The organism is Chlorogloea sp. CCALA 695 (genome assembly GCF_003003885.1).
In the GTDB taxonomy this organism is placed as follows: domain Bacteria; phylum Cyanobacteriota; class Cyanobacteriia; order Cyanobacteriales; family Chroococcidiopsidaceae; genus Aliterella.
The window spans coordinates 1-56781 of the sequence record NZ_PVWN01000006.1 but is presented as its reverse complement, the minus strand read 5'-3'; the positions used below and the strand labels follow the sequence as shown (position 1 = coordinate 56781).

61 protein-coding genes and 3 pseudogenes (1 of these 64 only partly in view) are annotated in these 56781 nt (G+C 40.9%); 42 read left to right on the top strand and 22 right to left on the bottom strand.

Annotated features, from left to right (window positions below; all coding sequences use genetic code 11):
• Positions 1-1083: the 3' portion of a family 10 glycosylhydrolase gene (locus C7B70_RS05075; protein ID WP_106367982.1), read on the top strand. Its footprint begins 1656 nt before the window's first position; 1083 of the gene's 2739 nt are visible here — the last part of the coding sequence; its start codon lies off the left edge, out of view; the stop codon is at positions 1081-1083.
• Here C7B70_RS05075 and C7B70_RS05070 read toward each other — a convergent pair.
• Entirely contained in the window at positions 1080-1814 is a 735-nt protein-coding gene (locus C7B70_RS05070) for a DUF429 domain-containing protein (protein WP_106367981.1), read from the bottom strand. The two genes, C7B70_RS05075 and C7B70_RS05070, sit on opposite strands and share 4 nt — an antisense overlap.
• 31 nt (positions 1815-1845) lie before the next feature.
• Here C7B70_RS05070 and C7B70_RS05065 point away from each other — a divergent pair, with 31 nt between their 5' ends.
• Both C7B70_RS05065 and C7B70_RS05060 read left to right on the top strand, forming a co-directional pair.
• Positions 1846-2826, top strand: coding sequence for a glycerate kinase (locus C7B70_RS05065; protein ID WP_106367980.1), 981 nt, complete (start codon positions 1846-1848; stop codon positions 2824-2826).
• A gap of 82 nt (positions 2827-2908) precedes the next feature.
• The gene (locus C7B70_RS05060; protein WP_199192075.1) at positions 2909-3751 is read left to right on the top strand and encodes an alpha/beta fold hydrolase; all 843 of its coding nucleotides are present in this window, start codon (positions 2909-2911) and stop codon (positions 3749-3751) included.
• A 63-nt stretch (positions 3752-3814) separates the two neighbouring features.
• Here the strand turns inward: C7B70_RS05060 and cysC are convergent.
• Positions 3815-4360 (bottom strand): annotated as a pseudogene (cysC, locus tag C7B70_RS05055) (adenylyl-sulfate kinase); the annotation flags it as partial.
• A 174-nt stretch (positions 4361-4534) separates the two neighbouring features.
• Between cysC and C7B70_RS05050 the strand changes: the two are divergent.
• On the top strand, positions 4535-5065 hold the full coding sequence (locus C7B70_RS05050) for a hypothetical protein (protein WP_106367977.1): 531 nt from the start codon (positions 4535-4537) through the stop codon (positions 5063-5065).
• A gap of 99 nt (positions 5066-5164) precedes the next feature.
• On the opposite strand, the gene C7B70_RS05045 is transcribed toward C7B70_RS05050, so the two are convergent.
• Positions 5165-5470: a glycosyltransferase gene (locus C7B70_RS05045; RefSeq protein WP_106367976.1), complete on the bottom strand. Its 306-nt coding sequence runs from the start codon at positions 5468-5470 to the stop codon at positions 5165-5167.
• Between the two features lie 124 nt (positions 5471-5594).
• Entirely contained in the window at positions 5595-6881 is a 1287-nt protein-coding gene (locus C7B70_RS05040) for a glycosyltransferase family 1 protein (RefSeq protein WP_106367975.1), read from the bottom strand.
• Between the two features lie 200 nt (positions 6882-7081).
• Here C7B70_RS05040 and C7B70_RS05035 point away from each other — a divergent pair.
• Positions 7082-7198 (top strand): annotated as a pseudogene (locus C7B70_RS05035) (IS1 family transposase); the annotation flags it as partial.
• Positions 7199-7553: 355 nt separating this feature from the next.
• Here C7B70_RS05035 and C7B70_RS05030 read toward each other — a convergent pair.
• Both C7B70_RS05030 and C7B70_RS05025 read right to left on the bottom strand, forming a co-directional pair.
• Positions 7554-8285 carry an ABC transporter ATP-binding protein gene (locus tag C7B70_RS05030; RefSeq protein WP_106367974.1) on the bottom strand — a complete coding sequence of 244 codons (732 nt, stop codon included), beginning with the start codon at positions 8283-8285 and terminating at the stop codon, positions 7554-7556.
• Positions 8286-9101: an ABC transporter permease gene (locus C7B70_RS05025; RefSeq protein WP_106368065.1), complete on the bottom strand. Its 816-nt coding sequence runs from the start codon at positions 9099-9101 to the stop codon at positions 8286-8288.
• A gap of 681 nt (positions 9102-9782) precedes the next feature.
• Between C7B70_RS05025 and C7B70_RS28260 the strand changes: the two genes are divergently transcribed.
• The 8 genes from C7B70_RS28260 (at position 9783) to C7B70_RS04980 (ending at position 16083) form a co-directional block, all read left to right on the top strand.
• Positions 9783-10244, top strand: coding sequence for a hypothetical protein (locus C7B70_RS28260; RefSeq protein WP_199192074.1), 462 nt, complete (start codon positions 9783-9785; stop codon positions 10242-10244).
• A gap of 7 nt (positions 10245-10251) precedes the next feature.
• Positions 10252-11262 carry an NAD-dependent epimerase gene (locus C7B70_RS05015; protein ID WP_106367973.1) on the top strand — a complete coding sequence of 337 codons (1011 nt, stop codon included), beginning with the start codon at positions 10252-10254 and terminating at the stop codon, positions 11260-11262.
• Between the two features lie 573 nt (positions 11263-11835).
• Positions 11836-12027 carry a DUF2862 domain-containing protein gene (locus C7B70_RS05005; RefSeq protein WP_106367972.1) on the top strand — a complete coding sequence of 64 codons (192 nt, stop codon included), beginning with the start codon at positions 11836-11838 and terminating at the stop codon, positions 12025-12027.
• 95 nt (positions 12028-12122) lie between these two features.
• Positions 12123-13214, top strand: coding sequence for an ArsA family ATPase (locus tag C7B70_RS05000; protein ID WP_106367971.1), 1092 nt, complete (start codon positions 12123-12125; stop codon positions 13212-13214).
• A gap of 120 nt (positions 13215-13334) precedes the next feature.
• Positions 13335-14402 carry a chlorophyll synthase ChlG gene (gene chlG / locus C7B70_RS04995; protein ID WP_106367970.1) on the top strand — a complete coding sequence of 356 codons (1068 nt, stop codon included), beginning with the start codon at positions 13335-13337 and terminating at the stop codon, positions 14400-14402.
• A 67-nt stretch (positions 14403-14469) separates the two neighbouring features.
• The gene (locus C7B70_RS04990; RefSeq protein ID WP_106367969.1) at positions 14470-14763 is read left to right on the top strand and encodes a hypothetical protein; all 294 of its coding nucleotides are present in this window, start codon (positions 14470-14472) and stop codon (positions 14761-14763) included.
• 14 nt (positions 14764-14777) lie between these two features.
• Complete coding sequence (locus C7B70_RS04985; protein WP_106367968.1) at positions 14778-15137, top strand: cupin domain-containing protein; 360 nt, start codon at positions 14778-14780, stop codon at positions 15135-15137.
• The gene (locus C7B70_RS04980) at positions 15121-16083 is read left to right on the top strand and encodes a ChaN family lipoprotein (RefSeq protein WP_106367967.1); all 963 of its coding nucleotides are present in this window, start codon (positions 15121-15123) and stop codon (positions 16081-16083) included. The genes C7B70_RS04985 and C7B70_RS04980 overlap by 17 nt, the downstream gene beginning before the upstream one ends.
• 189 nt (positions 16084-16272) lie before the next feature.
• On the opposite strand, the gene C7B70_RS04975 is transcribed toward C7B70_RS04980, so the two are convergent.
• Together C7B70_RS04975 and C7B70_RS04970 are read right to left on the bottom strand one after the other, a co-directional pair.
• Positions 16273-17091, bottom strand: coding sequence for an inositol monophosphatase family protein (locus tag C7B70_RS04975; RefSeq protein ID WP_106367966.1), 819 nt, complete (start codon positions 17089-17091; stop codon positions 16273-16275).
• Positions 17088-18506 (bottom strand): BCD family MFS transporter, encoded by a 1419-nt coding sequence (locus C7B70_RS04970; RefSeq protein ID WP_106367965.1) that lies wholly within the window; start codon positions 18504-18506, stop codon positions 17088-17090. Before C7B70_RS04970 ends, C7B70_RS04975 begins: the two co-directional genes overlap by 4 nt.
• A gap of 154 nt (positions 18507-18660) precedes the next feature.
• On the opposite strand from C7B70_RS04970, the gene hemB reads away from it, so the two are divergent.
• From hemB to C7B70_RS04910, 12 genes are all read left to right on the top strand, one after another.
• Positions 18661-19641, top strand: a complete 981-nt coding sequence (gene hemB / locus C7B70_RS04965) for a porphobilinogen synthase (RefSeq protein WP_106367964.1) — start codon at positions 18661-18663, stop codon at positions 19639-19641.
• A 99-nt stretch (positions 19642-19740) separates the two neighbouring features.
• Positions 19741-20724, top strand: coding sequence for an alpha-ketoacid dehydrogenase subunit beta (locus tag C7B70_RS04960; RefSeq protein ID WP_106367963.1), 984 nt, complete (start codon positions 19741-19743; stop codon positions 20722-20724).
• A gap of 75 nt (positions 20725-20799) precedes the next feature.
• The gene (gene secD / locus C7B70_RS04955; protein ID WP_106368064.1) at positions 20800-22209 is read left to right on the top strand and encodes a protein translocase subunit SecD; all 1410 of its coding nucleotides are present in this window, start codon (positions 20800-20802) and stop codon (positions 22207-22209) included.
• On the top strand, positions 22206-23162 hold the full coding sequence (gene secF / locus C7B70_RS04950; RefSeq protein ID WP_106367962.1) for a protein translocase subunit SecF: 957 nt from the start codon (positions 22206-22208) through the stop codon (positions 23160-23162). Before secD ends, secF begins: the two co-directional genes overlap by 4 nt.
• 260 nt (positions 23163-23422) lie before the next feature.
• Positions 23423-24724, top strand: a complete 1302-nt coding sequence (gene thrC, locus C7B70_RS04945; protein ID WP_106367961.1) for a threonine synthase — start codon at positions 23423-23425, stop codon at positions 24722-24724.
• A 45-nt stretch (positions 24725-24769) separates the two neighbouring features.
• Positions 24770-25045 carry a MoaD/ThiS family protein gene (locus tag C7B70_RS04940; RefSeq protein ID WP_106367960.1) on the top strand — a complete coding sequence of 92 codons (276 nt, stop codon included), beginning with the start codon at positions 24770-24772 and terminating at the stop codon, positions 25043-25045.
• Between the two features lie 86 nt (positions 25046-25131).
• Positions 25132-26274: a quinone-dependent dihydroorotate dehydrogenase gene (locus tag C7B70_RS04935; RefSeq protein ID WP_199192064.1), complete on the top strand. Its 1143-nt coding sequence runs from the start codon at positions 25132-25134 to the stop codon at positions 26272-26274.
• Between the two features lie 23 nt (positions 26275-26297).
• On the top strand, positions 26298-27008 hold the full coding sequence (locus C7B70_RS04930; protein ID WP_106367958.1) for a hypothetical protein: 711 nt from the start codon (positions 26298-26300) through the stop codon (positions 27006-27008).
• 239 nt (positions 27009-27247) lie between these two features.
• Entirely contained in the window at positions 27248-29419 is a 2172-nt protein-coding gene (locus C7B70_RS04925; protein WP_106367957.1) for an RtcB family protein, read from the top strand.
• 35 nt (positions 29420-29454) lie between these two features.
• On the top strand, positions 29455-29958 hold the full coding sequence (locus C7B70_RS04920; RefSeq protein ID WP_106367956.1) for a GNAT family N-acetyltransferase: 504 nt from the start codon (positions 29455-29457) through the stop codon (positions 29956-29958).
• A gap of 26 nt (positions 29959-29984) precedes the next feature.
• Complete coding sequence (locus tag C7B70_RS04915) at positions 29985-30542, top strand: Uma2 family endonuclease (protein ID WP_106367955.1); 558 nt, start codon at positions 29985-29987, stop codon at positions 30540-30542.
• A 19-nt stretch (positions 30543-30561) separates the two neighbouring features.
• A complete protein-coding gene (locus tag C7B70_RS04910; RefSeq protein ID WP_106367954.1) occupies positions 30562-31323 on the top strand; it encodes a class I SAM-dependent methyltransferase in 762 nt (253 codons plus the stop codon).
• 57 nt (positions 31324-31380) lie between these two features.
• Here C7B70_RS04910 and C7B70_RS04905 read toward each other — a convergent pair whose 3' ends face one another.
• Positions 31381-32163, bottom strand: a complete 783-nt coding sequence (locus tag C7B70_RS04905; protein ID WP_106367953.1) for a D-alanyl-D-alanine carboxypeptidase family protein — start codon at positions 32161-32163, stop codon at positions 31381-31383.
• A gap of 122 nt (positions 32164-32285) precedes the next feature.
• Here C7B70_RS04905 and C7B70_RS04900 point away from each other — a divergent pair, with 122 nt between their 5' ends.
• Positions 32286-33206: an AEC family transporter gene (locus tag C7B70_RS04900; protein WP_199192063.1), complete on the top strand. Its 921-nt coding sequence runs from the start codon at positions 32286-32288 to the stop codon at positions 33204-33206.
• On the opposite strand, the gene C7B70_RS04895 is transcribed toward C7B70_RS04900, so the two are convergent.
• Positions 33199-33732: a phosphoribosyltransferase gene (locus C7B70_RS04895; protein WP_106367951.1), complete on the bottom strand. Its 534-nt coding sequence runs from the start codon at positions 33730-33732 to the stop codon at positions 33199-33201. The two genes, C7B70_RS04900 and C7B70_RS04895, sit on opposite strands and share 8 nt — an antisense overlap.
• A 64-nt stretch (positions 33733-33796) precedes the next feature.
• On the opposite strand from C7B70_RS04895, the gene C7B70_RS04890 reads away from it, so the two are divergent.
• From C7B70_RS04890 to C7B70_RS04875, 4 genes are all read left to right on the top strand, one after another.
• Entirely contained in the window at positions 33797-35242 is a 1446-nt protein-coding gene (locus C7B70_RS04890; protein ID WP_106367950.1) for an MFS transporter, read from the top strand.
• Complete coding sequence (locus C7B70_RS04885; RefSeq protein WP_106367949.1) at positions 35242-35844, top strand: methyltransferase domain-containing protein; 603 nt, start codon at positions 35242-35244, stop codon at positions 35842-35844. Before C7B70_RS04890 ends, C7B70_RS04885 begins: the two co-directional genes overlap by 1 nt.
• Positions 35845-35930: 86 nt before the next feature.
• Positions 35931-36596 (top strand): HEAT repeat domain-containing protein, encoded by a 666-nt coding sequence (locus C7B70_RS04880; protein WP_106367948.1) that lies wholly within the window; start codon positions 35931-35933, stop codon positions 36594-36596.
• A gap of 74 nt (positions 36597-36670) precedes the next feature.
• Positions 36671-37237, top strand: a complete 567-nt coding sequence (locus C7B70_RS04875) for a phycobiliprotein lyase (protein WP_106367947.1) — start codon at positions 36671-36673, stop codon at positions 37235-37237.
• A gap of 51 nt (positions 37238-37288) precedes the next feature.
• On the opposite strand, the gene C7B70_RS04870 is transcribed toward C7B70_RS04875, so the two are convergent.
• Genes C7B70_RS04870 through C7B70_RS04860 form a run of 3 tightly spaced genes read right to left on the bottom strand, consistent with a single transcriptional unit; the run spans position 37289 to position 38695 of the window.
• Positions 37289-37657 (bottom strand): XisI protein, encoded by a 369-nt coding sequence (locus C7B70_RS04870; RefSeq protein ID WP_106367946.1) that lies wholly within the window; start codon positions 37655-37657, stop codon positions 37289-37291.
• Positions 37645-38109, bottom strand: coding sequence for an element excision factor XisH family protein (locus C7B70_RS04865; protein WP_106367945.1), 465 nt, complete (start codon positions 38107-38109; stop codon positions 37645-37647). Before C7B70_RS04865 ends, C7B70_RS04870 begins: the two co-directional genes overlap by 13 nt.
• Positions 38110-38155: 46 nt before the next feature.
• Positions 38156-38695 (bottom strand): hypothetical protein, encoded by a 540-nt coding sequence (locus C7B70_RS04860; RefSeq protein WP_106367944.1) that lies wholly within the window; start codon positions 38693-38695, stop codon positions 38156-38158.
• 130 nt (positions 38696-38825) lie between these two features.
• On the opposite strand from C7B70_RS04860, the gene C7B70_RS04855 reads away from it, so the two are divergent.
• Genes C7B70_RS04855 through C7B70_RS04840 form a run of 4 tightly spaced genes read left to right on the top strand, consistent with a single transcriptional unit; the run spans position 38826 to position 42830 of the window.
• Complete coding sequence (locus tag C7B70_RS04855) at positions 38826-39863, top strand: ABC transporter ATP-binding protein (RefSeq protein ID WP_106367943.1); 1038 nt, start codon at positions 38826-38828, stop codon at positions 39861-39863.
• Positions 39864-40676, top strand: coding sequence for an ABC transporter permease (locus C7B70_RS04850; RefSeq protein WP_106367942.1), 813 nt, complete (start codon positions 39864-39866; stop codon positions 40674-40676). It abuts the gene before it with no gap.
• A gap of 4 nt (positions 40677-40680) precedes the next feature.
• Positions 40681-42243, top strand: a complete 1563-nt coding sequence (locus C7B70_RS04845; RefSeq protein ID WP_106368063.1) for a Gldg family protein — start codon at positions 40681-40683, stop codon at positions 42241-42243.
• A gap of 23 nt (positions 42244-42266) precedes the next feature.
• A complete protein-coding gene (locus C7B70_RS04840; RefSeq protein ID WP_106367941.1) occupies positions 42267-42830 on the top strand; it encodes a DUF4340 domain-containing protein in 564 nt (187 codons plus the stop codon).
• Positions 42831-42928: 98 nt separating this feature from the next.
• Here C7B70_RS04840 and C7B70_RS25855 read toward each other — a convergent pair whose 3' ends face one another.
• Positions 42929-43189 (bottom strand): hypothetical protein, encoded by a 261-nt coding sequence (locus tag C7B70_RS25855; protein ID WP_146134007.1) that lies wholly within the window; start codon positions 43187-43189, stop codon positions 42929-42931.
• A gap of 95 nt (positions 43190-43284) precedes the next feature.
• On the opposite strand from C7B70_RS25855, the gene dxs reads away from it, so the two are divergent.
• Positions 43285-45189, top strand: coding sequence for a 1-deoxy-D-xylulose-5-phosphate synthase (gene dxs, locus C7B70_RS04835; protein WP_106367940.1), 1905 nt, complete (start codon positions 43285-43287; stop codon positions 45187-45189).
• Positions 45190-45221: 32 nt separating this feature from the next.
• On the opposite strand, the gene C7B70_RS04830 is transcribed toward dxs, so the two are convergent.
• The gene (locus C7B70_RS04830) at positions 45222-45620 is read right to left on the bottom strand and encodes a VOC family protein (protein WP_199192062.1); all 399 of its coding nucleotides are present in this window, start codon (positions 45618-45620) and stop codon (positions 45222-45224) included.
• 21 nt (positions 45621-45641) lie between these two features.
• On the opposite strand from C7B70_RS04830, the gene mtnA reads away from it, so the two are divergent.
• Entirely contained in the window at positions 45642-46706 is a 1065-nt protein-coding gene (gene mtnA / locus C7B70_RS04825; RefSeq protein ID WP_106367939.1) for an S-methyl-5-thioribose-1-phosphate isomerase, read from the top strand.
• A complete protein-coding gene (locus C7B70_RS04820; RefSeq protein ID WP_106367938.1) occupies positions 46707-47213 on the top strand; it encodes a GNAT family N-acetyltransferase in 507 nt (168 codons plus the stop codon).
• Here C7B70_RS04820 and C7B70_RS04815 read toward each other — a convergent pair.
• On the bottom strand, positions 47210-48286 hold the full coding sequence (locus tag C7B70_RS04815) for an ABC transporter ATP-binding protein (RefSeq protein ID WP_106367937.1): 1077 nt from the start codon (positions 48284-48286) through the stop codon (positions 47210-47212). The genes C7B70_RS04820 and C7B70_RS04815 overlap by 4 nt on opposite strands.
• 92 nt (positions 48287-48378) lie before the next feature.
• Here C7B70_RS04815 and C7B70_RS04810 point away from each other — a divergent pair, with 92 nt between their 5' ends.
• Entirely contained in the window at positions 48379-48942 is a 564-nt protein-coding gene (locus C7B70_RS04810) for a Uma2 family endonuclease (RefSeq protein ID WP_106367936.1), read from the top strand.
• 13 nt (positions 48943-48955) lie between these two features.
• On the opposite strand, the gene C7B70_RS04805 is transcribed toward C7B70_RS04810, so the two are convergent.
• Positions 48956-49168, bottom strand: a complete 213-nt coding sequence (locus C7B70_RS04805; RefSeq protein WP_106367935.1) for a helix-turn-helix domain-containing protein — start codon at positions 49166-49168, stop codon at positions 48956-48958.
• Between the two features lie 118 nt (positions 49169-49286).
• On the opposite strand from C7B70_RS04805, the gene C7B70_RS04800 reads away from it, so the two are divergent.
• From C7B70_RS04800 to C7B70_RS04785, 4 genes are all read left to right on the top strand, one after another.
• The gene (locus C7B70_RS04800) at positions 49287-49742 is read left to right on the top strand and encodes a hypothetical protein (protein WP_106367934.1); all 456 of its coding nucleotides are present in this window, start codon (positions 49287-49289) and stop codon (positions 49740-49742) included.
• A 148-nt stretch (positions 49743-49890) separates the two neighbouring features.
• A complete protein-coding gene (typA, locus tag C7B70_RS04795) occupies positions 49891-51681 on the top strand; it encodes a translational GTPase TypA (protein ID WP_106367933.1) in 1791 nt (596 codons plus the stop codon).
• A gap of 67 nt (positions 51682-51748) precedes the next feature.
• Positions 51749-52897, top strand: coding sequence for a DUF58 domain-containing protein (locus C7B70_RS04790; protein ID WP_106367932.1), 1149 nt, complete (start codon positions 51749-51751; stop codon positions 52895-52897).
• Positions 52898-53040: 143 nt separating this feature from the next.
• Positions 53041-53406: a ferredoxin-thioredoxin reductase catalytic domain-containing protein gene (locus tag C7B70_RS04785; RefSeq protein WP_106367931.1), complete on the top strand. Its 366-nt coding sequence runs from the start codon at positions 53041-53043 to the stop codon at positions 53404-53406.
• On the opposite strand, the gene C7B70_RS04780 is transcribed toward C7B70_RS04785, so the two are convergent.
• The 5 genes and pseudogenes from C7B70_RS04780 to C7B70_RS04765 form a co-directional block, all read right to left on the bottom strand.
• A complete protein-coding gene (locus tag C7B70_RS04780; RefSeq protein ID WP_106367930.1) occupies positions 53396-54499 on the bottom strand; it encodes a Gfo/Idh/MocA family protein in 1104 nt (367 codons plus the stop codon). The genes C7B70_RS04785 and C7B70_RS04780 overlap by 11 nt on opposite strands.
• A 63-nt stretch (positions 54500-54562) precedes the next feature.
• Complete coding sequence (locus C7B70_RS04775) at positions 54563-55342, bottom strand: response regulator transcription factor (protein WP_106367929.1); 780 nt, start codon at positions 55340-55342, stop codon at positions 54563-54565.
• Positions 55343-55387: 45 nt separating this feature from the next.
• Entirely contained in the window at positions 55388-55519 is a 132-nt protein-coding gene (locus C7B70_RS28255) for a hypothetical protein (protein ID WP_255409312.1), read from the bottom strand.
• Between the two features lie 78 nt (positions 55520-55597).
• Positions 55598-55759: pseudogene (locus C7B70_RS28615) on the bottom strand (catalase); the annotation flags it as partial.
• A gap of 97 nt (positions 55760-55856) precedes the next feature.
• Positions 55857-56606 (bottom strand): Uma2 family endonuclease, encoded by a 750-nt coding sequence (locus tag C7B70_RS04765; protein WP_106367928.1) that lies wholly within the window; start codon positions 56604-56606, stop codon positions 55857-55859.
• Positions 56607-56781 lie beyond the last annotated feature (175 nt).

The following is a 56781-nucleotide window of genomic DNA, read 5'->3' as shown; positions in this document are numbered from 1 at the left end:
TGGGCAAGTTATGATAACCGGGGTAGTTTGTTTCCACCCGGTCAAAATAAGCCGTTTTTAGATCCAGCAAATCCCCAAGCGCGTCAGTATTTACTAGCTTTGTGCGATGAAATTGCCCAGCGTTATAAAATTGATGGCTTGCAACTAGACTACATTCGCTATCCTTTTCAAGATCCCGCCGCCGATCGCACTTACGGTTATGGTACAGCTTCAAGGCAGCAGTTTAAGCAGTTAACGGGCGTAGATCCTACTGAGATTAGTCCGCGCGATCGCCTATTGTGGCAAAAATGGACAGATTTTCGCACCTTGCAAATTGATTCTTTTGTCGCTCAAGTAGCGCAAAAATTGCGAAAAACTCGCCCAAATATAATTATGTCTGTGGCAGTGTTTCCACTTTCGGAACATGAGCGCCTAAATAAATTACAGCAGCATTGGGAAGTCTGGGCGCAAAGGGGAGATGTAGATTTAATTATTCCCATGACTTACGCGCTAGATACTTACCGTTTTCAGCGTCTTGCTCAACCTTGGATTAATTCAACTAAGTTAGGATCGGCGCTGGTTGTACCAGGAATTCGTCTACTTAATTTAACGTCTCCCGTAGCAGTAGATCAAATTCAGTTAGTGCGAGATTTGCCCATTAGTGGTTACGCTCTATTTGCTGTAGATAATCTCAACAGCGACTTGCAAGGGATTTTTCAACGCACCCAAGGGGTTGCAAAAGAGCCAATTCCTTACCGTCAGCCTTTCGATGCGGCGGCGGCTAGATTTACCTCTTTACAACAGCAATGGGATTATTTATTAGCTAATAAACAACTTATTTTAGTAAAAAGCGGACAACCCACTTTTAACGCCAAAGCAAAGGTATTAGAAACGGCTTTAGCCGAACTTGCAGCTAATCCTACACCTGGGCGATTGAGTACCGCCAAAGGGGCGCTGAGTGCCTTTGAGTCGCAATTTATTGATGGAATGCGTTTTTATCGGTTAGAAAATCCTTACCAATTTAAAGTTTGGTTGAATCGGATCGATACTATAGAGCGATTATTAGTTTATGGCGATCGCATGGTTATCAAAAAGAACCGCTAATTCTCGCGTTTGGGAATCACAATATAACCGTTAGCGCGACTTCCTAACACTATATTTCTTTCTTTTCCCCAAAACCACCAGTAAGCGCCAACGTAAGCGCAAACTATACTATCTAACTTGTCTTCTAAAGCTTTTAAAGCTTTTCCTGTTGTCGGGATTTCGGCAAACAATACCGGATGAGAATTTAGATTGAGAGCGGGTTTAAAGGTGGGCAAAACATCCACAATATATCTATGCAGTTTAATTAGTTCTAAGCGCCGCTCTAATATGCGTCCTTTTTTGTACTTGAGAATTAAAGGTAAGTTAAATAATTCTATGATCGCCGGATGGGGGAATACTTCAATTTGATATCTACCTAGTTGTTGAGGTGTAATTTCTGGCGCGTGGACAAAACCTCGGTTTTCTAGTTCTATGCCAAAACCAACAGTGCGATCGGCAAAAGCCAGACCAAGATTAGCCGGATAACAACCCGCATGGTAGCGTCCAAAATATTTATGGGTTAGTTTGTCTGGTAAGCGGCTTCCCGTCAGGTTGGGGATGATTGTTGGGGCATCTACAGCCACGATCGCGCTATCTTGAAGTTGAACGCAGTTGTCTAACCAAAAAAGCACATCAGAAATTGCTTCAAGGCGATCTAAATTGAGTAAATTTAAGTTTAAGTCTACCAATTCCAAGCAACATAACCCGCTTGGTTGCGATTTCCAACCTAGATCGATCCCAATAAATTTCATTTAATAAAACTGAGTTTTTAATTTACACCTAATGGATTTGTGGCTTGAACAACTTTTAATAAATAACCGATCGCCATTATTCAATGCAGCACGGGTTAAAGCTTTTGGCATTACACCATTGAATATAGAATATGAGCCTATTTTTCGCTCTATTTACCCAAATTGCAGCCAGTTTAATCAACAAATTCTAAAGCTTCCCGCCGATAAGTTTGCCCTCAATCTATGGACTTTGTGGCTACCTTTGGCAATGCTGATCGCAACGTGGCGGAAGTCGCAATCAAGACCTTTAATTCAAGGTATTTTAGCCGGACAAGGCACAGGGAAATCTACTTTAGCTTCTATCCTAATATTGATTTTGGGTGAGATGGGTTATCGCACTTGTAGCTTGTCTTTGGATGACTTGTACAAAACTTACGAAAGTCGCCTAATTTTAAAACAGCAAGACCCGCGTTTAATTTGGCGTGGCCCTCCCGGTACTCACGATCTAGATTTGGGTGTCAATGTCTTGGATGCGTTACATCAGCCTAGTTCTGACGCAGTAATACAGCTTCCCCGCTTCGATAAATCGGCTTACAACGGTGCGGGAGATCGAGGAATTTCTGAAGCCGTTTCTAGGGCGGATATCATCTTATTTGAAGGTTGGTTTGTCGGGGTTCGACCCATCGATCTGGGAGTTTTTGACACCGCGCCACCGCCAATTATTACCGATAGCGATCGCCAATTTGCCCGTGATATGAATGCAAAATTAGCGGATTATCTACCTTTATGGGAACGCATAGATCGGTTAATTTTGCTGTATCCTCTTGACTATCGTTGGGCTTTGCAGTGGCGACAACAAGCCGAACATCAAGCTAAGTCTTTGGGTAAATCAGGAATGAGTGACTCAGAGATAGTGCAGTTTGTCAATTACTTTTGGCAAAGTCTGCATCCAGAATTATTTATCAAGCCCTCACTCTCGGTAGATTTGGTAATTGAGATTATAGGCGATCGCTCTTGGGGTAAAATCTACTAGCCGAAAAAGAGTTACTTTTGTAAAGCTGCAAACCAAGTTTACCAATTACCCATTACCAATTACCCATTACCCATACAGCGTGATAGTTACAGAAAATAAAATTAAAGTTGGCTCAATTGATTGGTTTTACCGTGAGTCTACCCCAAGAAGCGAAACAGACTTAGTACCAGTAGTTTTATTACATGGTTTGCCTACCCATAGCTACCTTTGGCGGCAAATTATGCCAGGTTTAGCAAATCAAGGGACAAGATGTATCGCTCCCGACTGGGTTGGTTTTGGCTTTTCTGCTAAACCTGAACTCAAAGAATTTAATTATACTCCTGACGCTTTTATTAATGCTTTAGCCGAATTTCTGCAAGCGCTAAAACTCGAACGTTTTTCTTTAGTAGTCCAAGGCTTTTTAGGTTCTGTAGGCTTACAGTATGCTTTACGTCATGCCGAGCAAATTGAAAGTTTGGCAATTTTAAATACGCCCCTTGCCTCTAGTGCCAAATTACCTTGGCAAATGAAACAATGGGGTTTACCTTTAGCAGGAGATATGTTGACTCAAGATCCCTTGCTGGTAGATCGAACTTTAGAAAGTGGTAGTCGGTATCGAATAGGCGATCGCGATTTAGATATTTACCGTCAACCTTTCCTAAAAAGTTCCTCTGCCGGACGAAGTTTAATGTCTGTGGTGCGAAATTTACAGTTGCCTTCAGCAATGGCGGAAATAGAAGCTGGATTTAAACAATGGCAGTATCCCACCGCAATTATTTGGGGAATGACCGATCCTTGGCTACCTCCCATAATGGCCCAAAATTTTGCCGCCGCTATCCCTCACTCAAAATTTATTCAGTTAGAAGAAGCGGCACACTACCCGCAAGAGCATTTTTATGATGTAGTTCTAGAAAGCCTTTTACCTTTTGTTCGCCGGGTTAGTTAGCAGCTAAAACTATTCCCCTTAGTATTCATGCTTAGGGGGAAAATGCTCCGGGTCAGCAAATTCCTAAAGCTTGCTCTCTAAAACGGCTAATTGGGCTAATACTTTAGCTACACTTTGTTCTAAAGTCTCACTATCGGTTTTACATTCTACTTCAGGATTAATCGGTGGCTCATAAGGGTCATCTATACCAGTAAAATTTTTAATTATTCCTGAACGAGCTTTTTTATATAACCCTTTAACGTCTCTTGCTTCGCATACTTCCAAGGGTGCATTCACATACACCTCAATAAAGTTGCCGATGCGATCGCGTACTTCGGTGAGAATTTCTCTGTAGGGTGATATGGCAGAAACTAAGACAATTAGTTGATTTCGGGTCAATAAGTTGGCAACAAAACCAATACGCCGGATATTTTCGTCACGGTCTTCTCGACTAAATCCTAAGCCTTTAGTCAAGTTTTGGCGAACTACGTCACCATCCAAACTCTCAACTTTATAATTAAGTAACCGCAGTTCTTTTTCTACAGCCTGACTAATTGTAGTTTTACCCGCACCGCTTAAGCCTGTAAACCACAAGGTCACACCAATTTGTCCCCGCTCCATTAAACAACTCTTCTTTGATAATGTATTTGAACCTTAAAATTATCAACTGAATAATTAGGCTTCAGGGGAGTTGACAAAATAAATTAATAGCCTTCTGTAAATTTACTTAGAGATTTTTTGCAGTGATAGAACTAATCGTATAAGTAAACCATCCAAATTAGATAGATAATCTCTGTAATAGCTATGAAACTCTACTTAAAAACAAAAGCACTCTTAGTTTCTTTGGCTTTCTGTGGTGCAGTACAGTTAATGGCAACAGCCGAAGCTCACGAAGCCTCTACACGTAAAGGCGGGGAATTAACTACCAATACAATATTATTAGCGCAAACCCGCTTAAATCGCTTAAGTGAATCAGAAACCAAAGATTTATTAAAGGATGTAGATAAAAATACTCGTGATTTTCAAAAAAGTGTCGATCTCGCTGTAGATGACAGCCGCTTAAATGACTCTAAACGGGAAGATAATCTAAATAATTCTATTAAAGAATTTAAAGACTCGGTTAAGCAAATGCGCGATCGCTATTCCCGTGAAAAAACCTTCTCCTCTAGTGAAGTTCAAGACGTGCTTAATCGTGCGGCTAAGATGGATACTTTCATTAGTAGAGGTCGTTTAAAAAACGACGCTATTAAGCAAGATTGGGAAGATGTCCGTGCCGATCTTGATATTTTTGCCCGTAGTTCTTATGGTAGAGGAACTTCCTACAATCGCCGCTAAGAGCCATTCCTGACAAATACTTTGATTCAGGGGACATTAAAAGCTAGAGTTCCCCTGAATAGTTTTGTAGGCGTTCAAAGTTTCTTTGGCGGTTCTCTCCTAAGAATACAACTTTGCTTGGGCTTTGCCTTTAATAATTAGCTCGTTACGCAAGTTGTGATCACCCACTACACGCAAAATTGCCTCTGCTAAACTAATTACATCCTTGGGATCGACTAAAATAGCTGCGTCTCCGGCTACTTCTGGCAATGATGAAGTATTAGATGTTACCACCGGAGCGCCTAAAGTCATTGCTTCTAGTACAGGTAAGCCAAACCCTTCATGGTAAGAATGATAAACAAAAATGTCAGCTTTTGCATAAAATAAAGCAACTAATTCATCTGGTAAGTAATCGAAATAATAGATGCAATTTTGTTAACTGTTCCAGAAAGTGTAATCGGTATATTCTACTCTCTGAATAGTTACTATATAACTAAGTTTATTACTAATATATTGGTCATAAACGATAGTTTTTAGAATATTTCTCGTTCTAAATTACTTTTTTATAAGCTTCATATAGTTTATTAACATAGTTATTAACACTAAATAATTTTGCTCTTTCTTTTCCGGCTAATGAAAGCTGTGATTGTAAGCAAGGATTATTAATTAACTTTTCTATTTCATCTCTAATATTAATTACATCATAAGGATCTACATATAGAGCCGCATCTCCACATACTTCTGGTAAAGAGGAAACATTAGATACAATGGTTGGACATCCTAAAGCCATCGCTTCTAAAGGAGGTAAACCAAATCCTTCATATAAGGAAGGAAAAACAAAGCAACAAGCACCTTTATACAAGTAAGTCAAATCACTTTTTGATACATATTCAAAAAACCTGATTTTTCTAATAAAGTATTTACTAAAAACTGTTTGAAGTCTACCAATTTCATCTTCCCATAGCCAGCCTTTCTTACCAACAATGATTAAAGGCATAGAAGTATCTAGTTTTATATAGGCTTCTATCAATCTACCTAAATTCTTTTTTGGTTCTATAGCTCCAACAAAAAGAATATATTTTTTAAAATGTAATTTATATGGTTTCAAGAAAGTTGAGAGTTCATCTTCATTAAATATATGTTGTATTTCTACAACTGGTTGGTATGTCACAAAAACTTTATCAGAAGAAACCTTAAAAACTTCTAATATATCTTTTTTAGTATTTTCTGAAACTGTTAAGATAAGGTTTGATTTCTCAATAGCGTTTTTTGTAATGTTAAAAAAGAAATCTTTATTATCTAAAGTTGTATATGGTAGTTTTAACGGAATTAGATCGTGAATAGTAGTTATCTTTTTTGCCTTATTTACTTCAAGCGGGAGAGGATAAGTTGCGTGCCATATATCTATTTTTTTATCAAATCTAATTTTATTTATTTGTTTAAAGTTTTTGTACAAAAAGTTAGCAATATCGTAACAATTATAAATGTTAAAAATGTTGTCGTAGTCTACTAAGTCAAAAAATGAATCCGATTCTTGCTTAATTGTAAAATCACTATTTTGTATATTTTTTCCTTTTTGATAAAATTGAGTAGCTATAGAAATTAAACTTTTAATTTGACCAAATTTGGTGTAAGTTTTAGGTTGTCTGTCAAAAAATAACACTTCATTCAAAATTGATTTATTACTTACACTAGAACGGCTGCATAATAAATTGACATTTGCTTCAAGTAAATTTAGAGATTTAATTAGACTCACGCCGTAAGTTTTTATACCTGTGCCTTGAATGAGTTCTAAGTTATAGCAATCTATTAATACATTAATTCCATTTAGGTTCATTGTATTTTTTCACTGAGATGATTTATGCACTATATAGATTTCTATTTATACTACAAACAGAATAAACTTTAACCCAAATATTAAACTACACTACTTCTATAATTATTTGATAGTCCTGGATATGTAAGGAGCTAAGACAGATAGATCTCTGTAAAGAGAACATAGAAACAAAACGATATTTTGCGGGGGAATCCTTCCCCCGCAAAAGAGTTTCTCATCTGGTTAGAAAAACCTTGTCATTCTCTAAAAAACTAGAAAAACACATCGGAGCTATTTGGTATTTCATCTATCACTGTAATGAATTGCTAGGGTTTTAAAGCCATCTGTCCTTACCTATTTAGGACTACCAACTATTTTATAACTTTATTACATCTGTTTATATTTTTTTAATTTGATTGTAGTAAAACTACTTTCTAGCTTAGAAGTCTAACTACTTAATGATTGTTTTTTAAAAGGGTAGCTTAATTTATACTTTAATAAGTTCAATATTTTAGCTTATTAATATAGATTCGATACTTTCAAAGTTTACTATATTGAAAAAAGTTAGAGATTGCACTATCTAATACTTTATAAACCTGTAGGTTGACATATACCATAAGTAACCTACTAAGTACAAGTGATAGGATAACGCTAAGTTACAAACTTGAAGTTTATACTTTATCTATTATCTAATCAAACAATATTGAGGTAACGAGAAACTGCTTCCTGAGAATTGCCAATGAACTTCAACTGCCCTTTGTCTAACCACATCACTTTACTGCATGACTTTTCGATGAACCCTAAATCATGAGATACAACTAAAATAGTTGCATTTGCACTCCAAAATTCATTAATACGCTGCTGGCACTTATTTTTAAAACTCTCATCTCCCACAGAAAGAACTTCATCTAAAATTAAAATATCTGGTTGTACATCAGTTGCGATCGCAAATCCTAATCGCGCTACCATGCCAGACGATAGGGCTTTTACTGGCACTAAGGCATAATCTTGTAACTCTGAGAACTCTAAAATCGTGAGTGTTCTTTCTCGCATCTGCGCTCTTGAAAATCCTAACAGCACACCGTAAAGAAGAATATTGTCTTTTACAGAAATTTCTGGATCGAACCCTGCTCCTAATTCAATTAAAGGGGCAATGTGTCCGCGTACCCGAACCTTGCCGCTTGTTGGTTGCAAAATACCGCAAATTATTTTTAATAATGTTGATTTACCAGAGCCATTAGCGCCTATTATTCCAATTTTTTCCCCAGAATTTACTACCAAATCGATTGTATCTAATACCAAATTCTTTGCTGGCTGACGATATTTACCTTGCAAAATAGATAAAACTGTCTTTTTTAGATCGTAAGAAAATTCTTCTTGGGTTCGTCGCCAAAGCGAAACTTGAGCTAGACGAATTACTTCCATTTACAGTAAATCCATAAATTTATGTCGCCACAGATGAAAAACAGTCCATCCAAATGAAATAATAACAATACTACTCAGCAACGCACCCCAAATTAAACTTAAATCTGGCGGTATTGCTTCTAAGGAGATTTGACGCAGACTCTCAATAATCGGAGATAAAGGATTTAATAATAAAAAAGGTTTTATCTGCTTGGGAACAATATCTGCGGGGTAAAATATAGGACTACTTAATAATAACATAAATACGACTAGCTCATAGAAATATGGCAAGTCCCTAAAAAATACATATAATGCACTTACTAAAAATCCAATGCCAGTGCAAACTAAAACTAAAGCAATACATGGCAATAAAAGTGCTAGTAAATTAACTAAACTTTTTGATTTAATTAAAGTAATCAATGCCAATAAAGGCAAAACACCTACAGCAAACTGAAATACGTTTGCTGCAATTATTGATACAGGGAAAATGCTTACTGGTAGATGGATCTTGTTCAAAATAGCTCCATTACCCACTATGCTTGTCAAAGCTTGTGATGTAGAAGCTGAGAAGAAATTCATAACTACTAAGCCTGTAAATGCTGCCAATACATAGTTAGTAATAGAATTATTGTAATAGGAGGCAAAAGCTGCCCCAAAAATTGCTGTGTATAGCCCTGTCATAATTAATGGGTTTAATAAAGACCAATAAACCCCTAACAAAGATCCCCGATAACGTACTTTTAGATTCCGTGACACCAGAACGTTCAACAGTTCCCAATAGCGCCATATTTGTGGGTGTTGCAAGTTTCCTTGTTGTTTAAAACGCTTACTATACATAAAATACTTATTAAGAAACTTTTGCAACAATTTTTGCGTCCGCACTAATTATTTATTTACTTTTTGGCAATGAAGCTTATTCTTATATAAAACTTCTATCCTAAAAAGACAGCCACTAGCAAAATAACTCGAAATTATCATGGCAATAGTACCATAAATTAGTTGAAGCTCTAGATATTTGCATGATTGGGCTTAGTTAAGGTAAATTGTATAGCAGTTTCAATCGTCGTCTTGTAAGTTTAGAGCAAATTTGACAAGTGCTGCCAAAACAAAGTCAGTACAGTAGTTTTTTTGCGCGGAATTAATCAGACAATTAGGCTTGCTTACAATACGGTCGTCAGCATTATTCGCACAGCAAGTCAAACGCAACTGGTTTGAGCAAGATAAAAGATAGCAGTGGAATAGTAAGGACTAAGTTGGATATAAGCGATTTTTTTCGTCTGATATGCCACATCACGGCAAAGACAAAACACAACGCCTAGAACAGATAAATGGCATTGTCTGAAAAGAAACCCGGCGATGGTATCGCCAATGACACAAGTTTGGCAAGGTTTGGGAATAAACGAGGATAATTGCAGCGCAAAAATTATTAAAGTAGTAGCTGGGGAAGATTGAGAGAGTTTAGAAATTAGTAGTATTTATAATACTATTATTGATACCGGAATTGATTAGGCTACATCAATTAAAGTAGCAAAAACTGCCAAAATCATTGAAAACACGCAGCGAGACTTAAATATTACTTTAATGCACAAACTTTCTTTAATATGCGATCGCTTAGGTATTCGCACTCACGATGTATTATCCACTGCTAATAAAGAACTACGGGCAATAATTATACTGGATGATATTTGTTCTCATTTAACTTTATTAGTGGATAGTTTAGGCGAAATAAATAGCTTGAGATTTTCTCAGAATATTTGGGAGTTTAATTTTATGGCTAACTCTGGATTTTATACTAATAGGCTAAGATACTCACAATTTTTAAAACTGTTTAGAGAAGCAGGTTTTGCAACGGAAGTAGTTCAAATTAGGCAGTGGGATGCTTTACCAACACCTAAACCGCAATTGTTTAAAAGATTTATTGCTAGGTCAGATGAAGAATTGAGTTTATATAGCTTTTCAGTAATTTTACAACCAGAATAACAAAACTATGAGGAACATTTTAGTAACTGGTGCGGCGGGTTTTATTTGCTTTCATTTATTCAAACATTTACTCGAAAAAGATGACCAGGTTTTTGGTGTTGACGATCTTAATAACTACTACGATGTAAATTTAAAATTAGCTAGATTAAGTCAATTAAAAAATCAGCCGAATTTTCAGTTTTACAAAATCAATTTAGCGAATAATGAGGAAACCTCTAAATTATTTACTGAAACAAAGTTTGATGTAGTTGTTAATTTAGCAGCCCAAGCTGGCGTACGTTATTCTCTGGAAAATCCCCATGCTTATATAAATAGTAACCTAATTGGTTTTACCAATATTTTAGAAGGCTGTCGTCACTCAAGGGTCAACCATTTAGTATTTGCGTCCTCTAGCTCTGTCTATGGGGCTAATACCAAAATGCCTTTTTCAGTTCATGATAATGTAGATCATCCTATTAGCTTGTATGCTGCTACTAAAAAAGCTAATGAATTGTTAGCTCATACCTACAGCCATTTATATAAATTGCCAACTACAGGGTTGCGCTTTTTCTCTGTTTATGGGCCGTGGGGAAGACCGGATATGGCACTTTTTATGTTTACCAAGGCTATTTTGGCAGGACAGCCAATTGATGTGTTTAATCAAGGGAAAATGCAACGAGATTTTACCTATGTTGATGACATCGTAGCAGGGGTTGTTAAGGTCATGGATAAATTACCATCACCTAATCTTGAATGGTCGGGAGACACGCCAGACCCTAGTAGTAGCAATGCTCCTTATAAAATATATAATATTGGCAACAATCAGCTTGTAGAGTTAATGTATTTTATTAAAGTGTTAGAAAATTGTCTTGGCAAAGAAGCTAAAAAAAATATGCTACCAATGCAATTAGGTGACGTTCCTGCAACTTATGCAGATATAGACGATTTATATAAGGATGTAGGGTTTAAACCAATTACTTCTATTGAAACAGGGATTGAACGTTTTGTAGCTTGGTATAAAGACTACTACAAAGTGTAATGAAGATTCTGCAAGTTGGTGCCGTTGGTTTTACTATTAAATATCTTCTGTCTCAAATACATTACTTTTCGGATTTGGGTATATCAGGGGAAATTGCCTGTTGTCCTGGTAATGAGGTAATAGCTTGAGTTAAGCCACCTATAAAGGCAATTCAGGGTAGCAATCCCGCAAACAACATAAGCCAAAAGTGATGTTATTTGCTGGTACTCCTTTTAAACTTAGCTTTACCTGCTTGCGCGATCGCAAACACATAGGTATAAATTAATAACTAGGAAAGTTGGTTGAGTAAAGGCCACAAGTTACCTAAAACTGAACCTTTGTATCGTGCTTCTAAGTCGCGTCTTACCAGGGTTCTTAACAGATTAAACTTAGTTTACCAGGGTTTGATTATAGGTAGCCAACGGGCTTTTTGTAAAACTCTTTTCATTCGCTGCTTTTCAACTACCTATGCAGTCTCTTAAAAAAACGTACACCCATCGCCATTTTTGCCAGATTTAGATTAAACCTATACTCCTGCTTGGTGACAGATTCCGCTAAACTGAGTCTTGGTTTATTACATTATTTTAAGTTGGCATGGAAATAGGACAACAAGTAAAAGTTTGCCGTTTAAGAGATCGCGTACCAGCGACAGTTGTTAAACGATTAGGGGCAGTGGGGACAGTTAAAGGCTTTAAAGTTCTAGATGGGATGAATCTAGGTGTAGTCGTTCAGTTTGAAGACGAATTTGCTACCTGGTTTTTTGAAGACGAACTCAAAGCGGTTTAAAAATTGCGATCGTTGGGGATATCTCTTGGTAGGTAGCCCTAACTATCCGTTGAAGAATTACCCTTTTAAATAGACTTAACCATTTAAAAACTACAATGTCACTGATATTAACCTTTTTGGGTAAAGGCGGCAGTGGTCGCACTACAATAGCGATCGCTGCGGCGAAGAAATTAGCAAGCCAAGGCAAGCGCGTACTTTTGGCGGTACAAGATACAGGTTTTGCTCTGGATTTGCTGATAGAAACCTCGGTAACACACGAAGTACAACAAATCGCTCCTAACCTCGATGCGGTGCAATTCAAAGCCTCAGTGCTGTTAGAACGCAATTGGGACGAAGTGAAAAAGCTAGAAGCGCAATACTTGCGGACACCAGTTATTAAAGACGTTTACGGGCAAGAATTGGTAGTATTGCCAGGAATGGATAAAGCTTTAGAACTCAACGCCCTGCGAGAGTTTGACGCTAGTGGAAAATACGATGCGATCATTTACGATGGCAGTGGCGATACTACAACCTTGCGAATGTTGGGAATGCCGGAAAGTCTTAGCTGGTACAGTCGTCGCTTTGGTAAGTTGATTACTGAATCGGATTTAGTTAAAACAGTTTCGCCTTTTCTACAACCTTTAATTGCGACGGTGCTTAATGTCAGTTGGACGGGTGATAATTTCGCCGCGCCTACTAGCCAAGCTACAAATATTTTAGAACAAGGTAAAGCTGCTTTAGCTGACCCCAAACGCTTGATTGCTTATTTAGTGACGACAGATAATCCAATAGCGATCGCAACGGCTACTTATTTATGGGGTAGCGCTCAACAAGTTGGGTTAAACGTTGGGGGTGTAATATTTAATCAAACTGCTGATACACCTACAACCGAGGAATTTGATCCTTTAACTATTAGCACTATTCCAACTACTCCTTTAAGTAGTTGGCAACCGTTAATAGATGCCTTGCCAGATTTTATGCAAACAGTAGACGTTCCCAAACCCATTGAGTTTGATGTCGTAAATCGTCAAGTAAAGCTATTTTTGCCGGGATTTGATAAAAAACAGGTAAAACTTACCCAATCGGGACCAGAAGTAACAATCGAAGCTGGCGACCAACGGCGTAATATATTACTACCACCGGGATTGAGTGGGAGAACAGTAAGCGGGGCGAAGTTTCAGCAGGGTTACTTGATAATTTCGTTTTAATTAGAGCAATGTAGGGGTAAAGACTAAGTTTCTGCCCCAGACTAATAGTTGCGCTACTAATATTAAATTAGGCGATCGCCTGTACCAACAAGTGCAGGCTATAAATTTACTTAAAAAATCATGTCTGAACAAACTCAATCGTCTCCTGAAACTAAATCAGAGCAATTAGAATTTCTCGAACCTGAAACTAAAGCACCATTAGATGTCCAACCAAGTACCGATGCGCCTTTAGTAAGTGATCGCTCTGCCAAAACTCGGCAAATGCTGGGGATGAAAGGAGCTTCTAGCGGTGAAACCTCTATTTGGAAGATTCGTTTACAGCTAACAAAGCCGATTACCTGGATTCCTTTAATTTGGGGCGTTCTATGCGGTACAGCGTCTTCGGGTAATTTCACTTGGTCGCTAGAAAACGTGCTAAAAGTAGCTACTTGTATGTTGCTTGCTGGCCCACTACTAGCTGGTTATACCCAAACTGTTAACGATTATTCTGACCGCGAAATTGACGCAGTAAACGAACCCTATCGCCCGATTCCATCGGGTGCAATCACGACACCGCAAGTAGTTACTCAGATTTTGACATTATTGTTATCGGGAATTGCGATCGCTTTTACCCTTGATAAATGGGCAGATCATCAATTTCCCACAATTACGGCTTTGGCGTTAGGCGGCTCATTTTTAGCTTATATCTATGGCGCTCCACCCTTCCAACTCAAGCGCAACGGGTGGTTGAGCGGTTATGCTTTGGGGGCGAGTTATATTGCTTTACCTTGGTGTACGGGTCATGCTTTATTTGGCGATCTCAACTGGACAATTGTAGTTTTGACGCTCATTTACAGTATGGCGGGGTTAGGAATTGCAGTAGTTAATGACTTCAAAAGTGTAGAAGGCGATCGCCAATTTGGTTTACAGTCTCTTCCTGTTATGTTTGGAGTCAACACCGCAGCTTGGATTTGCGTAGTCATGATTGACTTATTTCAAGCCGGAATTGGCGCTTATTTGTTAAGTTTGCATGAAAATGTTTATGGTGCGATCGTTTTACTGCTAATTGTGCCGCAGATCGTTTTTCAAAAGCTTTATTTCCTCCCCGATCCTCTTAACAACGATGTTAAGTATCAAGCCAGCGCTCAACCATTCTTAGTTTTGGGAATGTTGCTTACTGGAATCGCGTTAGGTCATGCAGGAATTTAAGGCAGATATTAACTAAACTGATGAAATACATTAACATGGCTAATAATAAGTTGTTAGCCTGCCTAAAATGATTGTGTTTCGACTACTGCAAGTTTTAATTCATTTCGTCCAGCCAATGCTTATGCCGATTTGTTTTTTGTCTGCTTGGTCTTTAACTTTTCTGTTCTGTTGGAGTTTGTGGAATGCCATCCAAGATGGCGCAACTGCTACGCAGAAAATGCATCAGATTCCTTGCTCCGGTTGTCAGTTTTTTACTAATGACTATCGCCTAAAATGCACTGTGCAGCCTTCAATCGCTAATACCGAAGATGCGATTTCTTGTAGGGATTATCAGCCAAAAACTAATTCGATGTTTTACTAAAGTGTAATTGTCAAATGCTGATTCAAAAACTGCTTGATTGTGATGAATTTGTGGCTGGGGATAATACCTTGTTGCGGGAATTGCTACACCCCGGTAAACAGGCGATCGCATTGGGTTATAGTTTGGCTCATGCAACCTTACCTGTAGGCAAAACTTCTCAGCCTCATTCCCTGACTACTTCGGAAGTTTACTACATCCTTAGTGGTGAAGGGGAAATGCACATCGATTCAGAAATCCAAATCCTTGTACCTGGGGATGCGGTGTATATTCCCCCCAATGCAAAGCAATTTATTTATAATTGTGGCGACGAGGCGCTGGTATTTATCTGTATTGTCGATCCAGCTTGGCGCAAGGAAGATGAAACTGTTTACTAAGCGCCGATTTCTGTTTGCTATTTCGTTAGTAGTTGTTTGGTTAGTGGCTGTACCTGCTTACACGCAACAAGTAGATAGTTGTCGCCCTCAAATAGTTTTACCGCCACAAGTTACTTCTATAAATACTGCGGCTTATACTAGTAATTTTAAAGCGTGTATAGACTCCAAAAAGCGGATCATTGGGCGATCGCAACTATTGCACCAACTAGCACTAGCCAAGGTTGTTTATTTAGGCGAAACTCACGATAATGCGGAAGATCATCGCCTGCAATTAGAGATTGTTCAGCAACTATACAAGAAAAATAGTAAGCTTGCGATCTCGCTCGAAATGTTCCAACGTCCTTATCAAGGGGTTGTGAACGATTATTTAGCCGGGAAAATTGACGAGCAAGAGTTATTAGACAAAACCGAATATAAACAGCGCTGGGGTTATCCTTGGGAGTATTACGCTCCGATTGTCCAATTTGCTAAAGCCAAAAAGCTACCGATTTTAGCTTTAAACACTCCTACAGAAATTACGCGCTTAGTTGCCAAAAATGGTTTAGAGAGACTCACTCCAGCGCAAAGTAAATTTATTCCTCCCCTTGCAGAAATCCATACAGATAATGCAGAATATCGCCAGCTAATGCTAGGTATTTTCCAGCAACATCAAGCCGAGGCTAAAGGTAATAGTTCCGGTTTTGAAAAGTTTTTTCAAGCTCAAGTATTGTGGGATGAAACTATGGCGGAGGGAATTGCTGAGTTTATCCAAGCCAATCCAGGCTACCAAGTTGTAGTTTTAGTTGGACAAGGGCATATTGTTTATAACTACGGTATTCCTAGCCGTGTAGCGCGACGAGTAAAACGCCTTAATCAACGCTCAGTGTTATTGAGTACCGATTTAGATGAAAAAACTGAGCGAAATGCACCAATTGCCGATTTCATTTTTTGGCAAGAAAGTAACTAAGTTTTTGGTAGAGAGCGCGTTGTAAAGAAAGGTTCAAAGCGCTTGCTAAAAGCTTGACTTTTTGTTAAAATATCTTCATACTAGAAATCTGTGCAGCGATATTAATTATACCAAGATTCCGATTATAAGATTATTTTAAAATAAAGCAAGAGAAAAGTCAAGAAAAGCGCGAAAAAAGCGATTTTTTTGTTAAAGTTTTATTAAGTTTACGAAAGGTTGAAAAATAGGTAATAAATCGGGGCGGCTAACGAGGAGAGTAGGAAAAGAGAAACTACCGTAATCTTTGTTAGGCGTTAAGGGAAACATAGGCTGAGGATTTAGCGACATCCACGTGCAACCCGCAGCTTGAGCAATCACCCAGACCGCCGCAATATCCCAAATTTTGGGCGTAGACTCTACAGCGCCTAAAGCTGAAGCATTAGCAACCGTAAGTAAATTGTAACTTGCAACGCCAAGCATCCGAATTTTGGCAGGAAAGCCTTTGATCGGGAAGCTTTGCAAAGTGCGAGTACAGATACTAAAAAAGTGATTGCCCGTTAGTTGTTCGGAGCTAGAGTGAATTGGTAAGTCATTGCAAAAAGCGCCTTTAGGTGGTGGAGATAGTTCCAAATCGTCGCACCAATAGCCATGAAAAGCTTGATTAATTGGCGGAAAGTAAACGTAACCGAAAACGGGAGTACCTTTATATAGCAAACCTAGAGAAATGCCCCAAATTGGAATACCTCTAGCAAAATTGGTAGTACCATCAACAGGATCGATAATCCAACACCATTCGGTATCGGGGAAGGTGTGCGAGCCTTCTTCTGTGAGAATGCCATGATCTGGAAAATGAGATGCGATCGCATTTTGAATTTCTAAATCCGCCCATTTATCTGAGCGTGTAACTAAGCTACCATCAGCTTTTTCATCGGCGGACACTTGACCGAAATCTTTAAGTAATTGCTCTCCTACTCGACGAGCGGTAACTTGGGCAAAATCGAGAACTTGCTGCCAAAAATCAGTATTCAATCTAATTCACCTTTTAAAACCGATGCGATCGCGCTTCTTGTCTTCGTTTGAAATTCTGCCACATTAACGCGCCGCAAACACATTACAGCAAGAAGCATTCCCACCGATTGCAACCCAAATACCAAACCATAAGATAACACTGGCGCAGTAAACATTGATTTACCTAATTGCAGCACCGCACCACCCGTAACCGTTGCAATTCCACGCGCCATTGCTTGCGACAAACCCCAAGCACCGATAAAAGTACCCGCAGTTTCCGCCGCCGTTAAATCCAACATTAAACTAATAGCTCCCGTTGTAGTTACGCCGGAAGCCAAACCAAATATTAATAGTGCGCCTTGAAGCATTTGGGGATTAGCGGTTAAACCTGCGGAAATTATCAATCCAAAAGTTGCAGCTACAGCAATACAACCAATTTGAGCAGTTTTTTGTTTGCCCAGACGCGGCACAATTAAAAAACCCGTCGTACTCATTCCTATGAGCGTACCTGTACCCCAAAAAGCGTTTAATTTTGTAGTTTGAGCTATCGTCATGCCAAAAACCTCGCCGCCGTAGGGTTCTAATACAGCTTCTTGCATAAATAAGCTGATTGTCATTACCAGCAGAAAAGTAAAAAATATCCCTGTTTGGCGGTTAGCTGTTAAAACTCTTAACGCTTTGCCTAGACTAATACTATCTTCTCGGTTTACAAAGCGCGATCGCAACCCATACTGAGAATACTTTTTTTCTACACCTACCGTAGCGATAAAAGCTAATCCCACAACTAGGACGGGAACAATTAAAAATAACCGATTTATAGAAGATTGCAATAATTCCAACGGCGCGTCTATTGCAATTTGTTTCAATAAGCTGCTGCTGATAATTGCGCCGACAATAATACCTACCATCAACATCGACCAAACAATTCCAACGAGCTTAGAGCGATTATCTTCCTCAGAAACATCGACTAACAGCGCCGCAAACGGGGTAGAACTCGCACTAATAGCTAAACCATAGAGAGCAAAAACTAGCCCTAGTAATCCTACTAAACCATAGGTTTGCATTGTCCAGCCCGATCGCAAACTTGAACCAAGTTGCCAAATTACTTGTACTGCTAAGAAAGATGAGATCGCAAATAGTACAGATCCCGTCCACACATAGCCCGTACGATGATAGCCGTATAAAGGTTTAGAATCGGACATTTGCCCAAACAATACCCTTGTGGGGGCAATAAATTGGTGCATAGCGATCGTTCCCGCCGCCACCAGAGCAGGCACTTTCAATTCATCGATCATTACTCGATTGAGTACGCCGAGAGTCAGGACAGCCATAATTCCTAGTCCCATCTGAAACAAGCCTAGCCGAAACATAGTTAAGAGATTTAACTTGGGCGTAGTCAAACTCGGTTGCGAATCATACAAATCAATGCTTGCCATAGTTTTATCAAAAGAAATTAGTATAAAGTGCGATCGCCTGATCAATTGTAAACTTCTTGGGCTGCTCAACTAGAAACCAAGCATTCGGGCGTAATATACTGCAAAAATAAGCATAGATATTGTCGTGGCATTGACTACTTTTTGATTAAAAGCTATGTTCCCAAATCATCGCCCTCGCCGTTTAAGAACTCATCCCCAATTGCGCCGCATGGTGCGAGAAACTGTTTTAACTACTAACGATTTAATTTATCCTTTGTTTGCCGTGCCTGGCGAAGGAATTGCTAAAGAAGTTAAATCAATGCCCGGAGTCTACCAACTATCGGTAGATAAGATTGTTGAAGAAGCTAAAGAAACTTACGATTTGGGCATTCCGGGAATTATTCTGTTTGGCATTCCCGAAGATAAAGACACCGATGCAACGGGCGCTTGGCATGATTGCGGGATAGTCCAAAAAGCTGCTACAGCCGTTAAAGCCGCAGTCCCCGATTTGATTGTCATTGCTGATACTTGCTTATGTGAGTATACTACTCACGGACATTGTGGTTACTTGCAAGTTGGCGACTTAACGGGAAAGGTTTTAAACGATCCGACTTTAGAATTACTAGGGAAAACTGCGGTTTCTCAAGCGAAAGCGGGTGCAGATATTATCGCGCCTTCTGGGATGATGGACGGATTTGTACAAGCAATTCGCAGCGCTTTAGATGCGGCGGGTTATCAAGATACGCCAATTATGTCCTACGCGGCTAAGTATGCCTCAGCTTATTATGGGCCCTTTCGAGATGCGGCGGATTCTTCGCCCCAATTTGGCGATCGCAGAACATACCAAATGGATGCCGGAAACGCCCGCGAAGCCTTAAAAGAGATTGGTTTAGACATAGCTGAAGGCGCAGATATGTTAATGGTGAAGCCAGCTTTGGCTTACATGGATATTATTTGGCGCGTGAAAGAAGCAAGTAACTTACCTGTAGCTGCCTACAACGTTTCTGGTGAATATGCGATGGTAAAAGCGGCGGCGCTGAATGGTTGGATTGACGAGGAGCGAGTTGTTATGGAGACTTTGACGGGGTTTAAACGTGCTGGCGCAGATATGATTTTGACTTATCATGCCAAAGATGCGGCGCGTTGGCTGGGATAATAAAGTGCGATCGCGCTTTTTTCGGTAAGGGCGATCGCATTATTATCAGTCTCAAAACGCTAAGATTTTAGACTAACAAACAAAATAACTATCGATCTAATGGCAGAAACATTATTTTTTAACGCCCTCAATCAAGCTATAGATGAAGAAATGGCGCGGGATTCTACGGTACTTGTGCTAGGTGAAGATGTAGGTCATTACGGCGGTTCTTACAAAGTTACCAAAGACTTACATGGAAAGTACGGCGATATGCGCGTATTGGATACGCCTATTGCTGAGAATAGCTTTACAGGTATGGCAGTCGGCGCAGCTATGACAGGCTTAAGACCGATAATTGAGGGTATGAACATGGGGTTTTTGCTCTTAGCCTTTAACCAAATATCTAATAACGCTGGGATGTTGCGCTATACCTCTGGAGGTAATTTTACAATTCCGATGGTAATTCGCGGCCCTGGGGGTGTAGGTAGACAATTAGGTGCGGAACATTCCCAGCGATTAGAAGCCTATTTCCAAGCTGTTCCAGGAATCAAGATTGTTGCTTGTTCCACTCCCTACAATGCCAAAGGACTACTAAAATCGGCCATTCGGGACAATAACCCCGTGCTGTTTTTTGAACACGTCTTGCTTTACAACTTAAAAGAAAATCTCCCTGACGAAGAATATTTACTTCCCTTAGATAAAGCCGAAGTAGTCCGTAAAGGTAAAGACGTGACAATTCTTACCTATTCGCGGATGCGTCACCACGTCATGCAAGCCGTGAAGCCTTTAGAAAAAGATGGTTACGATCCAGAAGTAATTGACCTAATTTCTTTAAAACCTCTAGACTTTGAGACTATTGGCGCTTCAATTCGGAAAACTCACCGCGTCATCATTGTTGAGGAATGTATGAGGACTGGCGGAATTGGTGCAGAATTGACCGCTTCCATCAATGATCGCTTATTTGACGAATTAGACGCGCCTGTATTGCGGTTATCTTCTCAAGATATTCCTACCCCTTATAATGGAAAGTTAGAGCGCTTAACAATCGTGCAGCCAGAGCAAATTGTTGAAGCCGTCCAAAAGATGGTAGCTTTGCGCGTTTAGCGGGAAGTAATGGATTTTCTGCTACGACCCGTTCAAAACCGATTATTATACATTTGTTTAGGAGCGGGTCATGGTATGCAGAAACAGCGAGGGGTATTAGCTTTAATTTTGGCATTAATCGTCGGAGCGATTGTAACGATTTCTACGATTAAGATTCCATTGGGGTTGGATTTACAGGGGGGTTCTCAGTTAACAATTCAAGTAAAAACCACCGATAAAATTAAGCAAATTACCCAACAACAGCTAGAAGACGTACAAAAAGTAATTGAAAATCGCGTCAACGGTTTAGGCGTGTCTGAACCTGTAGTACAAACCGTAGGACAAGATCAAATTTTGGTGCAATTGCCGGGAGTCAGCGATCCGGTACAAGCAGAAAAGGTTTTAGGCGGTACAGCGCAGTTAGAATTTAAAGCCCAAAAGCCCGGTACAGAGGCTCAATTATTTGCTTATCAACAATCACAGAGCGAGCTATTAGCCAAACAAGTAGAGCTAAGGAAAACTGAAGATAAAGCAGCAATAGATAAAAATATTGCAGACTTGCAAAATAATTATAGTGCGATTTCTGAATTATTTGAAAGCAAGGGGTTAGGCGGCAGAAATCTTAAAGATGCTTTTGGCGAACCTACCCAATCTAGCAATAATTGGAATGTAGCTATCCGCTTTGATGATGAAGGCGGGAAATTATTTGCAGATTTAACAAAAAATCTTGCGGGGACAGGGCGCAGTATAGGAATTTTCTTAGATAATAAACTAATTAGTTCGCCTAATGTTGGGGTCGAATTTGCCGCTAATGGAATTAGCGGCGGTGGTGCAGTCATTACTGGGCGCTTTACAGCCCAAGAAGCAAACGAGTTAAGCGTTCAATTACGGGGTGGTGCTTTACCTGTACCCGTTAAGATTATGGAAATCCGCACTGTAGGGGCTACTTTAGGACGTGATAGCATTCAACGCAGTATCTACGCTGGGGTAGGTGGTTTGCTTTTAGTTCTAATTTTCATGGTGGTGTACTACCGTTTACCAGGATTAATTGCTGACATTGCTTTAATTATTTACTCTCTACTTACTTGGGCTACTTTTGCTCTTTTAGGCGTTACTCTGACACTCCCAGGAATTGCTGGGTTTATTCTCAGTATCGGGATGGCGGTAGATGCTAATGTTTTAATTTTTGAACGGACGCGGGAAGAATTACGCGCAGGTAAAACATTATATCGTTCGGTAGAATCCGGCTTTTTCCGAGCTTTTTCTAGCATTTTAGATGGAAATGTAACAACGGTAATTGCTTGTGCGGCGTTGTTTTGGCTGGGTTCGGGTTTAGTGCGAGGCTTTGCTTTAACTTTGGCGCTGGGCGTAGCAATGAGTATGTTTACGGCACTTACTTGCAGTCGGACATTAATGTTTATCGCCATTAGCTTACCTGCGTTGCGTAAACCAGAGCTATTTTGTCCAAATCTACCAGCAGCTAAAAAGGCATCGGGGGCTTTATGAAGTTTAGTGTCAACAAAAAAAGAAATCTCTGGTGGAGTATATCTTTGGCGCTGATTTTGGCTAGTTTAATTTCAATGCTCGTTTCCTGGCAACAAATTAATGCACCGTTGCGCCCTAGTTTAGATTTTGTCGGCGGTACTCGGCTACAACTACAGCGCGATTGTACTATAGAGGGAGTATGTGATCGCAAAATTGATTTAGCGGCGGTACGTCAGATTATGACAGACCAAGGTTTAGGCAATAGTACAATTCAACTTGTAGATAAAGAGCGCAACTCTAACGATCAAATTCTATCTATTCGCACCAAAAATTTAAACGGTGAAGAACGGACTAAGTTGCAAGATGCTTTAAGCCAAGCGATAGGTTCATTGGACTTAGAAAAAAGTCAAAATGATACTGTTGGCCCAACTATTGGGAGACAATTGCTTAGTTCGGGTTTAAAGGCGCTAATTGTTTCTTTTGCAGGGATTATTATTTACCTCAGCTTCCGCTTTGAGTTTGATTATGCAATATTTGCGATCGTTGCTTTGTTCCACGATGTCTTAATTACGGCGGGTGCTTTCTCGGTTTTGGGCTTAGTGCAAGGTGTGGAAGTAGATAGCTTATTTATCGTTTCTTTGCTAACGATTACAGGTTTTTCGGTTAACGATACTGTAGTTATTTACGATCGCATTCGAGAAGTAGTCAAACTCAATCCTGACCAGCCAATTAAAGAAATTGTCGATGATGCAGTCAATCAAACCTTGACTCGTTCGATCAATACTACTTTAACGGTGTTACTAACATTGTTTTCGATCTTCCTATTTGGGGGTGAAACTCTCAAAAACTTTGCTTTAGCGCTAATTATTGGTTTTACCCTAGGGGCATATTCCAGTATCTTTATTGCGAGTACGTTGTTGTCATTGTGGAGAGAAACAAGGGTTCGACCCAAGCCTGTAGAAATACTTGAGTAGTTAAAATCCCGGCGTTGTTGATTAGGTGTAGAGACATTGCAATGCAACGTCTCTACATTAGTTTTTAGAGCGCGTCTTCATGAAGACGCGCCCTGAATTGGACAACGCCAAAACCTCTCCTCAATCTTAAGAAGTAGGTGAAAAACCTGCTTTTTTAGTAGCTAAATCTATACCCGACAAAATAGGTCGGGTATGTTTGACGTGGAAAATACCCCGTGTTAGTATCAAGCGACTGACGGAAAACAGAAGGTATAGAGCCAATGACCAAAGAACTCGCAGAACCAATATCTTTATCGGCTACATTTAGCGCTTTGAAGTGCAAAGAATGTAGCGCCGAGTACGAACTAAAAGCTATTCATGTTTGTGAAGAATGCTTTGGGCCATTGGAAGTAACCTATGACTACGACGCTATCCGTCGCACTGTTACCCGCGAAAGTATCCAAGCTGGGCCAAATTCAATTTGGCGCTACCGAGCATTTTTACCCGTAGCCACCGACAACCCCATCGATGTTGGTACGGGAATGACCCCATTAGTACAGGCGAATCGCTTGGCGCGGCGTTTGGGGTTGAAAAAGCTTTTCATTAAAAATGATGCCGTCAATATGCCCACATTGAGCTTTAAAGACCGGGTAGTTTCCGTCGCTCTTACCCGTGCTAAAGAATTGGGCTTTACAATGGTTTCTTGCGCCAGTACGGGCAACTTAGCTAATTCTACCGCCGCGATTGCTGCCAGCGCTGGTTTAGACTGCTGCGTGTTTATTCCCGCAGACTTAGAAGCTGGGAAAATTTTGGGAACGCTGATCTATGGGCCTACAGTAATGGCGGTAGAAGGCAACTATGACCAAGTTAATCGCCTCTGCTGTGAAGTAGCAAATACACACGACTGGGGATTTGTCAATATTAATTTACGTCCTTATTACTCCGAAGGCTCAAAAACCTTGGGTTACGAAGTCGCCGAACAATTAGGCTGGCAATTACCAGATCATATAGTTGCGCCTCTTGCTTCTGGTTCGTTATTTACCAAAATCTACAAGGGTTTCCGAGAATTTGTTGATGTTGGTTTAGTAGAAGATAAAGACGTGCGTTTTAGCGGCGCGCAAGCTGAGGGGTGTTCGCCAATTGCTCAAGCTTACCGAGAAAACCGAGACTTTATTAAACCAGTCAAGCCTAACACGATCGCTAAATCAATTGCGATCGGTAATCCCGCCGATGGAGTTTATGCCCTTGAAGTAGCTAGAAAAACCAACGGAAACATTGAATCAGTCAACGATGCAGAAATCATTGACGGTATCAAGCTTCTAGCTGAAACTGAAGGCATATTTACAGAAACCGCCGGGGGAACAACTATTGCTGTCCTCAAAAAGCTTGTAGAAGCAGGTAAAATTGACCCTGAAGAAACAACAGTAGTTTACATTACCGGGAATGGATTAAAGACTCAAGAAGCGGTACAAGGTTACATTGGCGAACCACTCACTATTGAGGCGAAGTTAGATAGCTTTGAACGAGCGTTAGAGCGATCGCGTACATTAGATCGTTTAGATTGGCAGCCCGTGCTAGTTTAAGAAAAAATCATTGTTGTAATTTGTCCTCCTTGCTACCTTTTCCCTATGTCCGTCAAAGTCTTAATTCCTACTCCCCTGCAAAAATTCACTAATGACCAAGCCACTTTAGAATGTAATGGCGCAACTATTTCTGAATTAATCGAAGCTTTAGAGCAAACTTGTCCTGGTATCAAAGCGCGTCTGTGCGACGAACAAGGACAACCTCGGCGGTTTTTGAACCTTTACGTCAACAGTGAAGATATCCGCTTTCTAGAAGGGACAGATACCCCGCTAAAAGAGGGTGATGAAGTCAGTATAGTTCCGGCGGTGGCTGGCGGCTGATAAAGTCAATAGTTATTTGTAAGTAGACTTGAGCAATTAATAGCTGAAGTCTACTTTTTAGTTTTAGACTAAAACTGAATTTATACTTGCTCTCCATAGTGGATATTTATCAATCCGTAGTTAGTCCAATTTTGTTTTCTGGCTTAAAAACTGATCCTGAATGGTTGCAAAAACAGACAATTAGCAACCTTGTCAAACTAGACAAAAGTAAAAATATTATTTCTCAAGGCGTAAAAGCTCAATTAGCAAAGTCTTTGAACTTCAGCCATGATTCTTTGCAACAAAACCTCTGGGGTTTAGAATTTTCTAATCCTGTAGGGTTGGCGGCGGGATTTGATAAAGATGGACTAGCGGCGGGAATGTGGTCGAGTTTTGGGTTTGGCTTTGCAGAAATAGGTACTGTAACCTTACAAGCGCAGCCTGGAAGCCCACTGCCGCGTTTATTTCGTTTACCTGTCGATAAAGCCGCGCTTAATCGCATGGGGTTTAATAATTGCGGTAGCGCAGCAATGGCGGCACAATTAGCAGAGAGATTTAAAACGGCTAAAAGTTTAATTCCGATTGGGATTAATTTAGGTAAATCTAAAGTTACGCCTTTAGAAGACGCACCCGCCGATTATTTGGGGAGTTTTCGCGCTTTGCAAAAGTGGGGAGATTATTTTGTAGTTAACGTATCTTCCCCCAATACTCCAGGATTACGCAGTTTGCAGGATGCGGGGAGTTTGAACGCCATAATAGACGCTTTGCAACAAGAAAACCAAGGACGTAAACCAATTTTAGTTAAAATTGCTCCTGATTTAGAATGGGAGGCGATCGCAGATATTATAAAAGTTGCTCAAGTTCAGCAACTTGCCGGAATTATTGCTACAAACACAACTATTCGCCGCGATAATTTGCAAACCCAAGTTATTGCTACTACAGGTAAATCTGTACATGAAGAAAATGGCGGTATTAGTGGCTTACCTGTAAAAAATCGCTCTACTGAAGTTATCCGGTTTATTTATTCGGAAACTAAAGGACAACTGCCTATTATTGGAGTTGGGGGGATATTTACCGCCGCCGATGCTTGGGAAAAAATAACGGCGGGTGCAAGTTTATTGCAAGTTTACACCGGATGGATTTATGAGGGACCGTTAATGGTGCGGCGAATTTTAATCGGTTTGCAGGAAAAATTGTTAGAACATCAATTAACATCTGTTTCTCAAGCGATAGGTTTAACTAATAACTAGCTTATTTTTCGAGAGTGTAATCAATGCCCATCAATAACCGTTTAAAGCTAGCAGGTTTGTTTAGTATCGTGTTGATAACTAGCATTGCCTATAAAAATACTGTAGCCGTAGCTGAAATAGCTATTAAGCAACCATCTACAACAAAGCTTAAACCCAAAATCAAGATCGCTCTAGAACTTGCAAATAACTATAAAAATATTGATGAACTTCTAGCGGCTTCTGATGTGGTTGTATTCGGAAAGTTTACAGGTAATCCTAAAATAATTTTACCTAGCAAAGAGCAATCTTTACCCCCAGGCTGGACAGAAGATCGAAGAACAAAACCTCTAGATTCTGTTGTTATCAATCAAATTTTAGCTTCAAGAGATCCCGGTTATCGTACTATAACCTTTGTGCCGAGCAAAACTCTCAAAGGAAGTACAAGCAAAATCATAACTGTAGGACAACGTGGGATATTTACCGAAGCTTATAATGCACCAGATCAAGGCGATAAGTTTTTTCAAGTAGGAGATTTTTACGTTTTATTTTTGAAGCTAGAACCTTCTCGAAACGATAATTTTTATTGGACTACTGGAGCGTTTCAAGGTGCTTTTCAAGTAAATAGCGATCGCGTAAATCACCCCGTAAATAAAGATATTCCGCAAATTAAAAGCGAATCTCTAAATAATTTTTTGCAAGCTATTCAGGCAAAGGTAAATAGAACCTCAATTCCAAAGGCTGTTTCGGAACTATAACTAAACAATAAAAAACTCAATGTGGTTTTAGAGCAAAATGGTAATTTCTTCCTAAAAATGGATTAGATGAACATCTAGCTGACAAATTAGATTAAGACAAGTTTGATAACGACGGCTAGGAATAGCTGGATAAAGTTTTAGGAGTTTAAGTTTATCCGCAGATCGATTAAGCGGAGTTTCTTGACGTTTATGTATGTACTTTGTAGTATAAATGTAATATGTACTATAAGTAAACGTCTATGCCCTACGAAAAATTAGATTTATCTACGCCCAAGCCTGTACTTTCTTGGGCAAATCATGCTTTGGGCGGACAAGAAACCCAAATGGCAAAAAATGTTGCGCTTTTGCCCTTCGTATTTAAGCACGTAGCGTTGATGCCAGATGTTCATTTAGGGAAAGGTGCATTAGTTGGATCGGTAGTTGCAACCACTGATGCGATCGTTCCGGCGGCCATTGGCGTTGATATTGGTTGTTTTGTAGGAGATACGCTAATTCCCCTAGTAGATGGAAAATCTTACAAAATTAGCGATCTTGCTAATCTTAGTGAAGAATTTATAATTTATGCCTGCACGTTGACAAATAAGATTGTTGCAGCCAAAGCAACAGCTAAATTAACTAAACGAAATGCAAGTCTAGTTAACGTTACCTTAGATAATGGAGAGACGGTTATTTGTACTCCAGATCATAAGTTTATGCTAAGAGATGGAGCTTATGAAGAAGCACAAAATCTCAAAGCTGAGACTTCGTTAATGCCCTTCTATTCCAAACTCGATAGAGACGGTTATACATTGATTTCTCAACCTTACTCTGGTAGATGGCAAAAAGCTCACTGGATAGTAGCTCGTTCAGGTTTACTGGGTAAAGTTCCCTCCTTCACGGGTCAAAAAACTATAATTCATCACAAAAACTTTGAGGAGTCCGATAATAGACCTGAAAATTTAGAGTTTATGAGTGCTAGAGAGCATTCAGCTTACCATCGCTCTTTAGTAGAACGAAACCAACATTTTCAGTCTCCAGAATTTGAGCAAAAACGATTAGCAGCGATAGCGCCAGCGCGCTCGCAGAGCTTCGCCAAAAAAGCCCAAACTCCAGAAGGATACAAATACTATGCAGAACGAGGAACTGTAAATATTCTTCATTATATGCAAGAGCAGCCTGAGCATTTTAAACAAGCTGTTGCAAATAACGGCAAGCGAGGCAAGGAATATTTAATTGCCTACAATCAAAGTGAAAAAGGTAGAGCAAAAACCAAAGAAATTGCTAACAGATACTACCTTTGTAATATTTGTAAGGCTGAAGTCAAAAGCCCCATAGGATTGCATAATCATAAAAAATATGAACACAAATGCAATCATAAAGTTGTAAAAGTTGAAACGCTCAACTACCAAGAAGATGTTTATTGTTTGACTGTACCTGAGTACCATAATTTTGCTTTAAAAGCTGGTGTTTTTGTTCATAACTGCGGAATGGGTGCAATTAAGACTCCCTTTACCGCCGAACAACTAGAAGGTAAGCTGAAAAAAATCCGTTTGGATATTGAAGCAGAGATTCCTGTTGGATTTAATCAAAATAAAGTTGTCGAGAAATCTGTAACTAATTGGCAAGGTTGGGCTGATTTTAGAGATTTGCATTCGGGAGTGCAGCATTTAGAAAGTAAAGCCATGAATCAAATGGGTTCTCTTGGTGGTGGAAACCACTTTTTAGAAGTTTGTCTTGATAGCGAAGATCAAGTTTGGCTAATGTTGCATTCTGGTTCGCGCAATATTGGTAATATGTTGGCTCAAAATCATATCAGCACTGCTAAGGAATTAGTTAAGTTGGCAGATATACGTTTACCCGATCAAGATTTAGCTTACTTTGTTGCTGGTACGCCAGAATTTGCAGCTTATTGGCACGATTTGCAGTGGGCGCAGAATTACGCCCGTTTTAACCGAGATGTGATGATGGTGCGGTTTAAGCGGATTGTAGAAAAACATTTGGCTGGTGGTAAACCAACTAAACCTTTGCTATCGGTCAATTGCCATCACAATTACGCCGAGAAAGAAGTACATTTTGGCGAGAATGTATACGTAACTCGTAAAGGTGCAGTACGAGCGCGAGAGGAAGACTACGGTATTATTCCCGGTTCAATGGGGGCAAAATCTTTCATTGTTAAAGGTAAAGGTAATGCAGATAGTTATTGCTCTTGCAGTCATGGCGCAGGGCGTTTGATGTCTCGAAATAAGGCAAAGCTCAACTTTACCCTTGACGACTTGATCAAGCAAACAAAGGGCGTAGAATGCCGCAAAGATGAAGGTGTTTTAGACGAAATTCCCGGCGCTTATAAGTCAATAGAGACAGTGATGAGCAATCAAGCCGATTTAGTGGAAATTGTGGCAACTTTAAAACAAGTTGTCTGCGTGAAAGGTTAATTATTTGGGCGGGCATTTTGTCCGCTTTTTTGTGAATGGATTTTTATAGTATTCGAGCAATTAATCGAGAGGATGTACCTTTTTTATGGGATATGTTGTACGAAATTCGGAGCTTGCGTTGTGTACGAGAAGGAAAAATTTTACCATCACGAGATGTTTTACAAACTCCTGATTTAGTAAAGTACGTTCAAGACTGGGGGCGTAAGAGCGATCGCGCCTTCATCGCTTTTGACGCTCAAACACCTGTGGGCGCAGCCTGGTATCGTCTTTTTAATGCAGATAACCCCGGTTATGGATATGTAGATGATCGCACTCCCGAACTTGCTATCGCCATTCTCCCCCAATATAGAAATAAAGGGTTAGGAAAATCTTTATTAAATCATCTATTTGCCCAAGCAAAAGCCGATGGTTATCAACAAATTTCTCTAAGTTGCGATTCAACAAACAATAATGCTCTGCATTTGTATCAACAACTAGGATTTGAGCAAGTTGGCGTACATATTATTCAAAACTGGATTATGCAAAAAGTTTTAATTTAGCATATTAGTAAAGAGGCGATCGCACTATGGTACAAGCACCCACAAAAATTACCCTAGATGAGTTTCTAAAACTCCCCGAAACTAAACCTTATAGCGAGTATATCAAGGGTCAAATTATCCAAAAACCAATACCCCAAGGGAAACACAGCAAGTTACAAGGTATGCTGGTTACTGCTCTTAACAACGTAGGTGAAGCAAAACAAACTGCCTTAGCATTTCCGGAATTGCGCTGTACCTTCGGGGGACGTTCAATTGTGCCAGATGTAACGCTATTTGCTTGGTCAAGAATACCCGTTGATGAAGATGGAGATATTGCTAATGTATTCAGAATTGCTCCTGACTGGACAATTGAGATTTTATCTCCAGATCAAAGTCAAACAAAAGTAACAGGTAATATCTTGCACTGTCTAGATTGTGGCAGCCAATTAGGTTGGCTCATCGATCCAAAGGAAAAATCCGTGCTAGTTTACCCAGCGAAGCAGCAAACGAGACTATTAACGCGAAATGATGTCTTACCTGTTCCCGATTTAGTTGCAGACTTGCGCCTGACGGTAGCTGATTTATTTAGTTGGTTGAAATTATGAGGTGTAAGGAAAAATTTTTATGCCAGAAAATATTAGCGAGTACAAGCAGAGAATAGTTACTGATTTCAATTCTAGAAGTAATTACGATAATCAATGGCGATACAACTTTGCCCACCGTTTGGTTGAAATTGCAAATCTTGAAAGCGGACAAAAAGTTTTAGATATAGCTACTGGTACGGGAATAGCGGCGATCGCCTCTGCAAAAATTGTCGGTAAGGAAGGTAAAGTAATCGGCGTAGATATATCTTCAGGAATGTTAAAGCAAGCACAAAGTAAGATTGATGCTGAACTGCTAAATATTGAACTTATTGAAGCAGATGCAGACTATCTCAACTTTGCCGATAACAGCTTCGATGCCATATTATGCTCCTCAGCAATTGGGTATCTGACTGATATCCCGGCGGCATTGCGATCGTGGTATCGTTTTCTAAAACCAGAGGGAATTGTTGCCTTTTCTTGTTTTGCCCAAACAGCTATGACAATATCTGTCTTATACAGAGCAAAGTTGCAAGCTTACGGCGTTATAGTTCCTAATCCTAGCGAAATTCTCGGTACGCCTGAGAAGTGCCTGGAAATGTTACAGAAAGCAGGTTTTAAAGATATAGAAATTCAAACAGAGCAATTCGGGTTCTATCTTAGCGAAGCCCAGCGTGCTTGGCAGGGAAACTCAAATAGTGCTTGTGGATATCAAGTATTCCAACTAGCACAAGAGGAAATAGCGCAATTGAAGGCTGAATACTTAACAGAACTTGAGGCACTAGCTACAGACAAAGGTATATGAAATGATGCTTTGGCATTCTTTGTAGTAGCCCACAAATAAGTATAAAGCAGGTGGGATCTACGGATTAGGGCGAGATTTGAGATTTTGAGCTTTATAGAAGGTTTCTAAGCTATGGCGATCGCCTACATAACGCCAATGCCAAGGCTCATAGCTCACTCCTTGGCGGTTATTCTTAGCAAAAGACAATTCAAAGCTATAACGCGCTGCATTGGCTGCCAACCACTTGTAAGCTCTAGTTTTGTCAAAGCTGATACTCAAATTTGTAGCAGGCGCTCTCCCATCACCAATATCTACTGCGTAGCCCGTATGATGTTCGCTATATCCGGGCGGGGCGCTGACTTCGGCTCGTTTGGTGGCGGTTTGTCCTCGCTGCGCCTTCACGTCGAAAAATAAGTGCTGTTGGTCTTTAACAGTGCGAAAACCCGAAATTGGCACTATCACTACCCCAGAGGCTCGTGCAGAGGCGCTCATGGCATCAAATTGTCGGGCGGCAGCTTTGCGGAGTTTGAAACGGCGATCGCTATTAATTGGTTGTAAATCTTTTGGTGATGCTTCAGGATAAACAAAGTGTCCCAATAGTACGTTTTCAGGAATTGGGCGATTACTTGTAGCAGGAACCGTTGTAACTACATCACTAACCTTGGGCGGTGCGGTAGTCAAAGACCATAATAAGGCGATCGCGCCAATTACCCCTAACCCTATTACACTACCAATTATCGTCACCGATTTAGAGCGATGACGAGGGGTAATTTTACGATTGTCCCTTAATGCCTCTGGAATATCATCTAAAGAGCGGGTCGGAACCTTTTTTAGTTTTTTAGAAAACCTAGCCTTATCCACAAACCAACTCCTGCAATTGTTGACTCGCCACTAGCCAATTTTAGACTAAGGAGTAATTAAGTGCCGAGATGCTTTACAGTCTTCACAACTATGCTTAAAGTATTTTTACGTTTTGGTGGTTGATGAAGCTTTTACAACTATACCTACCGCTAATCGCTTTAGTTTTATCAGGGTTTGTGTTAGGTGGCAAACTTCCGGCAACTATTCCCTTCTACTTAGGACAATTTTTGTTTTGGGTAGGAGTTCCTTTCAGCATTATGGCGTTTTTGCGTCAAGCAGATTTATCGGGAGCTATTTGGGTTGCACCAATTGTTGCTTGGGTGGCAATTTTTTTAGGTGGGGGTTTAGCATGGGTGTGGATTTATTGGCATTCTCAAAAAACCGCTCGAAATTCTTGGTGTAAGCCTACTCAAGGTAGTTTTATCTTAGCGGCAATGGTAGGAAATACAGGTTACTTGGGCTATCCGGTAACTTTGGCGTTTGTGGGGACTCAGTATTTTGGCTATGCGTTATTTTACGACTTGCTAGGGACAACTTTAGGTGCTTATGGGTTAGGAGTTGTATTAGCGGCGGCTTATGGTGGCGGTGGGAAAAGTCAATGGCAGTTAGTAAAAGAAGTCGCTATTAATCCTAGTTTATGGAGTTTTGGCACTGGTTTACTATTTCGGCAAGTCCCTTTACCGACACTTGCGGAGACAACTTTACAGGCTTTGGGTTGGGTAATTGTTGCTTTGTCGTTGGTGTTAATTGGTATGCGTTTGCGTGGGCTAAATTCTTGGCATAGCTTACCAAAAGCATCTATTAGTTTGAGTATCAAAATGCTAGTAGTGCCGTTACTTTTGGGCTGTAGTTTATCTTTGTTTGGATTAACGGGGGCGGCAAAATTAGCGATCATTTTACAGATGGCAATGCCTCCAGCCTTTGCGACATTGGTAATTGCAGAAGTTTACAATCTTGACCGCGATTTAAGCGTTACTGCTTTAGCTGTGGGTTCTGGGGGATTGTTAGTAACTCTGCCAATTTGGTTATGGCTGTTTAGTTGATGTTTTTCGAGATAGACGCGCCTGCTTTCAACGTCAGTTCAGCTAAATCGATTTGTTCGTACTGTTCAAAAGGCTGATGAATCCAGGGATTATCAGTTAAATAGTCTACATAATAATCGGGGACAACTTCCGAACAAGCTTTGTACCAAAGTACGCCTGTGCGAATTTCTTGAATTTGCGAACTGTAATTTTTGTTTAACCAAGGAATTGTTTGCTTAATTGTCACCCCCGAATCAACTAAATCATCTACTAACAAGATGTGAGAACCCAAATTACTGCTAGTCATAGTTAAGTGTTGGGCAACCGTCAAACTTCCTCTTGTTTGCTTCCCTTCACCTGTATAAGAGGAAGTAGCCAAAATTCCCAAAGGTAGCTTGTAAATCCGAGAAAGAATATCGCCTACTCTTAAGCCGCCTTTAGCAAGACAGATAATTTGGTCAAACTGCCAGTTTGATTGATAAATCTTTACTGCCAATTGCTCGATTTTTTGGTGGTATTCTGACCAAGAAACATAAAGGTCTGGCATAAAAGTGGCAATTGTGAGCTAATACTTATTGCAAAGCTAATATTTTAATCTTTCTTGCCATATTATGAGCAATCCTTCCCCAGAAGCAGATTTTTTAATTCCTAAAGCAAACAAACTCAACCTCTCCACAAAACTAGCCTATGGTGCGGGAGATTTGGGTCCGGCTATTACGGCTAATATTAGTGTCTTTTTCCTACTAATTTTCTTTACGAACGTTGCCGGGATTCCTATAGGACTCGCTGGGAGTATCTTACTAATTGGCAAAGTTTGGGATGCTGTAAACGATCCAATTGTAGGTGTTTTGACTGATAAAACAAAATCTCGCCGTTGGGGTCGTCGCCTCCCTTGGTTGCTGTATGGGGCAATTCCCTTTGGAGTTTTCTTTTTCTTGCAGTGGGTTGTACCGCCCTTTGCGGGCGATCGCACTGCTCAAATTTCGGGCTTATTTTGGTACTATGTAGCGATCGCCCTCCTATCCCAAGTATTTTACACAGTAGTCAATTTGCCCTACACGGCAATGACTCCCGAACTTACCCAAGATTACGACGAACGTACAAGCTTAAATAGTTTTCGGTTTGGGTTTTCGATTGGGGGAAGCGTTTTATCATTAATATTGGCGCAAATTATTTTTGCAAGTGTGAGCGATCGCGCCATGCAATATATAGTTCTAGCAGCAGTATGTACAGTTATATGCGTACTATCATTATATTGGTGTGTTTTTGGGACGCGCGATCGGGCTTTGGCTTTTGAAGCAAAACGGATTGAATTACCCCAACCACCAGCTATCCCCATTGGCGAACAACTAAAAATTGTTTTTAATAACCGTCCTTTTTTATATGTAATTGGGATTTATCTTTGTTCTTGGTTAGCGGTGCAGCTAACCGCCAGCATCATTCCCTACTTTGCCGTTAATTGGATGGGTTTACCTGAATCAAACGTTCCGACGGTACTTATCGGGGTTCAAGGTACGGCTTTAGCAATGCTATTTGTGTGGACTAACTTAAGTAAGCGGTTTGGTAAAAAAGCTGTTTACTTTATGGGAATGAGTTTCTGGATTATTGCTCAAATCGGCTTGTTTCTTATTCAACCCAATCAAATAGCTTTGCTGTACGTTTTAGCAATTATGGCAGGAGTGGGAGTTTCTACGGCTTATTTGATTCCTTGGTCGATGATTCCCGATGTAATTGAATTAGATGAACTCCAAACAGGACAACGCCGAGAAGGAATTTTTTATGCTTTTATGGTTTTCCTGCAAAAACTAGGTTTAGCTTTGGGGCTATTTTTGGTTAGCCAAACTTTAGAAAAGTCTGGATTTAAAGAAGCTGTTGTTGGGCAAAGTTTACCTATTCAGCCCGATTCAGCCTTACAAGCTATCCGGTTTGCTGTGGGCCCTTTGCCGATGTTTTTTTTAATTTGTGGTTTAGTTTTGGCGTATTTTTACCCACTTACCCGCGAAGTACACGCGGGAATTTTGCTACAACTCAAAGAGAAACAAGATAGTAGAACTTAATGACATCCGTTGCCAATTTTGAATATTGGGAAAATCGCTACATAGAAGGTAAAACAGGCTGGGATTTGGGACAAGCCGCGCCGCCCTTTGTCAGCTTACTTAATTCACCTGCCGCACCAAAGGCAGGGAAAATCGCTGTTTTAGGCTCTGGAAGCGGCTATGATGCTTTGTTGTTTGCCCAAAGGGGTTTTGAAGTAATTGGGTTTGATTTTGCCCCCAGCGCGATTGCATCTGCCACAGAATTAGCCCAAAATAGCGGTATCTCTGCTCAATTTCTCCAACGCAACATCTTTGATTTACCCGCCGAATTCCCCCATTATTTTGACTATGTACTAGAACACACTTGTTTTTGCGCCATAGAACCAAGACTTCGCCCAGCCTATGTAAACTTAGTCAAATCTCTTTTAAAACCTTCTGGAGAGCTTATAGCTTTATTTTGGGCGCATAATCTGCCTGGTGGCCCACCTTTTGGCACAACAACGGCAGAAATTCACCAGTATTTTGAGCCAGATTTTAAAATTAATAGCTTAACTCTTGCCAATAACTCTGTATCTCAACGACAAGAACAAGAGTATTTAGGTAGATTTATAGCTAATAGCTAAATACCTTTCCCTTGGTCTATGCGTTGACTAAGTAAAAAATGGTAATTCTAAAGTAAATAACAAGTAAAAAAGGTAATTTTAAATACATGGCTGAACTTAGCCTACAAGAGATTTCCGCGCAATTAGATAGTCAAGATTCACGCGATCGCATGATTGCCCTGGCTTCTTTACGTCGCTTCCCTTCGGCGGATGCTGTACCCTTAATTAAAAAAGTATTAAATGACGAGATATTGCAAATTCGTTCAATGGCGGTATTTGCTTTAGGTGTTAAACAAACTGACGAATGTTACCCAATTTTAGTAAAATTGCTGGAAACTGACCCAGATTATGGCATTAGGGCAGATGCGGCGGGGGCATTGGGCTATTTAGGCGATATTAGAGCTTTTGAGCCGTTAGTAAGGGCTTTTTACGAAGATACCGAATGGTTAGTTAGGTTTAGTGCGGCGGTGTCTTTGGGCAATCTTAAAGATGTGCGCGCCCATGACTTGCTAGTAAGGGCTTTAGATAGCGAAGAAGTAGTTTTACAACAAGCAGCGATCGCCGCTTTAGGTGAAATTAGAGATATAAACGCGATCGATCATATTTTGCGGTTTGTTCCTTCTACAGATTGGCTAACTCGTCAGCGATTGGCTGAGGCTTTGGGAAATTTGCCTAGCGATAAAAGTATTTCAGCTTTGAAATATCTAGAAAAAGATACCCATCCCCACGTTTCCCAAGCTGCAACGATTTCCCTAGGTCGTCTTGCTGCATAAGTAGCTAGGTACTTAGATTAAGCTACCTTAAAAGATGAACTTTAAAGTGATGTTAATATTTGCGATTTTGACTTATGAACATTCAAGAGTTTTTTGAACTGAGCGCAGGTAAATGGTTCTCGCACCGAACCAGCCACCATTTAGCTTTTAAGCAAGCTGAAGACGGCAAATCAGACATAACCATTGAAATGATGGCTAAAGACGATCCAGAAGTCATCAAACTTTGTCAGCAATACGAAGTCGATCCCGCCTTAGCAACCTGCGGCGCTAGAGTAAATTGGAATGGGACGATGGAATGGGACGAAGAAAAGCATACAGGTTCTACAGTGTTAGTCACTGTACCAGATCCGGGCGATCCTAGTCGCGGTAAATTACTGCGAGAAATGGGTTATGCCGAAAAAGCACCTGTAGCAGGTAGTTATATTATGGGTAGCGATGACGCACTCACGCTAACTACCGAGTACGAAACCATGTCGTCAGAAGAAAGGTTATGGTTCGCTAGTCCTAATTTAAGAATGCGAGTTAGTGTATTGAAACGCTACGGGGGTTTTAGTATGGCTTCCTTTACTTCCGAAATTCGCATGGGTGGATTAAAACCAACCCCTGAAACGGCAAGCGCAACGGTTACCCCAACTAATTAATTAGTAATTTTTTAGGGCTTACAGGCTTTTGTACGCCCTAATTTTAACTTCTTAAGATGCTGTGGCGAAGTCGGTGTATTGCCGCATTTTAGGTTCGTGGAACGCCAGTACAATATCAGCTTTATCAACGCCTGCGTTAACTAAATCCGTTGCAATCCCATCTTCCGTCCAATCTTCTTCGATCCAAAACTTACCATCCAGCAGTCGAACATAGACCGTTATACCAGTAATTCGAAGCCCTGCGTGCGCGCTTGCGCTATCGCCTTTTTGCCAACCAAGGTTCATCCAAATATAATGTCCGTTTGGCTCATCTACAATCAAGAATGTCTCAACATCTTGATTTTGGCGACGGTTACATAGTTGTACATACTCTGTCAAAATCCCTTTAATAATTGTGGAATAATCAGTTAATTTATCCATTGTTCAATTTCCTCTCTTTCTGTATCTACAATAATGAGTGGAAGTTGATGTTTGCTGAGGATAAGTTGCACCACATCTTGAGTAAAAAAGCTTTTGTAGACAACAGCACTAACAGCAATGTAAAGTCTGCGCTCTGGCGCTGTTTCCTCTAAAAGGTATCGATAAATATCATACTGACCGAGAGCTTCTTTTTTCTTAGAAAGCTTTGGGGAGGGAAACCGCTCCCCCAAACTTTCCGCCAAATCTTGGATTTTTGACGTACCAACAAAACTTTTAACTTCAACAACGAGTTTTTGATTGTTTCTTTCTGCTGCAATGGGGCGTTCAGCCCCAAGGTCTGCATACAAAGTTGTTCTACGATACTGAATGATATAAGGATCGTCCGTAATCGCCCAACCGTCATTTATCAATGCATTTTTTACTGCATTATGGATAATATCTAACTTGGGCATGGCTTAGTTGGTATTTATGTGCGCTACTTTCCATAGACTTACTAATCTACTGCGGTACTATCCGTGCGATCGCTTTCAATTTGCCGTAAAACTCATTAGTATCTGTAAAATACGGGCTAAATTGCTCGATTGGCTGGTTAGCAAGCTGTGGATCTTTAGCTTGACGAGTATTTTGTGTTAATAGCTTGATTTTCTCAATATCTAATTTTGGCGTGGGGACATTTTCAGGTATATTCGAGCGATTACTTTCAAGAGTTGAACGCTCTAATTTTCGCCACACATTATTAGAGAAATCACCGCAAACTAAACGCTCGAATTCGTGATTGAAGCGAAAATAAGCCTGTCCTTTACGCTGCCAAATAGTTAAAATTTGCTCTACCGAATTTGCCTTGTAACGCCCTTGATACAACGCTTCTACTACAGCCAAATAAATCCAGCGATCGCTATAGTCTTTTAACCACCGCTCTATAAGTAGATTTGTACTACAGTTATCCAAATCAAAACTGTAATGAGTTAATAATTTCTTTGCTAAGTCGATAGGCATTTCTAAAGTTTCTGTCAACATCGCATTTGCGGCATCAAGCAAATATCGTTCGCCTATAGCCTATCGTTAAATTACCTATATTTGGTACAACTAATACGGGAATTTTGCATCTGCGTTAACTATATACTCAGGAGCATTGTTAACTATTTCTGTTGGAGGTTGACCCAAAATCATGATTGAAGTGGAACATTTAAGTAAAAACTATGGCTCTACCCCAGGTATTCAAGACATTAGCTTTAATGTAGAACCAGGGGAAATTATGGGCTTTCTTGGGCCCAATGGAGCCGGAAAAACTACAACTATGCGGATACTAGCAGGATACTTGCCAGCTACCGCCGGAACTGCGCGCATTGCTGGTTATGATGTCCATGAAAATTCGTTATTAGTTAGACAACGCATTGGTTACTTACCCGAAACGCCGCCTTTGTACCCAGAAATGACTGTAGAAGGGTTTTTGTACTTTGTTGCTCGGATTAAAGGAGTAAGTGCAGGAAACCGCGCTTCGGCTGTTATAAGAGCGATAGAACGCTGCAATCTTCAGCAAAAGAGCAAAGTATTAATTCGCAAGTTATCGAAAGGATTTCGGCAACGAGTAGGCATTGCTCAGGCAATAGTACACGATCCACCAGTAATCATTTTAGATGAGCCGACAGTTGGTTTAGATCCTCGGCAAATTATTGATGTGCGAAACTTAATTAAAAGCCTAGCGGGTAGTCATACAATTATTCTGTCTACACATATACTCCCCGAAGTCAGCATGACTTGCGATCGCGTGACAATTATTAATGGCGGTAAAGTAGTTGTTACCAATACTCCAGCAGGCTTAGAAGCAAGTTTAGCTTCTGGTGTGGGGTACGAAGTTGAAATTGAAGGTGAAGCTGCTGAAGCTGTCAAGCAACTACAGTTTTTATTAGATGTGCGGCTGGTAGAAGTTACCCATCTAGAGAATAAGGAGAGAATACGCACGGTATTAAAAGTATCCTCAGAACCGGGAACTGAACCAGGAAGCGATATTGTTCAAGTGTTGGTAAATATGGGCATTAACGTCTATGAAATGCGCCGTACACGGGCAAGTTTAGAAGATGTATTTTTAGTAACGACGGAAGAAAAGTTAGAAACACCAGTTGCCAAAGAGCAAATAACCCCCACCTTAGAATCTAATGAGCCAACGTCTGTTGATGAAATAACTAGCGCCAAGGAGGAAACTTAGATGGGGATCATTTTGGGCAATATTATTGCTATTTACCGCCGAGAATTGCAGAGTTATTTTACATCGCCCTTAGCTTATGCGATCGCTACAGTTTTTTGGCTACTATCAGGATACTTTTTCGTCGCAATTTTACTTGGAGATCAAGGCATTCTTCAGCAAGTCGCCGCCGCCGAATTGCAAACCCAGCAAACTGGGCAACCTTTACCACCAATTGATGTTGCTTACGAATTTTTGCGATCATTTTTGAGCGTTATGAGTTCATTAGCTTTATTTATTTTGCCCATACTTTCAATGGGGTTGTACGCTGAAGAACGCAAGCGCGGTACTTTAGAACTCCTCGCCACATCGCCGATAACTAATTGGGCTGTAGCAGTGGGCAAATTGCTGGGAGTCGTAACGTTTTTTACAGTGTTGATATTACCCTTATTTGCTTACGAAGCGATCGCCTTTAGCGCCGCGAATCCCCCAGTTCCCCCGGCTATACCCTTATTGGGACACTTGGCACTAATACTATTAGCGGCGGCGATATTGTCGCTAGGGATGTTTGTTTCTTCTCTAACCGACAGTACAATTTTGGCGGCAATCATGACTTTTGGTTTAATTATGTTTTTGTGGATTATTGACGCAATTTCCCAAAGTATCGGCGGCTTTTTAGGCGCTGCTTTAGGTCATCTCTCCTTACTCAAACATTACAACAACCTAGTACAAGGCATTTTTGATACCAGCAGCTTAGTTTTATTCGCTAGTTACATTGTTTTAGGTGTATTTCTGACCGCTCAATCTATTGATGCTTTGCGTTTTCAAAGATCCTAAATTTATGAAAAAATATCGCCAATATCTAGTTTGGGTAGGCCCAATTCTAGCTCTGATGGGTATAACGGCTGGGCTTGTATCTAATAGTTGGGGCGCAATCCCATCAGGATTACTAATTGCAGCAATTGTTAGCAGCAGCTTGTGGCTGATACTCTACTCCTCGCATCGTGGGTTAAATAAACGCGATGGATATAGTGAAAATGATTCCCCCCGGCGTATTTCGCGCTCAACCCAATCGGGAACTAATGCTTTTGTAGCGACGCTATCTGTATTCGTAATTTTAGGATTGATAAACTTCCTTGCTGTCCGTTATCCCACGCGGGTAGATTTGACTGAAACTGGGCTATATACCCTTGCTCCTCAATCGCGCCAATTGGTAAAAAGCTTGCTTCAACCTGTTAAAGTCTGGATATTTGAGCGAGATGGCAAGCCTGAAGATCGAGCCTTATTAGAAAACTACCGCCAGCAGGGAAAAAATTTCAGCTACGAGTATGTAGATCCCCAAATTCAATTAGGACTTGCCCAAAAGTTTAACGTCCAAAGTCCCGGCGAAGTTTATTTAGAAGCCGGAAACGAGCGAAAATTGTTGCCAGGCTCTAACGAGCAGCCTTTGACAGAAATTCGATTGACAAACGCTTTGCAACAAATCACCACTAAATTTAGCGCCCAAGTTTATTTTGTGCAAGGTCATGGCGAACAACCCTTAACCGGAGAACAAAATAGTCTGTCTCAAGCTTTAAGCGTATTAGCAGAAAAAAGCTACACTACCCAAGCTCTTAATTTAGCCCAAACAACTATTCCTGAAGATGCCACCGTAGTTGTATTAGCGGGTGCTAAACGGGGTTTATTGCCGTCGGAAGCTACGTCTTTAAATGATTACCTCAATCGAGGTGGTAGTTTATTTTTAGCCATCGATCCCATGATTAATCTAGGAATTGATAGTTTGCTCACAAGCTGGGGCGTAACTTTAGATAACCGTTTAGCTGTAAATCCGGCGGGTGCAGCCGTAGGGCTAGGGCCGGCGGTAATTTTGGTAGATAATTATGGGCAACATCCCATTACTAAAGATTTTGGTAACGGGATATCGTTGTATCGCGGTGCTAGACCGATTGAAACAAAAATAGTTGCAGGAGTGCAAGCAACTCCTTTGTTGCTGACAAGTAGTCAAAGCTGGGCAGAGAGCGACTTAAAAGACGAAAACTTAAAACTTGATCCCGAAAGCGATCGCCCTGGGCCCTTAACCCTAGGTGTGGCGATGAGTCGTCAAGCTACAACTTCGAGTAACAGCAAGCCTTCGGAGTCGCGTTTGGTTATCATTGGCAACTCTGACTTTATTACCAATAATCAATTTTCACAGCAGTTAAATGGCGATGTATTCATCAATTCTATAAGCTGGTTAAGTAAGCAAGAAGGAGCATCACAGCTTTCTGTGCGTCCCAAAGAAGCAAAAAATCGCCGCATTAATTTGCAAGCGGCTCAGTCTAATATTTTAAGCTGGACTGCTTTAGGTTTCATCCCGTTAATTGGGCTAGTTAGTGCAGTTATCCTGTGGTGGCTGCGTAGATAATACTTTTTTACTCCTGACTCACCATGAAGTTACCAAAGACAACTTTGATTTTGCTGTTGTTAGCACTAGGACTAGGAGGTTTTGTTTATTTCTATGAAATTAGAGGCGCAAGCCAAAGACAAGAAGCTCAATCTCAAAGTGAAGAAATTTTTGCTTTTACTGAAGGTGATGTAAAGTCCTTTACAATCAAAAATCAAGCCGAGACGCTAAAATTTGAGCAAATTAATTCAAAATGGCAGATGAAAGAGCCTAAAGATACGCCAGCTAGTAACGCCTCGGTTGCTTTCTTGTTAAATTTGCTGGAAACAGGAAAGAGTAATCGTACATTTTCTGTTCCTACTACACAATTAGCAGAGTATGGATTAACTCAACCATCTAGTGCGATTTCTATTACTTTAAAAAACGCCGAAACTCATCAATTGATTTTGGGCAAACCTGACTTTAACCGCACCTATCTATATGCTTTAGTCGATCCTCCAGCTAAATCAAAGGGTAATGTCAACGTGCTATTAGTACCTCCAGACTTTGCCAATGCTGTAAATCGGCAGCTATCAGAATGGGAAAGTTCAGATAATTCTCCTAAGTAGTCCTAGTGCCGCCAGTGCTTTCAATCTTAGTAGTTAACACCGAAAAGAAGTAAAGCAAACAATGATGTTTGAAAGCCGGATTTATCTAGTTACTTATATTACTTTGAGGGCGGCGGATTTGATGTTGGTAGGACGGTAATTAGTTGGAAAAATAATACTTGCGCCGCCGTCCTTTTAATAAGTTTGGGGCGGCTATTTGGTTTAGTCGGTTTAGGGGGAAAAATGAAAAGGGCGAGAATGTCTACATATCTGGTGACTTTTAAGGCGATGCCGCAGCGTGTTACTTTACGCCGACAACTAAAAAAGCTCGGCTTTTCACTCAAAGCAATGAAAAAAGTTCTAAAGTGAAAGATGGACATACAATTGCTAGGTGCGACCTTATCCAAATTTTATGCGGATAGAGTTTCAATAGCGATCGCACCCAATAGATAAAATCAGCGAGAGTACCCCCCCTATGCACCTGAGTGACATCACCCATCCAAACCAGTTGCACGGTTTATCAATCCGCCAATTGCAGCAAATCGCTCTTGAAATTAGAGAAAAGCATTTGCAAACTGTCGCCACAAGCGGCGGACATCTCGGCCCAGGTCTGGGTGTGGTAGAACTGACACTAGCGCTTTATCAGACATTGGATCTAGATTACGATAAAGTTGTTTGGGATGTAGGTCATCAGGCTTATCCACACAAACTAATTACTGGACGCTACGATCGCTTTGACACCCTGCGGCAAAAAGACGGCATTGCAGGCTACCTCAAACGCGGTGAAAGTAAATTTGACCATTTTGGAGCCGGACACGCTTCTACAAGTATTTCAGCCGCCTTAGGGATGGCATTAGCGCGAGATGCTAAGGGCGAAAAGTTTAAAACTGTAGCTGTAATTGGTGATGGCGCTTTAACGGGCGGGATGGCATTAGAGGCAATCAACCACGCCGGACACTTGCCCAAAACTAATTTGCTTGTAGTGTTGAATGACAATGAAATGTCAATTTCTCCCAACGTAGGCGCAATTTCTCGTCACCTGAATAAAATGCGCCTTAGTCCTCCAGTGCAGTTTATTTCTGACAATCTCAAAGAACAAGTCAAGCAGTTACCTTTTGTTGGTGATTCGCTCTCTCCAGAACTTGGACGACTTAGAGAAGGTATGAAGCGTCTAGCTGTGCCAAAAGTTGGCGCAGTATTTGAAGAATTAGGCTTCACTTATATGGGGCCAGTAGACGGTCACAATTTAGAAGAATTAATCGCTACTTTCCAGCAGGCACACCAACATACGGGGCCTGTAATTGTTCATGTATCTACAGTTAAGGGTAAAGGATATGCGATCGCCGAGCAAGATCAAGTAGGCTATCACGCTCAGTCGCCGTTTAATCTTAGCAGTGGCAAAGCTAACCCCTCTGGCAAACCAAAACCCCCCGGCTACTCAAAGGTATTTGCTCACGCCTTAGTAAAACTCGCAGAAAACAACCCCAAAATTATCGGGATTACTGCGGCTATGGCGACAGGTACAGGGTTAGATAAGTTGCAGGCAAAGTTACCCAATCAGTACATTGATGTAGGAATTGCCGAACAACACGCCGTCACCTTAGCGGCGGGGTTAGCTTGCGAAGGAATGCGCCCAGTTGTAGCAATATATTCTACTTTCTTGCAACGTGGCTATGATCAAATTGTTCACGATGTTTGCATTCAAAAATTACCTGTATTTTTCTGCTTAGATAGAGCCGGAATTGTGGGCGTAGACGGCCCTACTCATCAAGGAATGTACGATATTGCTTACTTGCGTTGTTTGCCTAATATGGTGCTAATGGCTCCTAAAGATGAAGCAGAACTACAAAGGATGATTGTTACTGGTGTAGAACATACAGAGGGGCCGATTGCCATGCGATATCCTAGAGGTAACGGCTATGGCGTACCTTTGATGGAAGAAGGCTGGGAAGCTCTACCTATCGGTAAAGGTGAACTTCTGCGTCAAGGCGATGATGTGTTGCTAGTTGGTTTTGGTTCAATGGTTTATCCAGCAATGCAGGTTGCGGAAATTTTGAGCGAACATGGTATCGAAGCAACGGTAGTAAATGCTAGGTTTGCTAAACCTTTAGACACCGAGTTGATTTTACCTTTGGCTAAACAAATTGGGCGCGTCGTTACGTTAGAAGAAGGCTGTCTAATCGGTGGCTTTGGTACGGCGGTAGCGGAAGCGTTGTTAGATGCGGATGTAGTTGTTCCAGTGAAGCGATTAGGCGTACCTGATATATTAGTCGATCATGCCGAGCCAAACGAATCTAAAGCAGATTTGGGTTTAACAACTCCCCAAATGGCAAAACAGATACTGGATGCTTTTTTCAGCAAGCAGCCATCGGTGGTTTAATTCTTAGGTAAGAGGGTGAGTAATCCTCACCCTTATACATAGTTAGAAATTTCAATTAAATTGCCATCAGGGTCGCGTATGTAGATTGATTCGATCGTTCCTATAGCTCCCGTTCTGCGTACAGTTTTCGGTTCTAGCAATTCAACATTCAAGGAAATAAGGTAATCTATTACTCGATAAAGAGGAGTTACGGTAACTAAACAAATGTCTGCCGAACCAGGAGTAGAATTTAGAGCTTTTGGCGCGAATTCTTTGCCCACTTGGTGCAGGTTAATTTTTTGATTGCCAAATTGTAATGCTTTGCGATCGCCCCCAAAAGTAACCACTTGCATTCCGAGAACACGCGAGTAAAAATTACAAGTAGCATCGATGTCACAAACAGTAAGAACAAAATGGTCAATTCGCTCAATCTTTATTAAGTTTACGTCCATAAACACATTACAAATACTTTTATGATGGCTCAAAATACACAAGTTTATCCGGTAATTTGGTCTGAAAATGCGGTATGGCTAATCGATCAGACGCGCTTACCTAACGAATACTCCCTAGTAGAAATTCATCGCAGCGATGATATGGCGCAGGCTATTAAAACTATGATTGTTCGCGGTGCGCCTGCAATTGGCGTAGCGGCGGCTTATGGAATGTATTTGGGAGCAAGGGAGATTGAAACCCAAGATAGAAATTATTTTTTGACACAGTTAGAAGAAGTTGGTCAGTTATTGCGTTCTACTCGTCCGACGGCGGTAAACTTATTTTGGGCGATCGCCCGAATGCTACGAACAGCCTACGAAAGCATTGGTACTGTAGGAGAAATTAAAGAAATTCTCCTCAAAACCGCTCAAACAATCAATTCGGAAGATTTGCAAACTTGTCATGCGATCGGTGATTATGGTTTAGCCGCTTTACCCGCAACTCCAAATAAATTAAACTTGCTAACTCACTGCAACGCCGGAGCTTTGGCAACGGCTGGCTACGGTACAGCCCTGGGTGTAGTGCGTTCTGCTTGGCGTGAAGGACGTTTGACCAGATTATATGCCGACGAAACCCGTCCTCGCCTCCAAGGGGCAAAACTCACCGCTTGGGAGTGTGTAACCGAAGGTATCCCTGTAACAGTTATAACTGATGGCATGGCGGCGCATTGTATGCAGCGTAAAATGATTGACGCAGTTGTAGTAGGAGCCGATCGCATTGCAGCAAACGGAGACACCGCAAATAAAATCGGTACTTATAATCTGGCTTTAATTGCTAAAGCTCACAATGTACCCTTTTTTGTAGCCGCACCTTTATCTACGATTGACTTTGAACTAGCGACAGGTAGCGAAATCCCGATTGAAGAACGCGATCCAGTCGAAATTTATCAAATCGGCGAGACAATTATCACTCCTGAAGGTGCAGAGTTTTACAACCCAGCCTTTGATGTTACTCCCGCCGATTTAATTACCGCCATCATTACCGAACACGGAGCTTTTGCACCTAGTCAATTACACGCACAACTACATCAAAAACAATTGACTTAAATGCTAATCCGCTCTGAACAACCATCAGACTATCAAGAGATTTCTGAATTAATTTTGCAAGCGTTTGAGCAGGATAACGAAGGAAGGCTAGTACAGGAGATTCGTAAGAGCGATCGCTATATCCCTAATCTTTCCTTAGTAGCGGAGGTGAACGACGTTATTATCGGTCACATCTTATTTAGCTATATAGATTTAGTAAATGATGTAAATTACAAAGTTCTTGGTTTAGCTCCTTTAGCTGTGCGATCGCAGTTTCAAAAACAAGGTATTGGTAGCGCTTTGGTACGAGAGGGTTTAACAAGAGCAAATGTAATGGAGGAATCTATAGCGATCGTTTTGGGACATCCTCAGTTGTATAACCGCTTTGGGTTTAAGCCATCGGTTGGCTACGGTATCGAGTCTCCCTTTCCAGTACCAGAAGATTATTTTATGGTTAAGCCACTCAATAGCTATCAAGATACCCAGAGAGGAAAAGTTATTTATCCACCAGCTTTTGCAGGAGTTTAAGGATATAGAGCATTCCCCGTAATTGGATCGAATACAAATAATTGGTTTAAGTCCAATTCTAAAGATATGCGATCGCCCATTTGCGAAGTCTCATCTCTCCCCCCTTGCACATTTATCTGAATTCCTACTATCTCTGCGCGAATTAAGGTTTCTCTCCCTAAAGGCTCTAATACCTTTACCTCCACAACTAAGCCATCTTTAGCTGCTTGGTTGATATAAATATTTTCAGGACGAATCCCCAAATCAAAACTCTGTCCCTCCGCAGGGTTTAATGTTTCCCTGATACTTTCAGGACAAACTAAAAATTGATTACCAACCTTAAAACTATTATTTGTATAAATTGCCGGAATAATATTCATGGGTGGATTGCCTAAAAAAGTTGCCACCATTCGATTAGCAGGTTTGGCATAAATGCTCTGCGGTGCGCCAATTTGCTGGATTTTACCGTTATTTAATACCACAATGCGATCGCCTAATGTCATCGCCTCGGTTTGATCGTGGGTAACATAAATAGTTGTAATCCCTAACTGTTGGTGCAATTGCTTTAGTTCAACCCTCGTATCGTCTCTTAATTGAGCATCTAAGTTAGATAAAGGTTCGTCTAGTAAAAATACTTGAGGTTGACGCGCGATCGCTCTCCCTAATGCTACTCTTTGTTGTTGTCCCCCCGAAAGCTGTTTTGGCTTACGTTCTAGCAAGTGTTCTAAAGAGAGACTTTTTGCAACTACTGATATTCGCTCTTTGATAGTTTTAGGATCGGCTTTTCGCATCTGCAAACCAAAGCCAATATTCTCTGCTACTGTCATGTGCGGATACAAGGCGTAGTTTTGAAAAACCATTGCTACATCTCGCGCCCTTGCCGGAATATTATTAACTAAAGTATCGCCAATATATAAATTTCCTTCTGTTGCCGATTCTAACCCGGCGATCGTCCTTAAAACCGTAGACTTACCGCAACCTGACGGCCCAACTAATACCCAAAATTGTCCATCGGGAACAGTAAATGTAATGTCTTCAATCGCCGTAACGTTGTTAAATCTGCGTTTAATCCCTTCTAGTCGCACATTTGCCATGAGAAAAAATCCTAAAGTTGTTGCGATCGCTAAATAAATCCAACATAGCAGACCGATATACAATTTAAAGATGTCTTAACCACAGCATAGTTATGGATACTGCACAACCTGTATCAGCGATTTCTGATGAGGAACTGATGCTAATGAGTTCCGCAAATCCACAACTGCGATTTGAACGTAATGCCGATGGTACACTCGTAACTATGCCCCTAAATGGCGCAATTTCTAGCAATAGAGAAGCTAAAGTAGGAGCTTATCTACTAATTTGGGTAGAAAAACACGATTTAGGCGAAGTTTTTGGTTGTAGTGCGGGTTTTAAATTAGCAAATAGTGCAGTGAAGTCGCCTGATGCTGCTTTTGTTGCTAAAGATCGTCTACCCCCAGAATGGGATCAAGGCGAAGACCGATTTTTAGATTTAGCGCCCGATTTAGCTATTGAAATTCGCTCCAAAAGTGATAGCTTAGCTCAACTTCAAGCCAAGATGCAGGAATACATTGCTAATGGTGTCAAACTTGGCTGGTTAATAGATCCTCAAAACCAGCAAGCCTTTGTTTATCGTAGTGATTTATCCATCACCCAATACCCAGCTACAGCAATTTTAAGTGGTGAAGATGTTGTACCTGATTTTACAATACCATTGAAATCTTTACTATAAAAACGATCGCACTTTACTCCTTTACTACCTCAAACAAATCTTCCATCAATACATCAAAAGTTTGAGCTAATTTTTGTAGCGCCGTCAGATCGACAGTTGATCGTTGAGGTAAGCGTACATAGGTTTTTACCGTACTATAAGGAACTCCCGAACGATCTGCAACTTCCTTGATTGTCCAGCCCTTTTCACCAGCAAACTCTTTAATTCTTAGTTTGACCAAGCCCATTGTTGACAAAAGGTGAGACTTCGCCTTTAATAATTTAATAGCTTAAAAAGCGATCGCCCACGTCTGACAAACTAAGTGCGATCGCCTTACACAAACCCATAAATGGGAGTTAATTAACATGATACCAATAGAACACAAAGAAGCCAAGTATATTAATCCACTAGCGCGTTTTGTGACGGTGGAGGCGATCGCGTTACTTATAAAAGTAGATATTACTCAAATTAAATATATTCGCTGCTGGGCGCGTGTAGTGTTGGTAGTGGGCGTAAAATTTAGTAGATTTGTTAGTTATGCCGATTTACCGCCAATTTTAGCCGCAGAAGCGCCAAATACTGCCGATATTATCCGGTGGCGTAAGCGCTGGAACAAAAACACTCGCCAAGCACCCCAGTTTTGGTTAGAGTTTTACAAACAAAAGTTTGAGCAAGCTGTTAATGTTTCCCAAGTGTACGCTTGGGGACAAATTGTTGGAGTAGTAAAGTTTGGCTTGTCGTTAGTAACAGTGCAAAAATTGAGGCATTTTTATAGCGATACTAAGGCAAAGTTAGAAAATGTATTACTAATGGCAGCGTAGGTGAAAAAGCAGCCGTCAAACAAAATAGCTGTTTTGGGAGTAAACAAGCTACAATCTATTAAGGATTCTTTACAGATAGATGATTTTGGTGAGAACTCTGTTAAAGAATACCAGCCCTTATAAAAACTAAGTTCTTAGTCCTTATTTTATGACGATTCCCATTCGCAACGTTGCTATTATCGCCCACGTCGATCACGGCAAAACGACGCTCGTTGATGCTCTCTTGCGCCAGTCTGGCATATTCCGAGAAGGAGAAGAAGTCATTGATTGCGTGATGGACTCCAACGCCCTAGAAAGAGAGCGGGGCATTACAATTTTGTCTAAAAATACCGCCGTTCGCTACAAAGATACGCTAGTTAATATTGTTGATACTCCCGGACACGCTGATTTTGGCGGAGAAGTAGAGCGCGTATTAGGGATGGTAGATGGTTGCATCTTGATTGTAGATGCCAACGAAGGCCCCATGCCTCAAACTCGCTTTGTCCTAAAAAAAGCTTTAGAAAAAGGACTACGCCCAATTGTAGTAGTCAACAAAATCGATAGACCTCAAGCTGATCCTCACGGTTCGGTTGATAAAGTATTAGATTTATTTTTGGAACTAGGCGCGGATGATGACCAGTGCGAGTTTCCTTACCTGTTTGCGTCAGGACTAGCTGGCTACGCCAAAGATGATTTAGAGCAAGAATCTACGGATATGCAGCCGCTATTTAATGCGATTTTGCGCCACGTACCCCCACCAATTGGGGATGTAAATAAGCCTTTGCAGTTGCAAGTAACAACTCTAGATTATTCTGACTATCTAGGGCGGATTGTAATCGGCAAAATTCATAACGGTACAATTCGCGCCGGACAGCAAGCAGCATTAATTGTTGAATCTGGGGCAATTGTTAAAGGTAAAATCAGTAAATTGATGGGCTTTGATGGATTAAAGCGGATCGATTTAGAAGAAGCCAGCGCCGGAAACATTGTGGCGGTAGCAGGTTTTGCAGAAGCAAATATCGGTGAAACCATAACTTGTCCCAACGAACCCCTTGCTTTACCATTAATTAAAGTAGACGAGCCAACGTTGCAGATGACTTTCTCTGTAAACGATTCGCCCTTTGCTGGACAAGAAGGTAAATTAGTTACGTCTAGACAAGTACGGGATCGCTTATTTAGAGAATTAGAAACAAACGTTGCTCTGCGCGTCGAAGAAACCGATTCGGCGGACAAGTTTGCAGTTTGTGGTAGAGGCGAATTACACTTAGGGATTTTAATTGAAACTATGCGCCGCGAAGGTTACGAGTTTCAAGTATCTCAGCCACAGGTTATTTACCGCGAAGTCAACGGACAACCTTGCGAACCTTACGAATGCTTGGTATTAGACGTACCAGAAGAAGGCGTTGGTAGCTGCATCGAACGTCTGGGACAGCGTAAAGGCGAAATGCAAGATATGCAAGTAGGCGGTAACGGACGTACGCAACTAGAATTTGTAATTCCCGCTCGTGGTTTGGTTGGTTTTAGAGGCGAATTTATGCGCCTAACTCGTGGTGATGGCATCATGAACCATAGCTTTTTAGATTATCGTCCCCTATCTGGCGATATTGAAGCTCGACGCAATGGCGTGTTGATTTCCTTTGAAGAAGGTGTTTCTACGTTCTATTCCATGAAAAATGCTGAAGATCGAGGCATATTTTTCATTCACCCCACAACAAAAGTCTACAAAGGTATGATTGTCGGCGAACACAATCGTCCTCAAGACTTAGAAATAAATATCTGCAAAACTAAACAGCTAACAAACCATCGCGCGGCGGGTGGCGATGAACTGGTACAGTTGCAAACACCTTTGGATATGAGCTTAGAACGAGCTTTAGAGTACATTGGCCCAGAGGAATTAGTGGAAGTAACTCCTAAATCTATTCGTTTGCGGAAAGTAAGTAAAAAGCTAGTTAGAAAATAAATCTTGACTAAGCTGATAATCTAAAAAGGTGGGTAATGCCCACCTTTTTTATAAGCATCTACCAATTATGAATATTGCCAACCGTTTTAGCAATTGGTTAGAAACTCACGCTGTTAAACCGGATTATAGTGGCTGGGTATTAGCAGGCGTAGCGATATGTTTTTTTGGTGCAGCAATTAATACTATGGCAGGGTGGCTGTATGTAATTAGCGGCTTGAGTTTTGCCATTTTGGGAATAGCTATTATTTTACCAAAGCGAAGTCTTAGAGGCATTTCTATTCGTCGTCAACCTATTCAACCTGTAAGCGCCGGGGATGACTTGACGATCGCCTTAGAAATAAGTAACCAAACACTTCAATCAAAAACTTTATTACAAGTCCAAGATATTTTACCTTTTGTGCTGGGAAAACCCGTAAAAACAGCTATAGAGGCGATCGCTCCTGAAACTTCCTACCGTTGGGTTTACGAACTACGCGCGTCACGCCGAGGCGTGTATCAATGGCAAACAGTCAGGCTGCGGACGGCTGCACCTTTGGGCTTATTTTGGTGTCGGCGCGATCGCAATTCGACCGCCAAGGCGATCGTTTATCCGCACGTATTTACCCTAACTCACTGCCCTTTAATTGATGAGATTGGGCTTGAAGACAAGCAAATAGCAAATAGTCAAAAGCGCTCCCAGTCATCAACTTCTGGCATTACCCGCAGTTTGCGCCCTTACCGCATGGGCGATCCTACCCGTCTAATTCACTGGCGTACCAGCGCCCGTTACGGCGAACTACGAGTACGAGAATTAGAAGTAATTACAAGCGGACAAGAAATAGTTATTTGTTTAGACAGTGCGGGTTCTTGGCAAAGCGATAATTTTGAACAAGCAGTGACGGCGGCGGCTTCTTTGTATTTTTATGCCGTGTCAAAACAGTTGAATATAAAATTGTGGACTGCAAGTACCGGATTAATTAAAGGCGATCGCCCGGTTTTAGAAGCTTTAGCCGCCACAAACGCCACTATCGAAGCTATTAATAGTAATTTGCCGCCTCATCCCTTAATTTGGCTGACTGAAAACCCCCAATCCCTCGATATTCTTCCCCTTGGTAGTCGTTGGGTACTGTGGCAAAATAGTTCTGAGCCTAGCAACTTAGAAAATCGACAATTCCCAGGGTTAACAATTCAGGCCGATCAATCCCTGCAACTACAGCTACAAAAAACCTTAATTTGACTAACTCCGCCTGTTAATAAATGTTTGGAGGTTTTTTAGTTAGTTGCGATTAATGGAGACTTTCGCCATTAATCCTCATACTTCAAACATCCTCTAAGCTAAAATGCTTAAATAGCAACTCCTCACTAATAAGCGCCTTTACTATGGATTCCCAAGAAAACTCGAAACTATCGACTGACAAAAACCTAGAAGCCATGTGGCAGTTTTCCCAAACTTACGCCAAACGCACCGGAACTTATTTTTGTGCTGAACCTTCAGTAACGGCAGTAGTTATCGAAGGACTTGCCAAACACAAAGACGATTTGGGCGCGCCCTTATGTCCTTGTCGCCATTATGAAGACAAAGAAGCCGAAGTTCATGCTACTTTTTGGAACTGCCCTTGCGTACCGATGAGAGAGCGCAAAGAGTGCCATTGTATGCTGTTTCTCACCTCCGATAATGACTTTGCTGGCGAAAAGCAAGACATATCTTTAGAGGAAATCAAAACTGTTCGAGAAACTATGGTCTAAGAAAATCAGCCAATTTTGGCACGTCTACCCAACGGCGCGTTTGGTGAGATTGATGGGCAATATCCATCAATAATTGGCTGTAAACTCCTTCTTTAAAAGAAGGTGCGAGGGAAATACCGCGCTCAATTCCTTGCACCCAATTGTCTACTACCCTGATAAAAGGGGCAATGCGTCCATCGGTGTAAGTTTGGTTAAAAGCTAAACGCTGGGGAATTTCTAGTTGTGTTAGAGGTTCTCCATTAAAGCTTGCCCACAAATGAAAACCATGGACGTAATCTTTTTGATTATTGCTGCCTAATACTAAAGTACCGCGATCGCCATATATTTCTACCCAATGCCCTCTTCCTTGATAAGTACAAGCGCTAATAGTTACTTGGCAAGGTATACCATTAGCAAGTTCTAGCATCAACATACAGCTATCGTCAGCATCCACTGGTTGCATTTTTCCCTTACCGTCGGGGCGCAAACTCACGGCTGTACTTAAATGAGCGCACAACCTTTCTACGTCGCCAAACAGCCAGCTAATATAATCAAAGGTATGGGAACCCAAAGCACCCAACGCACCCCCACCTAAATCTTTACGGGCGTACCAATTCCAGGGCTTTGTAGCGTCGGCGCGGCTAGGTACTAACCAATCTATCTTAATTAAGCGTTGTTGCCCTACATAGCCTGCGGCTAAGAGTTCAGCTAAATACTGCCAAGCTGGGACAAATCGAAATTCAAAATCTAAGGTAGCAACAACATTTTGCTCTAAAGCGATATTGTATAATTCCCGTGCTTCAACCGCAGATAATGCTGTCGGTTTTTCTAGCAATAAATGCTTTCCGGCGTGCAATACAGTTTTTGCCATGTCGTAATGCAAAAATGGCGGCGTAGAAATACTCACAGCCTGTACTTCTTTCAATGCCAAAACTTCCTCAATACTGGTGCAAAAGTAAGGAATATTGTAAGTTTGAGCGATACTTTGAGCTTTGGCTGCGTCTTGGTTGTAAACTGCTACAACTTGAGTGTGTGGATGTGCTTGCAAGCCGGGAATATGGACTTTTTGCCCGAATCCCGTACCGATTACAGCTACATTAATTGGCGATCGCATAGATTGAATTTATAGCAAGAACAATCTATATTTTGAACCGCTAACACCGCAAAAATTCAAACTTTAACGCTGATTTCTGACGGCGGTAGATTGAAAACTTTTAAGTTGAGTAGTTGTCGGCTGATACTTTACTTCATAAGTGGAAGAAGTTTTAGGCTCAATAGCTTCCATATTGAACCTATAACCAACATTACGCACAGTTTGCACCAAACTCGGCGCTCTGGCATCTATTTCAATCTTTTTGCGTAGGGACAAAACGTGTGTATCAATAGTACGCGGGTTGTCAATGGCATCGGGCCAAGCTCGGCGGAGCAATTGGGAACGACTTAAGGCTTCTCCACTAGCTTGAGCTAGTACATATAATAAGCTAAATTCTTGAGGAGTTAAATCTATAAATTCGCCTTGAAAGCGGACGCGACGCTGGATTAAATCAATTTGCAAAGTCCCATAATCTAGATAAACTGGAGCTATAGGAGTACGTTTGCGCCGTAACATTGCGTCTACTCTTGCCATAAACTCTTGCATTCCAAAAGGTTTAGTTAAGTAGTCATCGGCTCCCGCTTGCAAACCTGTAACTATATCTATTTCAGTATTTCGTGCTGATAACATTAAAACTAATGGTTGTTGTTGCAACTGCAACCATCGGCAAAATTCTACCCCATCACCATCAGGCAAATCAGAATCTAGAATTACCAAAGTTGGTTGCCCAGTTAAAAATATTTCCCTACCTTGAGCTAGGTTAGCAGCTTGATACATTCTGTAACCTACTTGTTGCAAGTGCCAACTCAATAGACTTCGCAGATGCGGATTACCTTCAATAATTTCAATTGCAACCAAACCCACAGTTCGTATTCCTTTGCGCTTTCACTAATCAACATAACAAAGCTATTAACCAGGTTTTGTAACCATCGCTACTCCTAACTGATGAGGATTTGTAAAAGCCGATATCAGCAAAAATCCTGTGGGTAAAAATTGCTTAGTTGCCCACAGTACGTGAGATTCGCGATCGCTCCCAATCAAATTAGCTGACTCCTTCCCTGTAATGCACTCTAAGCCCTGACGGGTTTTGAAGTAAAATTTGCACCAAACCCGCTTACCTTAATCATTTATAAACGAGAGCGTATGACTACCGTAGCCGTTTATGTGGCGGTAACTAGCAGGCAATCCGCGATCGCTAAACAAAATTGTAATCTGGTGTAACGATTTTGGATTGAGCGACAAAAAATCCCACTGCATATTGGCATCGCGCAAATTTGTTTTTTGAGAACCTTTAGCTAAACTATTTTAAAGCGCTTACTCTAGTAGCGGTTAATGCAATATTACTCGTGTTAGCGCATTACCAAGAGTTGTATTATGCTCAATTAGGCAAATTATCCGGGTCGATACCTTGAGATTGTAAATAGGCAATTATTCGTTCCTTTTGTTGACGTTCTTGTTCAGCGCGTTGACGTTCTTGTTCAATCTGTTCTACTGCCCACAGTAACAAGTTATCTGCTTCATCCCACCACCGCAACCAATAGCCTGTTCTGGCTTCTTTTGTACCTTGCCAAGTTCCTAAAAATAACCCCATCTCATTAATCCAATGACGACCATTCTCATCTGGTTGCTTTAACTGGTAGCGTCCATTTTCGAGTTGATAAAATTCAAGCAAACCTCCATCCGGCTCAAAAATTATATAAATGGGAACTTGTAAAATTTGCTCGTAGAAAAACCATTTTCCTGGTGGATAGGTTGGCTTTACTGAATATTCTCTATCCTCTGTATCTGATAAAAATTCCATTACCACCGCCGGAACATCACCTTCCAAAGTTGGTGTGTAGCTGCGGCGATTAGCTAAAATCTGATTTACACGAGCAATATAAACCCAGTCCGGGGCTTTAGCAATAAACTGTCCGTTAAGCGTTGCACAAAGACCAAAATTTGAGGCGACAAGCATCTGAGGTTGAATAAAACCAATAATTTCTAGACTTTCGCGCAAAGCACCAGCCAAGAGTGGCTGACCTGTATTCTCCACTGGGTCATCCTCTAGGTGAAAATCATTGGGTAATGCTTCCCAAGTGATTACAAGTTTAGTTGCAGATTTGGTTTCACTAATCTGGGCGGTCATACAATACTGCCTAATAGCCAATTTGTTTTTATTTTATCGCTCTTGGTTTGACGTGCTAAATAAAACTTTGATTGCAGCAATTGGGCTAATCATCAAAGGTTAGAGTCGATGGGGGCTATTATGCTCCGCACCTCTCTGTTAGATCCAGACGTGAAGCTTTCGCCTCATCTGGCTC

Excerpts from the sequence above, each read along its gene's own strand:
- C7B70_RS04880 (WP_106367948.1), top strand. The coding sequence starts at position 35,931 with ATGGCTGAACTTAGCCTACAAGAGATTTCCGCGCAATTAGATAGTCAA.
- secD (WP_106368064.1), top strand. The coding sequence starts at position 20,800 with ATGCAGAAACAGCGAGGGGTATTAGCTTTAATTTTGGCATTAATCGTC.
- hemB (WP_106367964.1), top strand. The coding sequence starts at position 18,661 with ATGTTCCCAAATCATCGCCCTCGCCGTTTAAGAACTCATCCCCAATTG.
- C7B70_RS05070 (WP_106367981.1), bottom strand. The coding sequence starts at position 1,814 with ATGAAATTTATTGGGATCGATCTAGGTTGGAAATCGCAACCAAGCGGG.
- C7B70_RS05065 (WP_106367980.1), top strand. The coding sequence starts at position 1,846 with ATGGATTTGTGGCTTGAACAACTTTTAATAAATAACCGATCGCCATTA.
- C7B70_RS04885 (WP_106367949.1), top strand. The coding sequence starts at position 35,242 with ATGACATCCGTTGCCAATTTTGAATATTGGGAAAATCGCTACATAGAA.
- C7B70_RS04890 (WP_106367950.1), top strand. The coding sequence starts at position 33,797 with ATGAGCAATCCTTCCCCAGAAGCAGATTTTTTAATTCCTAAAGCAAAC.
- C7B70_RS04990 (WP_106367969.1), top strand. The coding sequence starts at position 14,470 with ATGATTGTGTTTCGACTACTGCAAGTTTTAATTCATTTCGTCCAGCCA.
- mtnA (WP_106367939.1), top strand. The coding sequence starts at position 45,642 with ATGATGGCTCAAAATACACAAGTTTATCCGGTAATTTGGTCTGAAAAT.
- chlG (WP_106367970.1), top strand. The coding sequence starts at position 13,335 with ATGTCTGAACAAACTCAATCGTCTCCTGAAACTAAATCAGAGCAATTA.
- C7B70_RS04840 (WP_106367941.1), top strand. The coding sequence starts at position 42,267 with ATGAAGTTACCAAAGACAACTTTGATTTTGCTGTTGTTAGCACTAGGA.
- C7B70_RS04925 (WP_106367957.1), top strand. The coding sequence starts at position 27,248 with ATGCCCTACGAAAAATTAGATTTATCTACGCCCAAGCCTGTACTTTCT.
- secF (WP_106367962.1), top strand. The coding sequence starts at position 22,206 with ATGAAGTTTAGTGTCAACAAAAAAAGAAATCTCTGGTGGAGTATATCT.
- C7B70_RS25855 (WP_146134007.1), bottom strand. The coding sequence starts at position 43,189 with ATGTCCATCTTTCACTTTAGAACTTTTTTCATTGCTTTGAGTGAAAAG.
- C7B70_RS04920 (WP_106367956.1), top strand. The coding sequence starts at position 29,455 with ATGGATTTTTATAGTATTCGAGCAATTAATCGAGAGGATGTACCTTTT.
- C7B70_RS05050 (WP_106367977.1), top strand. The coding sequence starts at position 4,535 with ATGAAACTCTACTTAAAAACAAAAGCACTCTTAGTTTCTTTGGCTTTC.
- C7B70_RS04820 (WP_106367938.1), top strand. The coding sequence starts at position 46,707 with ATGCTAATCCGCTCTGAACAACCATCAGACTATCAAGAGATTTCTGAA.
- C7B70_RS04870 (WP_106367946.1), bottom strand. The coding sequence starts at position 37,657 with ATGGATAAATTAACTGATTATTCCACAATTATTAAAGGGATTTTGACA.
- C7B70_RS05040 (WP_106367975.1), bottom strand. The coding sequence starts at position 6,881 with ATGAACCTAAATGGAATTAATGTATTAATAGATTGCTATAACTTAGAA.
- C7B70_RS04785 (WP_106367931.1), top strand. The coding sequence starts at position 53,041 with ATGGATTCCCAAGAAAACTCGAAACTATCGACTGACAAAAACCTAGAA.
- C7B70_RS04805 (WP_106367935.1), bottom strand. The coding sequence starts at position 49,168 with ATGGGCTTGGTCAAACTAAGAATTAAAGAGTTTGCTGGTGAAAAGGGC.
- C7B70_RS04865 (WP_106367945.1), bottom strand. The coding sequence starts at position 38,109 with ATGCCCAAGTTAGATATTATCCATAATGCAGTAAAAAATGCATTGATA.
- C7B70_RS05000 (WP_106367971.1), top strand. The coding sequence starts at position 12,123 with ATGTCACTGATATTAACCTTTTTGGGTAAAGGCGGCAGTGGTCGCACT.
- C7B70_RS04900 (WP_199192063.1), top strand. The coding sequence starts at position 32,286 with ATGAAGCTTTTACAACTATACCTACCGCTAATCGCTTTAGTTTTATCA.
- C7B70_RS04940 (WP_106367960.1), top strand. The coding sequence starts at position 24,770 with ATGTCCGTCAAAGTCTTAATTCCTACTCCCCTGCAAAAATTCACTAAT.
- C7B70_RS04915 (WP_106367955.1), top strand. The coding sequence starts at position 29,985 with ATGGTACAAGCACCCACAAAAATTACCCTAGATGAGTTTCTAAAACTC.
- C7B70_RS04970 (WP_106367965.1), bottom strand. The coding sequence starts at position 18,506 with ATGGCAAGCATTGATTTGTATGATTCGCAACCGAGTTTGACTACGCCC.
- C7B70_RS04895 (WP_106367951.1), bottom strand. The coding sequence starts at position 33,732 with ATGCCAGACCTTTATGTTTCTTGGTCAGAATACCACCAAAAAATCGAG.
- C7B70_RS04930 (WP_106367958.1), top strand. The coding sequence starts at position 26,298 with ATGCCCATCAATAACCGTTTAAAGCTAGCAGGTTTGTTTAGTATCGTG.
- C7B70_RS04855 (WP_106367943.1), top strand. The coding sequence starts at position 38,826 with ATGATTGAAGTGGAACATTTAAGTAAAAACTATGGCTCTACCCCAGGT.
- C7B70_RS04980 (WP_106367967.1), top strand. The coding sequence starts at position 15,121 with ATGAAACTGTTTACTAAGCGCCGATTTCTGTTTGCTATTTCGTTAGTA.
- C7B70_RS04850 (WP_106367942.1), top strand. The coding sequence starts at position 39,864 with ATGGGGATCATTTTGGGCAATATTATTGCTATTTACCGCCGAGAATTG.
- dxs (WP_106367940.1), top strand. The coding sequence starts at position 43,285 with ATGCACCTGAGTGACATCACCCATCCAAACCAGTTGCACGGTTTATCA.
- C7B70_RS04810 (WP_106367936.1), top strand. The coding sequence starts at position 48,379 with ATGGATACTGCACAACCTGTATCAGCGATTTCTGATGAGGAACTGATG.
- C7B70_RS05030 (WP_106367974.1), bottom strand. The coding sequence starts at position 8,285 with ATGGAAGTAATTCGTCTAGCTCAAGTTTCGCTTTGGCGACGAACCCAA.
- C7B70_RS04800 (WP_106367934.1), top strand. The coding sequence starts at position 49,287 with ATGATACCAATAGAACACAAAGAAGCCAAGTATATTAATCCACTAGCG.
- C7B70_RS04815 (WP_106367937.1), bottom strand. The coding sequence starts at position 48,286 with ATGGCAAATGTGCGACTAGAAGGGATTAAACGCAGATTTAACAACGTT.
- thrC (WP_106367961.1), top strand. The coding sequence starts at position 23,423 with ATGACCAAAGAACTCGCAGAACCAATATCTTTATCGGCTACATTTAGC.
- C7B70_RS04875 (WP_106367947.1), top strand. The coding sequence starts at position 36,671 with ATGAACATTCAAGAGTTTTTTGAACTGAGCGCAGGTAAATGGTTCTCG.
- typA (WP_106367933.1), top strand. The coding sequence starts at position 49,891 with ATGACGATTCCCATTCGCAACGTTGCTATTATCGCCCACGTCGATCAC.
- C7B70_RS05005 (WP_106367972.1), top strand. The coding sequence starts at position 11,836 with ATGGAAATAGGACAACAAGTAAAAGTTTGCCGTTTAAGAGATCGCGTA.
- C7B70_RS04845 (WP_106368063.1), top strand. The coding sequence starts at position 40,681 with ATGAAAAAATATCGCCAATATCTAGTTTGGGTAGGCCCAATTCTAGCT.
- C7B70_RS04780 (WP_106367930.1), bottom strand. The coding sequence starts at position 54,499 with ATGCGATCGCCAATTAATGTAGCTGTAATCGGTACGGGATTCGGGCAA.
- C7B70_RS04790 (WP_106367932.1), top strand. The coding sequence starts at position 51,749 with ATGAATATTGCCAACCGTTTTAGCAATTGGTTAGAAACTCACGCTGTT.
- C7B70_RS04830 (WP_199192062.1), bottom strand. The coding sequence starts at position 45,620 with ATGGACGTAAACTTAATAAAGATTGAGCGAATTGACCATTTTGTTCTT.
- C7B70_RS04960 (WP_106367963.1), top strand. The coding sequence starts at position 19,741 with ATGGCAGAAACATTATTTTTTAACGCCCTCAATCAAGCTATAGATGAA.
- C7B70_RS04910 (WP_106367954.1), top strand. The coding sequence starts at position 30,562 with ATGCCAGAAAATATTAGCGAGTACAAGCAGAGAATAGTTACTGATTTC.
- C7B70_RS04765 (WP_106367928.1), bottom strand. The coding sequence starts at position 56,606 with ATGACCGCCCAGATTAGTGAAACCAAATCTGCAACTAAACTTGTAATC.
- C7B70_RS04985 (WP_106367968.1), top strand. The coding sequence starts at position 14,778 with ATGCTGATTCAAAAACTGCTTGATTGTGATGAATTTGTGGCTGGGGAT.
- C7B70_RS05015 (WP_106367973.1), top strand. The coding sequence starts at position 10,252 with ATGAGGAACATTTTAGTAACTGGTGCGGCGGGTTTTATTTGCTTTCAT.
- C7B70_RS05025 (WP_106368065.1), bottom strand. The coding sequence starts at position 9,101 with ATGTATAGTAAGCGTTTTAAACAACAAGGAAACTTGCAACACCCACAA.